Origin of the sequence: Mangrovimonas aestuarii (assembly GCF_028767185.1) — a bacterium.
In the GTDB taxonomy this organism is placed as follows: domain Bacteria; phylum Bacteroidota; class Bacteroidia; order Flavobacteriales; family Flavobacteriaceae; genus Mangrovimonas_B; species Mangrovimonas_B aestuarii.
In genome coordinates this window covers 1-57671 of the sequence record NZ_JARACK010000008.1, presented here as the reverse complement: position 1 = coordinate 57671, position 57671 = coordinate 1, and the positions used below count along the sequence as shown (strand labels likewise).

Annotated in this window: 33 protein-coding genes and 1 tRNA gene (1 of these 34 running past the window's edge); 14 read left to right on the top strand and 20 right to left on the bottom strand. The window is 34.7% G+C overall.

All coding sequences use genetic code 11. The features are described 5' to 3' along the window. From PWU04_RS11000 to PWU04_RS10990, 3 genes are all read right to left on the bottom strand, one after another. Window positions 1-1395, bottom strand: the 5' portion of a protein-coding gene (locus tag PWU04_RS11000) for a T9SS type A sorting domain-containing protein (RefSeq protein WP_274476154.1). 1500 nt of this gene lie to the left of the window's left edge; only the first 1395 of its 2895 coding nucleotides appear in the window; the start codon lies at window positions 1393-1395; the stop codon falls past the left edge of the window. Between the two features lie 246 nt (window positions 1396-1641). Continuing rightward, window positions 1642-4473 (bottom strand): T9SS type A sorting domain-containing protein, encoded by a 2832-nt coding sequence (locus PWU04_RS10995; protein ID WP_274476153.1) that lies wholly within the window; start codon window positions 4471-4473, stop codon window positions 1642-1644. A gap of 243 nt (window positions 4474-4716) precedes the next feature. Continuing rightward, entirely contained in the window at window positions 4717-7485 is a 2769-nt protein-coding gene (locus PWU04_RS10990) for an FG-GAP-like repeat-containing protein (RefSeq protein ID WP_274476152.1), read from the bottom strand. A 284-nt stretch (window positions 7486-7769) separates the two neighbouring features. Between PWU04_RS10990 and tpx the strand changes: the two genes are divergently transcribed. The 6 genes from tpx to ribB all read left to right on the top strand — a co-directional run bounded on the left by tpx (window position 7770) and on the right by ribB (window position 15043). Then, complete coding sequence (gene tpx / locus PWU04_RS10985) at window positions 7770-8270, top strand: thiol peroxidase (protein WP_274476151.1); 501 nt, start codon at window positions 7770-7772, stop codon at window positions 8268-8270. 14 nt (window positions 8271-8284) lie between these two features. Further along, window positions 8285-8653, top strand: coding sequence for a diacylglycerol kinase (locus tag PWU04_RS10980; protein ID WP_274476150.1), 369 nt, complete (start codon window positions 8285-8287; stop codon window positions 8651-8653). Window positions 8654-8716: 63 nt separating this feature from the next. Then, the gene (locus PWU04_RS10975; RefSeq protein ID WP_274476149.1) at window positions 8717-11155 is read left to right on the top strand and encodes an FtsK/SpoIIIE family DNA translocase; all 2439 of its coding nucleotides are present in this window, start codon (window positions 8717-8719) and stop codon (window positions 11153-11155) included. Between the two features lie 13 nt (window positions 11156-11168). Then, window positions 11169-11810, top strand: a complete 642-nt coding sequence (locus tag PWU04_RS10970; protein ID WP_274476148.1) for a LolA family protein — start codon at window positions 11169-11171, stop codon at window positions 11808-11810. 10 nt (window positions 11811-11820) lie between these two features. Further along, window positions 11821-13869, top strand: a complete 2049-nt coding sequence (locus PWU04_RS10965) for an LptF/LptG family permease (protein WP_274476147.1) — start codon at window positions 11821-11823, stop codon at window positions 13867-13869. A gap of 16 nt (window positions 13870-13885) precedes the next feature. Further along, window positions 13886-15043, top strand: a complete 1158-nt coding sequence (gene ribB, locus PWU04_RS10960) for a 3,4-dihydroxy-2-butanone-4-phosphate synthase (RefSeq protein WP_274476146.1) — start codon at window positions 13886-13888, stop codon at window positions 15041-15043. Between the two features lie 73 nt (window positions 15044-15116). Here the strand turns inward: ribB and PWU04_RS10955 are convergent, their stop codons facing one another. After that, the gene (locus tag PWU04_RS10955; protein WP_274476145.1) at window positions 15117-16310 is read right to left on the bottom strand and encodes a DegT/DnrJ/EryC1/StrS family aminotransferase; all 1194 of its coding nucleotides are present in this window, start codon (window positions 16308-16310) and stop codon (window positions 15117-15119) included. A 95-nt stretch (window positions 16311-16405) separates the two neighbouring features. Continuing rightward, entirely contained in the window at window positions 16406-17044 is a 639-nt protein-coding gene (locus PWU04_RS10950; RefSeq protein ID WP_274476236.1) for an NAD(P)H-dependent oxidoreductase, read from the bottom strand. Between the two features lie 232 nt (window positions 17045-17276). Between PWU04_RS10950 and PWU04_RS10945 the strand changes: the two genes are divergently transcribed. Then, window positions 17277-17361, top strand: a tRNA-Ser gene (locus PWU04_RS10945). A 243-nt stretch (window positions 17362-17604) separates the two neighbouring features. Beyond that, a complete protein-coding gene (locus PWU04_RS10940) occupies window positions 17605-17937 on the top strand; it encodes a helix-turn-helix domain-containing protein (protein ID WP_274476144.1) in 333 nt (110 codons plus the stop codon). A 10-nt stretch (window positions 17938-17947) separates the two neighbouring features. On the opposite strand, the gene PWU04_RS10935 is transcribed toward PWU04_RS10940, so the two are convergent. Beyond that, window positions 17948-18238, bottom strand: a complete 291-nt coding sequence (locus tag PWU04_RS10935; RefSeq protein WP_274476143.1) for a helix-turn-helix domain-containing protein — start codon at window positions 18236-18238, stop codon at window positions 17948-17950. A 325-nt stretch (window positions 18239-18563) separates the two neighbouring features. Here PWU04_RS10935 and PWU04_RS10930 point away from each other — a divergent pair, with 325 nt between their 5' ends. Together PWU04_RS10930 and PWU04_RS10925 are read left to right on the top strand one after the other, a co-directional pair. Further along, a complete protein-coding gene (locus tag PWU04_RS10930; RefSeq protein WP_274476142.1) occupies window positions 18564-19001 on the top strand; it encodes a hypothetical protein in 438 nt (145 codons plus the stop codon). A 183-nt stretch (window positions 19002-19184) separates the two neighbouring features. Beyond that, window positions 19185-19886, top strand: a complete 702-nt coding sequence (locus tag PWU04_RS10925; protein ID WP_274476141.1) for a toll/interleukin-1 receptor domain-containing protein — start codon at window positions 19185-19187, stop codon at window positions 19884-19886. Window positions 19887-20147: 261 nt separating this feature from the next. On the opposite strand, the gene PWU04_RS10920 is transcribed toward PWU04_RS10925, so the two are convergent. The 14 genes from PWU04_RS10920 to PWU04_RS10855 all read right to left on the bottom strand — a co-directional run bounded on the left by PWU04_RS10920 (window position 20148) and on the right by PWU04_RS10855 (window position 37750). Next, complete coding sequence (locus tag PWU04_RS10920; protein ID WP_274476140.1) at window positions 20148-21116, bottom strand: DUF6371 domain-containing protein; 969 nt, start codon at window positions 21114-21116, stop codon at window positions 20148-20150. A gap of 114 nt (window positions 21117-21230) precedes the next feature. After that, window positions 21231-22520, bottom strand: coding sequence for a DUF3987 domain-containing protein (locus PWU04_RS10915; RefSeq protein ID WP_274476139.1), 1290 nt, complete (start codon window positions 22518-22520; stop codon window positions 21231-21233). A gap of 11 nt (window positions 22521-22531) precedes the next feature. Further along, a complete protein-coding gene (locus tag PWU04_RS10910) occupies window positions 22532-23053 on the bottom strand; it encodes a hypothetical protein (RefSeq protein ID WP_274476138.1) in 522 nt (173 codons plus the stop codon). Window positions 23054-23190: 137 nt separating this feature from the next. After that, entirely contained in the window at window positions 23191-23514 is a 324-nt protein-coding gene (locus PWU04_RS10905; protein ID WP_274476137.1) for a hypothetical protein, read from the bottom strand. Next, window positions 23514-23798, bottom strand: coding sequence for a helix-turn-helix domain-containing protein (locus PWU04_RS10900; RefSeq protein ID WP_274476136.1), 285 nt, complete (start codon window positions 23796-23798; stop codon window positions 23514-23516). The genes PWU04_RS10905 and PWU04_RS10900 overlap by 1 nt, the downstream gene beginning before the upstream one ends. 92 nt (window positions 23799-23890) lie before the next feature. Next, window positions 23891-24955: a hypothetical protein gene (locus PWU04_RS10895; RefSeq protein ID WP_274476135.1), complete on the bottom strand. Its 1065-nt coding sequence runs from the start codon at window positions 24953-24955 to the stop codon at window positions 23891-23893. Window positions 24956-25060: 105 nt separating this feature from the next. Beyond that, on the bottom strand, window positions 25061-28204 hold the full coding sequence (locus tag PWU04_RS10890) for a type I restriction endonuclease subunit R (RefSeq protein ID WP_274476134.1): 3144 nt from the start codon (window positions 28202-28204) through the stop codon (window positions 25061-25063). Continuing rightward, entirely contained in the window at window positions 28194-28655 is a 462-nt protein-coding gene (locus tag PWU04_RS10885; RefSeq protein WP_274476133.1) for a DUF6998 domain-containing protein, read from the bottom strand. Before PWU04_RS10885 ends, PWU04_RS10890 begins: the two co-directional genes overlap by 11 nt. A gap of 21 nt (window positions 28656-28676) precedes the next feature. Continuing rightward, window positions 28677-29825 carry a PD-(D/E)XK nuclease family protein gene (locus tag PWU04_RS10880; RefSeq protein WP_274476132.1) on the bottom strand — a complete coding sequence of 383 codons (1149 nt, stop codon included), beginning with the start codon at window positions 29823-29825 and terminating at the stop codon, window positions 28677-28679. Window positions 29826-29832: 7 nt separating this feature from the next. After that, on the bottom strand, window positions 29833-31659 hold the full coding sequence (locus tag PWU04_RS10875; RefSeq protein WP_274476131.1) for an ATP-dependent helicase: 1827 nt from the start codon (window positions 31657-31659) through the stop codon (window positions 29833-29835). Continuing rightward, a complete protein-coding gene (locus tag PWU04_RS10870; protein ID WP_274476130.1) occupies window positions 31646-33499 on the bottom strand; it encodes an AAA family ATPase in 1854 nt (617 codons plus the stop codon). Before PWU04_RS10870 ends, PWU04_RS10875 begins: the two co-directional genes overlap by 14 nt. Before the next feature lie 3 nt (window positions 33500-33502). Beyond that, a complete protein-coding gene (locus PWU04_RS10865) occupies window positions 33503-34753 on the bottom strand; it encodes a restriction endonuclease subunit S (RefSeq protein ID WP_274476129.1) in 1251 nt (416 codons plus the stop codon). Next, on the bottom strand, window positions 34737-36308 hold the full coding sequence (locus PWU04_RS10860) for a type I restriction-modification system subunit M (RefSeq protein WP_274476128.1): 1572 nt from the start codon (window positions 36306-36308) through the stop codon (window positions 34737-34739). Before PWU04_RS10860 ends, PWU04_RS10865 begins: the two co-directional genes overlap by 17 nt. A gap of 194 nt (window positions 36309-36502) precedes the next feature. Next, on the bottom strand, window positions 36503-37750 hold the full coding sequence (locus PWU04_RS10855; protein WP_274476127.1) for a tyrosine-type recombinase/integrase: 1248 nt from the start codon (window positions 37748-37750) through the stop codon (window positions 36503-36505). 383 nt (window positions 37751-38133) lie between these two features. Here PWU04_RS10855 and PWU04_RS10850 point away from each other — a divergent pair, with 383 nt between their 5' ends. From PWU04_RS10850 to PWU04_RS10835, 4 genes are all read left to right on the top strand, one after another. Continuing rightward, a complete protein-coding gene (locus tag PWU04_RS10850; RefSeq protein WP_274476126.1) occupies window positions 38134-39528 on the top strand; it encodes a hypothetical protein in 1395 nt (464 codons plus the stop codon). Between the two features lie 459 nt (window positions 39529-39987). Then, the gene (locus tag PWU04_RS10845) at window positions 39988-45261 is read left to right on the top strand and encodes a T9SS type B sorting domain-containing protein (RefSeq protein ID WP_274476125.1); all 5274 of its coding nucleotides are present in this window, start codon (window positions 39988-39990) and stop codon (window positions 45259-45261) included. Between the two features lie 3 nt (window positions 45262-45264). Then, window positions 45265-47607: a PorP/SprF family type IX secretion system membrane protein gene (locus tag PWU04_RS10840; protein WP_274476124.1), complete on the top strand. Its 2343-nt coding sequence runs from the start codon at window positions 45265-45267 to the stop codon at window positions 47605-47607. Between the two features lie 61 nt (window positions 47608-47668). Continuing rightward, a partial coding sequence (locus PWU04_RS10835; protein WP_274476123.1) for a hypothetical protein occupies window positions 47669-57671 on the top strand: 10003 nt, incomplete at its 3' end.

Genomic DNA, 57671 nt, shown 5'->3' with positions numbered 1-57671 from the left:
TGGCACATTCTGCTCTTTGACAAATTGGTTTGCTCCCAAATTTCTGTACAAGTAAAGAGCATATTCATAAGAAAACACACTATTTCCACTTATTAAGCCTGAACTTAGCACATCTAAATCCCCATCGCCATCAATATCTCTGGTAGCACGAATATTCCCTTCAATGGCAGTATTTGTAGCCCTTTGAAACTGCCCCCCTCCTGCATTAATATATAATGACAGAGGTCTTTTACTCATAAAATCCAAATCGCCGTCATTATCCACATCAATAATATCCACAGAAGAATTAATAGTTTCATTAGACGTTAAGAGAATTTCATTACTTATAGTTATCAAATTTGAAAAATTACCTGCACCATCATTTTGCAAAATCCCGGTAAAAGCTTCTCCACTATTGTTTCCAGAAATAAGTAAATCCATAGTTCCATTTCCATCAAAGTCAATAAACTTCACGGAAACTAACTCTAATCCAGTGTCTTCATATAATTGCTGTTGTGTAAAATTCCCCGTGCCATCATTTTTATACAGATGTGATGCATTGATGATAAAATCCAGATCTCCGTCATTATCTACATCAGCAACATCATTGAATACACTTGAAACAGGAAGCGTATTCTCCTCTATAATTTGAAATACGCCATCCCCGTTATTTTCGTAAATTCTCGAAAATGGTACAGAACTTGGGTAGACAATGTTGCCAAATGCCACCAGATCTAAATCTGTATCGCCGTCAATGTCAAAAAAACGTCCAGAATCTATCACTCCAGGACCGAGATTAGCAGCAGTATCCTCTTCAAAATTATTTTCACCCTCATTAAAATAAATTGTAGTTACATATTGAAATTCACCATCTATTAATTCATCTGTAATGCCAAGAAAATCAATATCTGAATCACCATCTAAATCTGAAAATAATAAGGGTTGAGATTGACTTAAATACCCCGATGTATTAAAATAATATATAAAATCTGAAAAATTACCCATTCCATCATTCACATGAATTATTATCGAACCAAAACCAGGAGCATTGAAAACCCCGTACTGTACAACATCTTCATCCCCGTCGCCATCAATGTCCACATTATAGTAGGCTCCAGATTGCAAGCCCCACCAGCTAAAATCTTCAGACTGAATGAAATTCCCTAAACCATCGTTAACAAAAAGTCTGGCTTCCCACGAACTATTATCTAATCCAACTGAAGCTATAAGGTCAAGATCTCCGTCGCCTTCAATATCAATAAAAGTGGTAAAACTTGTAGCTGCTCCTTCAAAATCATAAACATTTTGAGGTTCTCCTGCTGGTGGTCCAACCTTTTGAAATTCCAATGTTTGAGCAAATGAATTTAGGACTCCAAAGGTTAAAGCGATAGAAATAAATAAAGCTGAAATTTTCATGATACAATAGTTTATGCCATGTGTGTATCGCATAGCGGTGATTAAACAAATGCTATTGTATCGGTAAAGGGAATTTTACAGGAAAAGTTGAATCAGCAACCCCATAATTTATTCAGATTGTGAAATTACTAAAAGGATAAACAAAAAGAGATTTAATTCTGTAAATACCTATAAAAAATGGACCATCCGAAAAGTCTATAAGAAAAATAAAACACTTATTGATTCTCTTTTTTAACAGCGAATATATCAATACTTAACAACTTTCTTTGTGACCTTATTTCCTGAGGAAACATCATTTATTTCAATAAAATACAGTCCGTCGGTTAAGTGATCCAGTTTCAGGTAAATTGCCTTACCCTGGCCATTAAACTCCTCTTCTGAAGTAATTCGCCCATTTACATCAAATAGTTTGATTTGAATATCATTTACGGAATAGCTTATAGGAAGTTGAATATTAACACCGGTGTTAGCGGGATTTGGATAAATCACAGTATTTTCTATATCTATCCCCGAGACCGCCAACGTTCCATCATCAACTATAACGGTAGCCTCACAAACACTTTCATTTCCATTCACGTCCGTAACTTTCAAACTAACCGTATTAGGACCAAAGTCATCTGTAGTAAACTCTGAGGGAACCACTTCCATGGAACTTACATTACAGCTTGAAGCTGTCTGATCTGCAACTACATCCATGACTGTTATTTGAGCCATACCAGCATCATTAAGCTGAATGGTTATATCTTGAGTAGCACATGAAAACCCAAAATCATCGGCATTTGCATCGTTACAATCGGTTGCCATTGTTACATAACCAAAGGGTTGTTCACAAGCTTGAGTCATATTGCTAGGGTCTCCAGAACCATCTCCATCGGTATCGGCGTAAAAGGTATTGATAGGATTAGGCGTTTGATTAGAGTATAGATATGACTTCCTAGAATTCGTGTAGTTGTTCCTTTTTAAACCAGAAATAAAAATGTCCGAGTCACAATCGCCATCAAAATCGTCAACATAAATATACTGACTCCATCCAAATTGGAAAAGAGATGAGCTATTAAAACTTCCTTCTCCGTTGTTTAAATAAACATTTGACACATACCTTTGAGCAGGTCCCTCTGACCTGTTATATGCTACTATAACATCTTGATCAAAATCATTATCAAAGTCAGCAAAGCGTATATCGTTAATTCCGTAACTATAATTACCTTCAAGAATCGGGAGAGTATTTGCACTCAATGAAAAACCTGATTCAACCGAAAATTCATAAAATTTTAAATCTGAATTTACCGATAATACTACATCTAAATCGTTATCTCCATCTACATCAGCTATATCAATTGCCCTAGTTGTTTCTGAACTCCCAATATTAATTTGAAATGTTTCCGTAAATGTCCCGCTACCATCATTTTCAAAATATTTAATTATTTGTTGATTGATCCCAATTAGCACATCCAAATCATCATCTGTATCAAAATCTTCTATTATAAAACTACCTGATATTCCAGAAAATGCAACGATATCGTTTTGTTCAAAACTACCATCACCCTGAGCAAGGTATAATATCCCTCCTTCAAAAAGTACATCCTTAAAACCATCACCATCAACATCGTTAAAAGTTGGAAAACTATCAGAATAACTGCCAAATGGAGGGGAATCCATGATAGAAAATTGACCGTAACCATCATTTAAATACCATTTAGAACCTGATGTGGATAGGAAAAGATCAATATCACCGTCATTATCTATATCTCCAAAAGCTGCTTTAGTATTGATATTACTCTCAAAAGGAACATTAGTTTGCTTTACAAAATCATTGTTTCCTTCATTTTTGTATAAGTAAAGTACCACTTGAGATGAATTATTATATCCCGAGCTTATCACATCCAAATCTCCATCATTATCTATATCTCCTGTGGCTTGAACAACTCCTTCAAACACCTGGCTATAGGCTTTCTGAAATTGCCCGTTACCATCGTTAAGATGTAAGTCTCCATTTTGATCAACAAAATCTATATCAGCATCATTATCAACATCTGAGTATAATGTCGTGTCAGAAATACCAGGAACAGAACTTTGCGAAAAAACTCCTGATCCATTATTGAAATAAACGTTGCCGTTAAGTGCCAGATCCATATTACCATCCCCGTTCATATCCATAAACCTTCCCTCTCCACTTGTAAAAATATCAGGTATAACAGAAAAATTACCATCTCCATCGTTTAAATATATAGAGTTATCCCCTGAGTAATAAATATCCATATCTAAATCATTATCTATATCAGCGAAATCAATTTTAGCATTATAAGCTCCTGGAAATTGATTCTCAGAAAAAATCGAAAAATTACCTAAACCGTCATTTTTATAGACTACAGAATAATTGCTTTCAGAGATAATCAAATCCAAATCATTATCCCCGTCAATATCTTCTAACCCGTTAAGCTTTGCATATCCCTGGCTATTATCTATCAAGCTATTTAAATATTGAAAACTTCCATTTCCCGTATTCAAATACAACCTATTTTCATATTGACCCGAACTAGACCACCAATTAGAAATAAATAAATCAATATCATTATCCCCATCGACATCTCCCATTAAAAATCTTTCAAAAGGATCAGATGAGCTTAAACTTAAAGAGGTGGTAAAATTATTATTGTTATTCAGTTTTATTCGAAAAAAATAATTGTTTGGATAGTTAATGATACCGGCTTCTATAAGATCGGAGTCACCATCTGAATCAACATCTATTGCATGATAATCCCCATCAATACCAGGCCCCAAGAAGCTTAAATTTACTAACGAAAAATTACCAAGACCATCATTCTCGAATAATGGTGTTGTATTTAAATCGCTACTAAAAAAATAATAGGGAGGTTCTGAAAATATATAGTCTTTATCCCCGTCATTATCATAATCGATAAATACTCCGCCACCACTAGACCATTCCTCAAACTCATAGGCACGCCCATTTTCTACATTTGGAGGTACATTTTTAAATTTTAAGTTTTGGGATAGGGATAAAACAGGAACAATGAATAGTAGGAAAAAAATACGTTGAGAGGTAACAATAGCATTCATATAACATCAATTTAAACCACTAAGCAGCGGTATGATTAAATAATTTGCTATTGTATCGGGAAAGGGGAAAATCGCTGGGAAAATTGAATTAGAACTCCCTTAATTTTAATCAGCATGTTAAATTACTAAAAGGAGGCACAAAAAAAGATTTAATTCTGTAAACACCAACAAAAAACGGATAATACGGTAAGCCTATAGGAAAAATGGAACATCTAGTAAATGGTATTACCAACAATCTATAAATCAATATTTAATGATTTTTTTAGTAATCTTTTCTCCTGAAGAAACATCATTTATTTCAATAAAATACAGTCCGTCGGTTAAGTGATCCAGTTTCAGGTAAACTTCCTTGCCTTGAACACTAATCTCCTCTTCTAAAGTAATTCGCCCATTTACATCAAATAGTTTAATTTGAATATCATTTTCGGAATACTTTATAGGAAGTTGAATATTAACACCATTGCTTGCGGGATTGGGATAAACAACGGTATTTTCTAACCTACCATCTTCAACTCTAACGATAGCCTCACAAACACTTTCATTTCCACTCTCATGTATAATCTTCAAGCTAACCGTATTAGGGCCAAGGTCATCGGTGGTAAACTCTGAGGGAACCACTTCCATGGAACTCACCTTACAAGTTGAAGCTGTACGATTAGCAACTACATCAATGGGCGATATTTGAGCTATTCCAAACTCATTAAGCTCTATGGTAATATCCCGGGTAATGCATGGATACTCAACCTCATGAGGTGTTTCATTAGAATATAGATATGACTTTCTGGAGCTGGAACTGGTATTCCTCTTTCCTGAAATAAAAATATCGGTATCACAATCACCATCAAAATCCTCTACATAAATAAACTCACTCCATTCAAATTGATTAAGAGATGACTTTGAGAAACTTCCCGTCCCATTGTTAAGATAAACATCTGATATAAAAGAATTATGATACGCCCATGCTGGTCCCTTATATGCTATTATTAGATCTTGATCAAAATCATTGTCAAAGTCAGCGAAACGAAAAAAGTTAACTTCTCCAGTAAAATAAACATCTACACCTGGAAAATAATTCGTCGCTAGCGAAAAGCCTGAATCCTTCGAAAATTTATATAATTTTAAACCTGAATAACCTGAATTTTCACGTAGCATAATATCTAAATCACCATCTCCATCAACATCGGCTATATCTAAAATTCTATCACCGTAAGAAAGTTCGACATTAATTTGATGGGTTTCCGCAAAAGTACCTGTGCCGTCGTTAGTAAAATACCTCATTACTTGCTGAGTTATACCTATTAGTACATCCAAATCGTTATCTCCATCAAAATCTTCAACTTTGAAGTCACCGGCTATTCCACTGAAAGCCACTGTATCGTCCTTTATAAAACTCCCGCCACCCTGATTTAGAAACACAACACCCCCCTTGAATAATACATCGTCATCCCCATCGTTATCAATATCCTTAAAAGTCGGGATACTGTTGGAATATGTTCCAAAGGGCGGAGCCCCCATACTGGTAAATTGCCCCAATCCATTATTCAAGTACCATTTAATTACAGAATTTGACAGGTAAAGATCCAGGTCTCCATCATTGTCGATATCCCCAAAGACTGCTTCAGTATCTATATCGTTCTCAAAAGGAACATTGGTTTCCTTTACAAAACTATTATTGCCTTCATTTTTATATAAATATAGAACAACTTGATATGCATCATTATATCCAGAACTTATTACATCCAAATCGCCATCATTGTCTATATCGCCAGTAGCCTTTACGTCACCTTCAAACACCTGGCTATAGGCCTTCTGAAATTGCCCGTTTCCATCGTTAAGGTGTAAATCATTATTTATATCCACAAAATCGATATCCGAATCATTATCAACATCCGAGTAAATCGTACCTTGTCCGTGTCTGTAATGATTATTAATACCGGGAACAGGGGTTTGCGAAAAAGTACCGGTGCCATCGTAAAAAAAAATGTTATCATCAAGGGCCAAATCCATATTACCATCTCCGTTCATATCCATAAACTTTCCCATAGGCGTTGAAGGTGAAAAATTTCCAGATAAATTGAGGTGAAGACTAAAATTTCCAACACCATCATTTAAATACAATGCATGGTTTGCTGGATTATACAAATCCATATCCAAATCGTTATCTATATCAGCGAAATCAATTCTAACATTATTAGCCCCTGGCAATTGATTTTCTGAAAATATCGTAAAATTACCTAAACCATCATTTTTATAAACCGCAGTATTGTTATACCCCAAAGTAACAAACAAATCCAGATCATTATCCCCGTCAATATCCCCTAACCCACTAGCAGAGGCAAAACTTACACCACAATCACTGCTAGCTATTGTAGTTGACTGATTTATAGAAAATCCAGATTCAGCATTCAAATACAATTTAAGACGATGAATATGATTACACTCCATATTTGTGGCTGGTTCTATTCTAGATAGAAACAAATCCATATAACCATCCCCATTAACGTCCCCCAATAAAAATCCATCGGGATTCCCAGTCCATGAAGAATTACCACTAACTGGCATACCTGATATGGAAAAATCCCCGTCATTATTAGTGTAAATTTTGTTAGCACGAGAATTTGCTTCAAAATCTATTGTATAGGATTTTATTAAATCTGTATCACCGTCAGAGTCCATATCTATGGGATACAATCTTGATACATAATAGCCACTAAAAACACTATCATTACTCGTCAAAGTAAAATTACCAGAACCATCATTTTCAAATACTAGTATTCTCCTATCATCGTCATAGAAATTAATGCCGGGGTAACTAAGAATAACATCTTCATCACCATCGTTATCATAATCCATAAATACCCTTATAGCACCGGGCCATTTTTCAAACTCATAAACCCTACCATGTTCAACATTTGGGGGCACATTCTTGAAATTTAAGTTTTGGGAAAGCGATAATAATGGACCAATTAAGAGCAGAAAAAAAATACTTTGAGAGGTAACATTAGCATTCATATAACATCAATTTAAACCACTAAGCAATGGTATGATTAAATAATTTGCTATTGAATCGTGAAAGGGGGAAAAGCTTAAAACTATTTCCAAGCAACTAAAATTACGATAAAAAAGAAACACAATAGAACTTTAGTCATTAATAATCTGCAACTTAAACAACTTCTTTTAAACCATAATGGCGTATTAAATTAAAACTGAATAACAATAACCAAATTAAAACCAGTACTGGATTTAAAAACCCCAAATAATTATTACTTTTAAAATCATTAACAAAAAACACTATTATGGCAACAGTTACTTTAAAAGGAAACGAAATACACACGCTTGGAACTCTCCCTAAAGTTGGAGAGAAAGCTCCAGATTTTAAACTAACAGACACAGACCTTTCAACAAAAACCTTAAAGGATTTTCAAGGCAACAACATCATATTAAATATTTTCCCGAGTGTGGATACAGGTACTTGTGCACAATCGGTTAGAGAGTTTAACAAAGAAGCCGCTTCTTTAAACGATACGAAAGTGCTGTGCATTTCCTGCGACCTTCCGTTCGCCCATTCACGCTTTTGTGGTGCCGAAGGCATTGAAAATGTTTCAAGTCTGTCAGACTTTAAAGATGGCAACTTTGGAAAAGCTTATGGCGTTACGTTTACTGACGGACCATTAGATACATTGCTATCCAGATCTGTGGTAGTAATAGATAAAAGCGGAAACGTAGTTTATACGGAACAAGTGGCAGAAACCGTTGATGAGCCAAACTATCAGGCAGCATTAAACGCCCTTAAATAAAGCTTGTTTTATTTATGGAACAGCGGGAAGGATTCCTAATAAACAGAATTAAAAGCATAGGTTTTGCCTTTAAGGGTGCATTTCTTTTGGTAAAAACAGAAGCAAGTATCCAGATCCAGTTCGTAATCGCAATTATAATGACCCTTGCAGGGTTTTATTGGAATTTATCCGCAACAGAATGGGCCCTACAATGCCTTGCCATAGGATTGGTAATGGCCATTGAGGGCCTTAATACTACCGTAGAAAAACTATCAGACTTTGTTCATCCACAAAAACACAGTAAAATTGGATTTATTAAAGACATCTCGGCAGGTGCTGTTTTTATAGCAGCCGTGACCGCTATTGTAGTAGGTTTCATTATTTATTATCCCAAGTTATTTTAGATACGATACCTATTAGGAGAAACGTTTGTAATTTGTATTTTTGCTCAAATCAACATCCCCCGAATGGCCAAAACAAAAACGAAGACTAAAACACAAAAAAAGCCCCGAAAAAACATCTTTAAAAAAGAGTTGACAAGTCAGCAAAAGCTGATCCTTGGTAGCTTTCTTATTATCTTAGGGTTGGTCTTTGCCCTGTCTTTCGTTTCGTATTTTTTTACGGGTCATATAGACCAAAGCACATTAAGTGAATTTGCTTCCAGAGACGTTAAAAGCCAAAATTGGTTAAGTAAAGTTGGTGCCTGGTTAGGTGAAGTCTTCATTTACCATGGTTTTGGTATTGCATCTTTCATTTTTGCAGGACTTACATTTTTATCGGGCGTTTATGTGCTTTTAAATGTAACCAAGGAAAAATTACGAAGACATTGGTTCTGGGGAACACTAATAGTTATTTGGTTTTCCATCTTAATGGGGTTCTTTGGAAATTCGTATGGCATTCTTGGTGGTATTGTAGGTTTTGAGATGAACTTGTTTCTTCAGGATTACCTCGGAACGCTTGGTACTTTACTCCTACTTGTTTTTGGTTTGATTGTTTATTTGGCGTTGAGGTTCAAACTTACAGCCCAAAGTTTTATATCGCTTTTTAAACGTGCTAAAAAAGACATTAAGCAAGAGTTTGAAGATGCTAAATCGGCACAGCCAAATCCTGTTGTTGACAATAATTTAAGTGAGGAAGCAGAAGATTTTAAATCTGCCTTCGATATAAATGAAGATATAATTACTGAAAAAGAGCCCGCAAACGGAAAAGCACACACCAATACAATAAACCACTTTGAAGTAACAGCTCCTGAACCAGAAAGCAATGATTTGGAAGTTGCCACCCTTGATGAAGAAAAAGAAGCAGAAGAAGAGCTTGAGGTAACCATAGAAGTAGAAGAAACTGCCGAAGAGCTATCGGAAACCGATAACCTGGCAAATAAACTGGTTGAGGATTTTGGGCAATTCGACCCAACTCTCGAATTGAGCAACTATCAGTTTCCGCCTTTAGACCTTCTTCAAAAATACGATTCAGAGGGCATTACAATCAATCAGGCAGAACTTGAAGAAAATAAAAACCGTATTGTTGAAACCCTTAGTAACTATAAGATTGGAATTGCCAGTATAAAGGCAACTATTGGACCAACAGTTACTTTATATGAAATTGTACCAGAAGCTGGTATCCGTATTTCTAAAATCAAGAATTTAGAGGACGATATTGCACTTTCACTATCTGCATTGGGAATTCGTATTATTGCTCCAATACCAGGTAAAGGAACTATTGGTATTGAAGTACCAAATAAGAGCTCAACAGTGGTATCTATGCGATCTGTGATTGCTTCGCAGAAATTCCAAAAGGCAGAAATGCAACTTCCAATTGCCTTAGGTAAAACCATCAGTAACGAAACCTTTGTTGTCGATTTAGCTAAAATGCCTCACTTATTAATGGCAGGAGCTACTGGTCAAGGTAAATCTGTTGGACTTAATGCTATATTAACTTCATTACTATACAAAAAGCACCCAGCCGAGGTTAAGTTTGTTTTGGTTGACCCTAAAAAGGTAGAATTGACCTTGTTCAATAAAATTGAACGTCATTATCTAGCAAAACTGCCTGATAGCGAAGAAGCTATTATTACCGATAACACCAAGGTTATCAACACCTTGAATTCCTTATGTATAGAAATGGACAATCGCTATGAAATCCTCAAAAATGCGATGTGTCGTAACATAAAGGAGTATAATGAAAAGTTTAAGGCACGTAAACTGAACCCAAATGATGGGCATAAATTCCTTCCTTATATAGTATTGGTAGTTGATGAGTTTGCAGACCTTATCATGACAGCTGGTAAAGAGGTGGAAACTCCTATCGCACGTTTGGCCCAATTGGCACGTGCCATCGGTATACACTTAATTATTGCCACTCAGCGTCCATCGGTTAACGTAATTACCGGTATTATTAAAGCCAACTTCCCTGCTCGTATAGCCTTTAGGGTAACTTCTAAAATAGATTCCAGAACTATTTTGGATGGTGCTGGGGCAGATCAACTTATTGGTCGAGGAGATTTACTGTACACACAAGGAAACGATATGATTCGTATTCAATGTGCTTTTGTTGATACACCTGAAGTAGAAAAAATAACCGAGTTCATTGGTTCACAAAAAGCATATCCAGATGCTCACCTACTGCCAGAGTACGTTGGTGAAGAAAGTGGCACAAGTCTTGATGTTGCTATTTCCGATCGTGATAAAATGTTTCGCGAAGCTGCAGAAGTAATAGTTACTGCACAGCAAGGTTCTGCATCATTATTGCAGCGCAAATTAAAATTAGGATACAATAGAGCCGGAAGACTTATAGATCAGCTTGAAGCAGCAGGAATTGTAGGCCCTTTTGAAGGCAGTAAAGCTAGACAGGTACTGGTACCAGATCTAGTTGCATTAGATCAATTATTAGAAAATGAAGAAAACTAAATACACCCTACAGATGAAAAAAATTATCGTACTATTTACATTATTGGTTAACCTCCCTTTATTGGCCCAAAATGATGCCAGTGCGAAAAAGCTTTTAAATGAGGTATCTCAAAAAGTAAAAAGCTACAATAACATTTCCATAGATTTTAAATATGCCTTAAATAACGAAGCCGAAAACATTCACCAAGAGACCCGAGGTGATGTTGTTCTTGAAGGCAATAAATACAAACTGAATATTCTTGGGATTACTCGAATTTTTGATGGTAAAACCCTATACTCTATCAATCCTGAAGATGAAGAAGTAACTATTTCCCATGAAAATGGCAGTGATGAAAATAGCGTGTCCCCAAGCAAAATGCTATCATTCTACGAAGATGGATACAATTACAGCATGGACATTGAACAAAACGTGAAAGGGCGTAAAATTCAATACGTTAAATTAATCCCTATTGATTCTGACTCAGAAATCAAATACATTCTTTTAGGGATAGACCCGCAAACAAAGCATATTTACAATCTAATTGAAGTTGGTCAAAACGGAACAAAAACAACACTTACTGTTAATTCTTTTAAAACAAACGAGCCATTATCGAAAACCTTATTTACTTTTGACCAGGCCAAATACAAGGATTATTACATCAACAAATTAGATTAAGTACCGTTTTGTGAAAATACTAGACCGTTACATACTAACGACCTATTTAAGAACTTTTATCAGCGTGTTTGTAATTCTCATGCTGATTTTTGTATTACAGACTATTTGGCTTTATATCAAAGAGCTTGCCGGTAAAGATCTTGATTTAACTGTAGTTTTCAAATTTTTACTGTACTTCGCTCCAAAATTAATACCGTTAGTACTCCCTCTTACAATTTTGTTGGCGTCTATCATGGTTTTCGGAAGTTTTGCGGAAAATTACGAGTTTGCAGCTATGAAATCGACTGGGATTTCATTAAGAAGAGCTATGTCTGGCCTTACTGTTTTTATTACAGGCTTAGCCATTCTTACGTTTTTCTTTGCCAATAATGTTATTCCATGGGCAGAATACAACTCTTACAACCTGAGGAAAAACATTGCAAAGTTAAAGCCTGCAATGGTTATTGCCGAAGGGCAGTTTAATGATATTGGTGAGAATTTTAACATAAAAGTAGGTGATAAAAGCGGTGACCGAGGGCAATATCTAAGTGATGTTATTATTCATAAAAAAGCAGATAAAGGTAAAGGCAATCATATAATTATCGTCTCTAAAAAAGGGGAACTTGTTGGTCGTGAGGACTCCGATATCCTTCAGCTTATACTTAGCGATGGATACTACTATGACGATACACCTCCTAAAAAACCAAAGGACAGGTTGCGTCACCCTTTCACTAAAAGTGCATTTAAAGAATATACCATCAATGTAGATTTATCTCAAATGAACGAGGTTGACCTTGATGAAAAAAACGTTTCGGATAAATACGACATGCTAAACATCTATGATTTGGATGTTACAATCGATTCATTGATTAAGGTCCATAACAATGAATACAAAGATATTAACCAAATAATTTACAACCGCACTGGATTAGCTTCTACTGACAATTCAGAAAAAAAGGTAAATAAAATTGAAGGATTAAAACCAAAAAAGAAAAAAATCAAGGAAAAGGAAAAAGCAAAAACCAATGTTGTAATAGAACCTTTTTCTGGAGATATTCTTGATATTTTTAACACCAAAGAAAGCTTACAACTAATAGATCTAGCAAAAACCACTACAAAAAGCAGCAATAGGATTTTGGATACCAAAAAGAAAAAAATGAAGCAGCAGTTCAAAAACCTAAACAAACACATTATAGCTTATCATGAAAAATTGGCCCTAGGTTTTGCTTGTATTATTTTATTCTTTGTTGGTGCACCACTGGGCGCTTTAATTAGAAAAGGAGGAATTGGTTTACCTATGGTTATTGCTATATTGCTATTCCTTACCTATCATTTCATTGGTATTTTTGCAAAAAACAGTGCAGAAGACGGGAGTCTTAATCCAATTTTGGCCAGTTGGTTCTCTACTCTAATTATGCTACCACTAGGCGTATACTTTACAAAGCGTGCCACTGCCGATAAAGGCTTGTTTGAAATGGGCAACTATTTTGCTCCTCTCAAAAAGTTGTTTAAATTCTTTAAACCTTCAGAATCTGACGGGAACAATGATGACTTTGGTTATTTTAAAGGCTTTAATAATAAAAAGTTAATTGCTGTTTTAAAATCTACTGATGAGAAGGAATTCTCTGGAAAAGCAAAATTTGCTGCACTTGAAATACTACAAAAGCGTGGTATGACTAATGACAAACTAGAATCTGAAGGCATAAACATTAGTAATGATTATTATATAACTAAGAAGAAACAGAAAAATTTCAACACCTTGAACAACTATGCTATGATTTTTTACATTGTAACTATAGTACTGTTTGCCCTATATTTTGTTTTTGAAAACAATAAACTACCAGATTTTGCAATAGGCTCCATTCGGTTGAGTATTTTGTTCGCAATACTTTATACTTTTTATTACGTAAAGTCAGCAATCAAACAAGCGAAATTTTTCAATTACATAGGTAAATTAGATTCTACACCTGGTATTTTTTCACGTATACTGGGGTTTCCATTATTTATAGTAACCTACATAATTAGAAACAATAAGGTGAAAGAGGCGTTGGAAGAAAAATGCCTTCAATGTTTAAAATAAGCAATATCTTTGCACTATGATTACAGAAACGCAGACCTCAAACAATATAGAGATTAAACTCAACACCATACAGGAAGCCATTGATGATATTAGAAATGGTAAAGTAATTATTGTTGTTGACGACGAAAACCGCGAAAATGAAGGCGACTTTTTAGCAGCAGCTTCTAAGGTGACACCACAAATGATTAACTTTATGGCTACTCACGGACGCGGATTGATTTGTGCTCCACTTACCGAAAAACGTTGTAGAGAACTTGAATTAGGGATGATGGTAAACAATAATACCGACCCCATGGAAACTGCTTTTACTGTTTCTGTAGACCTTAAAGGCAGTGGTGTTACTACGGGTATTTCTGCATCCGATAGAGCCAAAACAATAAAAGCTCTTATAGACCCCACTACTAAACCATTTGAATTAGCTAGACCAGGACATATATTTCCTTTAGTTGCCAAGCAGGGTGGCGTTTTAAGAAGAACTGGGCACACCGAAGCTGCTATAGATTTTGCAAGACTTGCCGGCTTACCACCAGCAGGTGTAATTGTGGAGATTATGAACGAAGATGGAACAATGGCTCGTTTGCCTCAATTAGTTGAAGTAGCCAAACGCTTTGATCTTAAAATCGTATCTATCGAAGATTTAGTAGCATACAGAATGCAGCACGATTCTTTAATCGAGAAGAAGGAAGATTTCGATATTGAAACGAGATTTGGAAATTTCCGATTAAGAGCCTACGAACAAACAACAAACCATCAGGTTCACTTAGCGCTAACTAAAGGGCAATGGATGGAAAACGAACCGGTTCTTACCAGAGTAAACTCGACATTAGTTAATAACGATATTCTCGGGACCTTAACCAATAATGCCGATCAGAAACTAGATGATATGTTCAAAGTGATTAATGATGAAGGTAAAGGCGCTATTATCTTTATCAATCAAGAATCGCAAGCTACAAATATCATTAAACGCTTAAAATCTTTGAAGGAAACCCAAAAACCTAATACAATCGTTAAAGCACCAAGAATACAAATGGATGCTAAAGATTTTGGTATTGGCGCTCAAATTCTTCATGATTTGAATATCCATAAATTGAAGCTACTTTCCAATAGTGAACAGACCAAACGTGTTGGTATGATTGGTTACGGGTTGGAAATTATGGAATATGTGAATTATTAAGTCTCACAACATAACGTATACAAAAAGAGCTTCCAAATGGAAGCTCTTTTCTTTTATATTTATTCTATTGCTTTTAGAGGATTGTTTTTAAAGCCTCTGCCATTTTTTGGGCGCGTTTCCTTACTTCTTCTTCTGTCCAAGAGAGTTTTATTAAACAAGAGATATTTCTTGCTATTAAAGCATCAGATTGTTCAAAAGTTTTGGTTTCCAGGTACTTCATTCCATCTTTTACTTCTACTGGCACTGGATAGAGCGTTTTAAGCTCTTTTAAATGTTCCCATTTTCTAATATAGTGCCAGTTATTATCATAATAATGAAAGCATCCGTCTATTCCATTTTCTCTAAAAATTTCCATGGCTTTTCTGCTGGTTTCCAAATCAGAAAGAAAAAAGCTCAAAAACCCATAATTCTCTTCACCACCCTCAGGAACAGTTCTAAACACCACCCCTTCTAATTCTGATAATGCTTCCTTAATAATACTATAATATTTTTTCTGAATGGCTATAAAGTCATCAATGCGTTCAACCTGAGCTAACCCCACAGCAGCGTGTAATTCTGAGATCCTGAAATTGTATCCCAAAAATGGGTGCTTTTCTGCCCCCCTATCGTTCCCTATATGATCATGACCATGATCGCTAAAATAGTCTGATTTTAATGCGTAATCAGCATTATTAGTAACAACAGCGCCACCTTCACCACAGGTAATGGTTTTAACAAAATCAAATGAAAAACAACCTAAATCCCCTATTCCACCAAGAGGTTTTCCTTTATAGGTTCCGCCAATGGCCTGACAGGCATCCTCAATCATTACAAGGTTAAATTCCTCACAAATAGATTTAAGAGCGCCTAAATCGGCCATACTACCGCACATATGTACAGGCATAATAGCTTTAGTTTTAGGGGTTATAGCCTCGCGAACTGCTTTAGGGTCTACAGTAAGTGTTTCGTCTATATCTACTAGCACAGGAATTGCTCCCAACATCATAACCGCTTCAAAACTTGCCACAAAAGTAAATGTCGGCATAATCACTTCGTCTCCTGCTCCTATACCTGCAACTGCCAATGCTACACTAATTGCAGCAGTACCACTTGATACCAATTGCGCATGCTTTACCTGTAATTTGTTCTGTAATTCAGTTTCCAGTGACTTAGCTTTCCAATGACCATTTCGAAGGCCATCAAAACCATAACGCATTAGTATTCCGCTTTCTAAAACATCGTTTACTTGCTGACGCTCGGCGTCTCCAAAAAGTTCAAATCCAGGCATTCCATTTAATTTTAAATTCGTTCAAAACTACAATAAAAAAGGGCTGGAACAAATCCAGCGCCTCTCATTATTACTTACTACTTTCCTTAAAAAAACTACTGCTTGTTATAATATATAATGGAATCCTTTAGTGGTTTCCTTACCTTTTTAAGTTCTGAAAACATGTCATCATTTGCACGATACCCAACCGGCAATAACAACACGGAATGTAGTCCCTTTTCTTTGAGACCTAACATGTCGTCAATAGCACTGGGACTAAACCCTTCCATAGGACATGCATCTATTCCTTCTACCGCACATACGGTTAGTAAATTACCCAAAGCTAAATAGGCTTGGTTTTTGGCCCATATTTTAATAATCTCGCCTGGTTTATTCTCAAAGTCCTCAACCAAAAACGACTTGAAGGGATCTAAAATGGAATCTGGAGTATTTCTAATTGCCTTAACACGATTAAAGTAGGTTTCAACATATTCCTTATCTATAGAATATTCAATGCAAATTACCAATACATGTGACGCCTGTGCAACTTGTTTCTGGTTCATGGCATACTCAACCATTTGTTCCTGCAAGTTCTTATTCTCAACAACAGCCAACTTTATAGGTTGTAACCCGTATGAGGTAGCTGTTAAATTGAATGCCTCTAAAAGAATCTCTAATTTTTGAGGCTGCAATTTTCTATTGGCATCAAACTTTTTGGTGGCATACCTCCATTTTAAACTTTCTATAATATTTATGGCCATATTTATATACTTAGTTTGTCGCAAAAATAGCATTTCAGTTCTGTAAATGCTGATTTTTGAAAATAATTCGATCCCGCAAGATTTTTTTCTTCAAAAACTTCAATATATAAGAAACTACATATCAAAACCTTACAAACTCACTTCGAAATAAAGCCTAAATTAATTCAAAAAAACTTCATTTTTGTTTGAAAGAAATGAAAAAGCGTTCTATATTTGCAACCGCAAAGGAGAAATGGCAGAGTGGTCGAATGCGGCAGTCTTGAAAACTGTTGAGGGTCACACCTCCGGGGGTTCGAATCCCTCTTTCTCCGCTCAAAACCCTGTATATCGTTGATATACAGGGTTTTTCTTTTTGAGTTGACAGTTGAGTTGACAGTTCTTTGATTAGCTATTGAGAATATTTTCTGCTCTAAAAACTTATTTTTGATCTCAATAATTTAGCAAAAATTAAAAATCCCTGCCTTTCAGTATCGAAAAAACATATTCCGCAACTCTACTCCATTAATTCAACATTACGTTTTATAACTTTATAGTCAATAATAAATTTAAGTAAAATGGAAAACCCATTCGAATTGATTAATGAACGTTTAGACCGAATTGAAAAATTACTGAAAGACCTCAATAATAAAATTGACGGTAACAGTGAAAACTATACTACTCTATCAAACATTATGAATATTGAACAATTAGCTAGCTATTTGACCTTGTCAAAATCCACAATATATGGAATGGTTAACAAGCGAAAAATACCTCATTTCAAACGCGGGAAACGTCTCTATTTTGACAAGGGAGACATTAATGAATGGCTTAGAGACGGCAAAGTTCTAACTATGACAGAAATTGAGCAGAAAGCAAATGAATATATATTAAAGAATCCGCTTAGATAAGCAACTAACACTAACGCAACAATTCGTTATCCTTTAAAGTGTCAATAAGCTCTTTTTTATTGTAATACCTTCGAGCACCAATGCCGTAGCACTTCACTTTACCTTTGTTGGTCCAATTCCATAGTGTAGAGCTATCTATTCTTAAGAAATCAGCTGTTTCCTGCCTTGTTAAAAACACATCACTTTCATTGGACTTCAAGTCATCAAGATAGTGTTTGATTTTTTCCATCAGCCTATCAGCAACTTTATCAGCTAATTCATCAACTGATATTTCCGTAATTTCAATTGTTTTAGTTTTCATAGATATTTATTTTATGTTTCCTGAAAGATACAAATGGAGTAAGAACCATGTATTTCAAAAAAAATAACCTCTCCTATTGCTTGGTGTTTCATGAATATTGTCTAAACTTTGTATTTGCTTAAAACAATTTCATTAAGAAAACTATGCGCTTAATAAACAGCTAATTACCCTCGCCAAAGTATAGATTAACAACTATAAATTTAGGCTAAACTCAATTGTTGTTAATCATTGATTTTATGCCAACTGCAAAAAGCCTCAAAATCTTTATACCATAAAAACAATTCAAGCGTAATTTAACTTAACAACATTAAAACAAATATTCTAAATGACTAACAAACAAGATATTCTTCTGGATTTTATTCAAACATTTTTTGAGAAAGCAAAGACAAATCGAAGACATAATAAAAACACTATCTTAAATTTAACTGAAATAATAAATAGAGCATGTAAATTACATCTTCATGAAACATTTGATTTTAAAGAAGAAGAAATACTAGATGGATTTTACGAAAATGGATTTTCAATTTTGGAGCCAACAAATAGGAATGTGAATACTGGCAGAACAAATAAAGGAATTGTTAAATTTTCTACAGGAAATCACATTAACGTCAACTCCCAAAATATTTCTGATTTAGTTTCTTCTTTAAGAAAAGGATTCCCGTTAAAATCTAATCCAGATACGATTTTAAGAATAAACAAACTTAAAGAATCTCTAAAGCTATTTGCAAATAAATATGAAAAAGAGAAAGTTGGCCGTGTATAGTTCCTTTAAATTTGACCAATTGCTTCCTTTATGCTTAAATCACAAGGTCACACATAAATCCTCATCTTCAACCATCTTAAACCCATGTTAACAACTTAGTTAAAAAGTAGTTAGGATCAAATAAATTTGAATTTGAATATTTCTATAAATTAGAGATTATTAAAATCTTAATTATTTAAAAATATGGCAAGATGTACAGCACCTACTAATGGTCATCGTACTGCAAGTGGAAGAGCAAACTGCCCTGCATGTGGAGGCAGATACCGAGGGTATAATTCTTACTCTACGTATATTTCACCTTACTCTTCATCATCATACAGTTCAAGAAGCAATAGTAGTAATGGAAGCACTAAAAGAAAAGCGAGTTGGTCTTCATTAGGATCAACAGTATTATATACACCATCAGAAATTCGTACTTTAACACCTGTACGTGAAAATATTGAGAAGCGTACGGATTTACCTGATTTAAGAGATGTTTTTCTTTGTCACGCTTGGGACGACCGTAAAGGTTCCGCTAAAGATCTACACGATTTGTTAGAATCTAGAGGTGTTTCTGTATGGTTTAGTGAAAAGGATGTTTTATTAGGTTCTTCATTACTCAGGGAAATCGACAAAGGATTGGTTAAGTCTCGAGTTGGTATCGTACTAGTAACTCCTTTATTCCTGAATCGCATTAAAAATGAAGGAATAGCTGACAAAGAACTTTCTGCATTATTAGCTCGTGACTTACTTGTTCCAATTGTACACAACACAACTTTTGAAGCTTTACGTGAAGTAAGTCCATTACTAGGTTCACGAAGTGGATTGAGTACAATAGAAGATTCTATGTCTGAGGTGGCAGACAAATTAGCGGAACTTGTTACTCCAGAAGAAATATTAAGTTAAGTATACCAAGTTTAGGTTATTAGAATTAGCTGAAATAGACTCCAGATAAAAGTGTTTGATAGCATTTGCTACTCTGCATCCTGCTAACATAACAACAAACATGAAAGTCGGTGATTCCACCTACCTTAGTTTACAGCTAACCCTGAACTAACAATTAGGACGTGTATATTATTATTAATTTATTTATGATAACTAGAAAAGCCTCTCCCCACCGCTAGCTATTCCCTTTATAGAAAGCTATTAGTTTAAGTAACAAAATCCTTAATTCCGTTTTAGAAGATAATTTCTAATCACATCCTCCAAATCACAATTATACCACCCCTCCTGCTTTAATTGGTCATCACTCATACCTTCAGTCATATCCCAAATTTGAGCATCAATTCCTAAGTCTTTAAAAACTTTCACCTTTTTCTTAATAATTGTTACTGCATTTTCACTCATGTCTGGAACAAGTATAATATTACGCCCCTCTAATACTTCTATTTTATTAGTAGTAAGACCATTGCTTCCCCCATATGCTAACCAAAGGTACTTAGGTAAGTGAATTGAGCAAACTATCGCTGTTTTTTCACTTTCAACTAATACTATTGGCTTCTTATCGTTTCCTTTTTGGTTAATTAAATGCTCTCCAAACAAGCAACTGTAATAACCTTCCTTATTTTTGTATGGTACCTTAAAATATTTTGTACGTCTTCCCTCTTTGGTGTAATACGAAATCTTTGCTTTTTGAACTTTTCTTGAACTATTGATATTCCAAAAGACAGTTCCTAAGTCTTTATTCGTACCTATGTAATACATTTTCTTTACTCTTTCAGTTGGCACATTTCCGTTTTTTTTCCTTAAATACTTTAATAAATTGTTTTCTGGTTGTTTACTGTAACACATTTCAACAACCTTAAAATCAACATATTTAACTATTTTCTCATCTCTAACTGAGTTTGTACTACGCGTTGTATTACACATTTGTTTGTTATTGTCATACAACTGTAATACAACAGGATCAAATGATTTGGTTACTTCGTTCCATGTGTATTTGTTATTCAATTCATCTCTATATAGGGTTGAAGGCAATGTTGCCACACCACAAGAATGACAATACCCATAATGCGTTGGATATCCTTCATAGTTTACAAATTTGTAGTCCGTATTTTTTTTGTTACAGCAAGGAGTGATTAAGCTTTTGTCTCTCCTAGTAGCGAAGGTATATTTCTGGTCTATTTTTTCTAACATAATGCTGCAATTAGCAACATGCAACTCACAACCCAACGCTAAAACAATCTTAACAATTTAAAAACAAACTGTTTAAACTAAATTTTAGGTCTTGTTGCAAGTTGCATGAAGATTTTAAACTTTATCCCAGTTTCTTGATATTGTACTTTTATTTTTTCCAGTGACTTCAGCAACAGATTTTTGACTGGCATTGTTCTTCTTGGCTAACTTAATTACCTGAGGTATACTCGCCTCCTCCTCTTCTATATTTTTCTTGAAGCCCTCCTCCAGCACTACCAAAAAGTTCTGATAATAAAACTCGTTCAATTCAATAGCCAGAGTAACCACCTCCTCTCCCAACACAGTTGCAAAAGTTGAATTGGTTGAATGACGAAGCATAAAAACCAAAACACAAAACTTGTGAATAGAAATCTGCATTTTAGACATGTATTCTTTTACAATGGGTTTGGCTTTCGCCTGACGATTAATTAAGTCTTGACAATACTCAAAAATTAAACTTTCAGCATTAGAACTTAATTCAATCTCAAATTGTTTTTTAGATTCTTCAGGACTCTCGGATTGCAGCTTATATGCCAAAATGTTTTGAATACTCTTATTATAGGCTAGTATTATGTCCTCATTTATTTCCCCACGTATCAACAATGTATTACTAGTAAGTTTTGGAGTAAACAACAACCGATCAATAAAACCACTCTCAAGATTACCATTGGCAAATAAACAAGAGACAAACTGGTTCTGTAGTCCGCCTAAAAGTGTGGGATAAGTCTCATTAATTCTAAAGCTTTCCGTTGTTTTCCGAGAAACATCTACATGACCATTTGTATATCCTTCCAATAAAAAATTACGCCATGCAATACCATCCCTGCTACTTGAGTTGCCCATTTTCTCAACCAAAGCATAAATTTCATCTATTAAGATTCCTATTGAATTTGGGTTATCCGAATGAACTTTATGAGCAGCTTCTATTGATGCATTTTGTATTAGAACCTGTTTTCTTTTTGGCTTACACTCCGCATCAGCGTCCCTTAGAGAAAGTTCTTCCTGATAATCACTATAGAACTTATCATCAACCTTTTTAATTGGACATGTAGCTATTTTCATTGCTTCTGATTTAGCATCACCACGGCTTCCTATGATAGTAAAATATACATTGGCATAATTTGTATAACCAAGTGCTTTTAGGTAAAAAGTAAGCCCTATCGATGTACTAACAGTAAACAATATAGAACACAACATATATTCTTTAGGTACTCGTTTATATTTAAAAGTGTTCTCAACCAAATCTTTAAATTCAACTGGTAATTCATCTATTATTTTTGCCAAGCTTTCTTTTGCTAGGTCAATATTAGACTTTGTCAAATCTTCTAATTTGGATTCAATCTTTTCAATACTATCAAATCTCATAAACAATCTATTTAATCAATGAAAAGTATTTTTTCATCATTCTTAAACCTAATGTTATACATAAAATCAGCTAACACATTGTAATTAAAGGAACCTACCCTTTCTTCTTTTGGGAAATCAAATTCAGGTTTTATTGTACTAAACTCTTCGGTTGTGCTTATATCTTCTTTTAGCTCATTTCCTATTTTATTGAACTCCTTTAAAATCTCAGAATCCAAGCATTGCAGTTTGTTTAGCCTATCTATTAGTTTAAGATGTTGATCATAAAACTCCCAATCCTCATCCTTACTAGGGTTATCCCTTTTATTATAAATCCAGAAAATAAATTCTGAGAAAGATAAAGACTGGAATAACTTTATAGTTTCTTTAGAAAAATGGTTATTGTGATCATTTTCAAAACTTCCATTTGAGATATAATCCATTAATATGTTACGAGTTAAGTTCGATAGTGAAATATTCTTTATCCCACAGACTAACTCTAAGTCCTCCTTTAAGGATTCTGAAACTCTTATATTTATTACTGTATTTTTCATTGAATTGTTTCTTATGATTACTTCATTCTTATTCATAGCTATATCAAGCATTTCTCTTGAATACCCCAAAAAATAGACTATGCTTTATTGAATTAAAAACTCATTTACAACACTGTAAATAAATGTTTAGGTTAGTTTTAGGCCTTTAGAAAAACACCTCTTGAATTGACACTCTCTTTCCACTTTAGATAAATTATTATATCTGATAAGTTTTGATCGAGCTCCCGTAGTTTATTAGCTTCTCTTTCTATCCCTTTTAAGTCATATTTACCACAAATTAGTCCTTGGTTATAAAGATTTCTAAGGTTTACCAAAACTTCTTTTAGGGAATCCGAAGCATTTATAATTAGTGAGTCATTTTTATACTTTTCATCAACGACTGAGAGATGAGACTCTAAACGGTTTATTTTTAAAAGAAGTAACTGAATTAAAGCTCTTGTTCCTGAATTTACCACAACCATTACCTTCTATATTTTAAAGATTTTACTTCAGACAACGATTCTTCCAAGTCTTTTCTCTTGATAATGACTCTTCTACCAATTTTAGTTGCTGGTATAAACCCTTTTTTAATGTAGTTGTGGACGGTTAACTTGGAAACACCAAGTTCTTCTGACACCGATTGAATAGATAGCTTTTCGTTTGGGTCACTTTCAACCAGATTAGAAAGTTTGCGATCAATAATACTTTCTAATTGATCAAATAATTCTGCTTTTGTTAGCTCTTGCAGCTGAATAACATTAGTCATATACACTTTAATTAAGATTAATGCTGCTAAAGTATATTTTGACTAAAACAAACTATTTGACAACTTTGACTTGTCAAAAAAGTAAAGATAAATTATGCTTTATTAGCTATAAAATGAAAAACTGAAATGTAATCTTGAGCTATCTCTGATTTACTTATAATGTCCTTCTTTGCATTTGAATAATTTTGCTTCCCTATTTTTATATTAAATGTATTTTCTAATGCATTTATAATATCAATATCTTTCACGACATTTAAATACCCCCTAGAACTTAAAATATATCCTAAAACTGCTATTAGTTTAATGGGTCTGATTCCATTCTCAAGGGTATTTACATTATACCTATTGTTAAACTCACTAACAACACCATTTGCTATCAACAAATCTATAATTATTTCATAATCATTCTTATCATAAAAAACCGCAAGCAAACCACATATCTCACCTGAAACCTTTTTATCTTCACCCTCATTTATGAGCTCTAAATATTCATTCACAACATCTTGATTTAAGATTTCAAATTTTTTCCTTTTCTCTTCTTTTTCTAATTTATCCAAATCTAAAGGCTCCCAATAAAGCATTTCATTTTTTGGAATAGGTAATCTTCTTTTCCCATGTAAAACCCAACACTCTTGTATTACCTTTCTACTCAATTCAGCCTTTAGTTTAAGCTTATGACCATTTCTGACATTCCAATCAATTTCTTTATACATTTCCATGTTAATCCTAAACTCCTCTTTTTCATTTTCGTTTCTTATAGGAGCATTGATCTGGGCTTCAATGCATTTAACAATATGATTTAAGCGATTTTCTTCGTTATCCAAACCATCTAATAAAACATCCCTCATCAAATATTCATAACTATCACAACCTACCACATAAATATTAGTATATCTATTATAAAGCCTAATTGAGGCATGTATAAGTCCTGAAACACACTTTCTAAAGTCCTCACCCTTAAGCTTATAGTCCATTTTAGATAAGGCTTCAACATCAATATCGCCATCCCAATCTTCCCCATACTTCAAATTAAATTTAATGTCATATTCACGATTTTTAAGGTGATTTATAAGTTCTTGCTTATATTCTTTGAGAGCTCTTTTTTCTTCTTGAACAATTATCTTTTTTAACCTTTCTCTTTCTTTATCTGTAAACATAATAATAAATTGCTCCTGTTAGTAACCAATTAATTAGTTAGCAACATGCCTGTTCCTCTATTTTATTTTTGAATTTAGATTAAAATAAATATATACCCAAAAAGACTATACCTTATACTTTTTGAAATTCTCAGCTTGATCAAATATCTCTTGATAAACCTCGTCTCTATCTACTGGAGGGTAATCATTTTCGGCAAGTAATATTATTAAATCAGCTTTTAATTCTGCTTTAATATCGGCTCTTTTACTCCAGTCAGTATATTTTGTTTTGTCATCTACAACATCCTTTACTTTTTGAGCTAACGAAATTAGCCTATCCTCAGGATATGAAAAGTCATACTTAGTACATAAAGCTTTAAGGATATCATAAAAGGCTTTTTCTTCAAAGTCAATACCTAAGTCCCCAAAAGACTCTTTTTCTTTTTTAAGAGCAAAGTATAGATCAATTATTTCATCTGTAAAATCCTCCAACACTTCACCTCTTAAAACATCAGCCTCTTTTCTTTCATTGTAACGTTGCACTAAATCTTGCATTTTTTTTGAAAAATCAATACCCTTAGCCTTATTTACCTTTTTAAAGTCCTCAATAGCCTTTAACAACAACTGTTGAAGCAATTTAATCTTTGTGTTAGGTAATTTTACTTTATTGATCTTCTCCAAGTAATCATCATCAAAAATATCCTGTTCGGCTTGGCCATTTTCTCCAAGTTTGAAAATCTCTACTACCCCATCACTTGCAAGTGCATTAGTCATCATTTCTCTAACTTTGGCATTCATTTGAGCAGTATCTGGCGCATCTCCTTTCGTTAGTTTAAAAACTATAGATCGAACAGCTAAATAAAAATGTGTTTTATCTCGTTCTTCCTGAGTTAACAATTCACTCCCAGAGCAAATATTATAAGCAGCTTTTAAACGTTTTACCAAATACATGAAACGTTTCTCCAAATCGCTAGTGACCTGAACAAACTCTGCTGCCATATTTAAAGTATGTAATTGCTCAACTGGACTTCCATTAAAATATTTACTAGCATCAAATTTGTGAAACATTCGATCTAATAAATCCAAGTGATCTCTAACAACAACCAATGATTGTTCAATATCTTCAAAATTTTGACTATCGGCTTTATTATACATTGCCAATGCCAAATTCATCTGTTTCTTTATTCCTATATAATCCACAACCAATCCTTTATCTTTTCCTGAGTACTTTCTATTTACTCTAGATATGGTCTGTATTAAACTGTGCTTTTGTATAGGTTTATCTATATAAATAGTATCTAAAAACGGTACATCAAAACCTGTAAGCCACATATCAACCACAATGGCTATTTTAAAGTTTGATTTAGAGTTCTTAAATTGTCTATCTAACTCTTTTTTATATTCTTTATTCCCTAGAAGATTATAAAGTTTTTTTGGGTCATCCTTACCTCTGGTCATTATCATTTTCATGCGTTCCATCGGTTTGATCTGACGTTTTTCTGCATCAGTAAGCTCAACACCTTCCTCTGCAACTTTAATTTCACCCCATTCAGGTCTTAACTCCAGTACATTTTGATAAAATGCATAGGCAATTTCTCTACTACTGCAAACGAACATAGCTTTGCCTTTAATTGTAGCTCCTTCCTCAATTCTTTTTTCATAGTGGGTTACAAAATCTTCAGCCAATGCCTTAAGTCTATCTGGATCTCCCAAAATGACATTCATATTGGCAGTTGCTTTTTTGCTTTCCTCAATCTGATAATCATTAGTACCTTCCTCAGCGCATTGTTGATAATAGTCTTCAATTTTTTGAAGCTCGCTATTATTCAATAAAATTTTGGCAGCTCTACCTTCATACACAATTCTTACTGTTATCTCATCTTTTACCGATTCTGTCATCGTATAAGAATCTATGATTTCCCCAAAAACATCTAATGTAGCATCAACTGGTGTACCCGTAAAACCTACGTAGGTTGCATTAGGCAAAGAATCGTGAAGGTATTTAGCAAAACCATAGGATTTCATAACACCTTTTTCTGTAACCTTTATTTTTTGGTCTAGATTAATTTGACTTCTGTGGGCTTCATCAGAAATACAAATCACATTATTTCGCTCTGTTAGTAATTCGGTATCTTCTGTAAACTTATGAATGGTAGTCAAGAATACCCCCCCACTTTGTCTTCCTTGAAGTAAAGCTCTAAGCTCTGCCCTACTCTCAACACTCTTAATATTGTTATCTCCAATATACCCTTTGGCGTTGCTAAATTGACCAGACAATTGATCATCTAAATCCGTTCTGTCTGTTATTAAAACAATCGTTGGGCTAGAAAAGTCCACACTTTTCATTAAAAGTCGTGATAAAAAAAGCATTGTAAAGCTCTTACCGCATCCTGTAGCACCAAAATACGTTCCTCCCTTTCCATCTCCTTTTGGTTTTTGATGGAACTTTATATTTTCAAACAACTTATTAGCCGCATAGTATTGCGGATAACGGCATACAATCTTGTCTTCTTTTTTTGAGCTATCAGGTAAATAGATAAAATTCCTAACGATATCCAAAAAACGAGCTTTGTTAAACATTCCTTGGATTAGTGAATACATGGAATCAATACCATCCATATCAACTTCATTACCACTTATTTTTCTCCATGCATAGAAAAACTCGTAGGCAGCAAAAAAAGAACCTGCCTTATTATTCACTCCATCGCTGATTACACAGAAAGCATTATACTTAAACAGTTCTGGAATATCTCGTTTATACCTTTGGGTTAACTGTATATAGGCATTATGAATCGTAACATTTTCCTCTATTGCTGTCTTAAATTCAAATACTACTAACGGCAAACCATTTACATAGATAATACCATCTGGTATACGTAAATGACTGCCTTGTATTTCTAATTGAGTAACGAATCTAAACTCATTATTGACTAAATTGTTAAAGTCAACCAAGTAGATCCAAATATCCTTTTGATTTCTATCATCCCGCTTAAATGAAAAGCCATCAGAAAGCTTTTTCATAAAGGCTTTGTTACTCTCGTACAAATCAGATGAAGGAAGTAACAACAGCTCTCTAACTATCTGGTTAGCCTCTTCCTCCGTTAAGCCTTCTTTTGAATATTTATTAAGCAGAAAAGCTTTAAGATCACCAACCAATACGACTTCCTCATTATCTTTTCTTGAAAAAGATTCACCTTTTAAATGTGGATAACCTTCAACAGCTAAAAGATCTATAAAGGCGTTTTCTAGTTGTGCTTCGTTAAATTTCATTACTGCCTATTTTTTCAGCTTTTGGTACCTTTTCATTTAACTCCCTCAAAATGTTAGCTGATAATTTATAATATAAGTTACTGTACCCTTTTAAATTTCTTTCTTTGATGTAATTATCGAGAATCATTTTACCAGTACCATTAAATATTTCTTCAATATCACCCGTAGGCAAAATTTTTACCGCTATATAAAATTCAGGAGTATGTCTATAAGGAAAATAAAAATTCTCCTTAAAACTAGACTTAATCTGCACCAACCTTCCTGTAGATTCTTCTTTAGCATCATAATTTTGCTTATTCTCACGAAGTAAGGTTAACCCATAATTTTCTGCTACTAAAACTTCTCCAATGTCTCCAACCAACTTTCCATCTAACGTAAAGTTTCTGTTATGGTTCACAAACTTTTCCTTAAGTCGATCCGATAATTCCAATAACTCCTTTATTTCTTGCATAATGAGGCTTGTTTACTTTAATTATTTGCTTAAAACAGGTTGACCTAAAAAATTTTCTAATCTCTTGAAAATACTCACGAACCCATCTTCATTCAGTTTATCATAAATAACCTCACTTAAATTTCTAATATCAGAAATTTCAAGTACGTATGGCTTAAAAGCAAAATGCGCATAAACCTTATTAGTTGAACTGTAAAAGTCTTCTTTAAAAATCCCCCTTTCGTTATCTGTAATACATATTTTTCTATAGATACCCTTGTTAACCAAAGCTTTCCCTTTTAACTCTACAATCAATTTTAACTCTGTTTCCTCAGTCAATAAATCTCCATAAACAATTGTAAACATTAGGTTTTTATCCACTTCTGAAACATAATAAGTTAATCGGTTACCCAAATCGCCTTTGGATTCATAAAGCTTTAAATTTAAACCATCTTGCGCCAATAAATCACAAGCTTTCCTTACTTCATTCTCTAAATGCTTTCTAACTGTAGCTTGATATTCTATTAGCTGGTTTATTTTACTTTGATGTTCATAGTAAAATTCAAAGTCTTTTTCTTCCATATATGGCTGGCTCAAATTGGATATATTTTGGTGAAAATCATTTAAGAATATTAAGTACTTACTGTTTCCTGAGACTAAATGATCTCCAATATTCTTATAGACTTGTGCCAACAATTGGCTATGAGTAATATTTACAAAATCAGAATGATTTATAGTCCTTATAGGTTGAAGAGATAAAACAATTCCTAATTTATTTTGATCTGATAGCTTTATTGAATCCCAATAATCTGTCAAATTATTGGAGAGGGTATGATATACTTTACTTTCAATTATTATGGCGGAGTCGTCAGACTGCAAAAGCAAATCTATCCTTCCATTTTCATCTGTGCTAAATTGAGTTTCAGGAGTAAACCCTTGACCGAAATTTAGTGTTTTATTAGCAAAAATTTCTTTTGTTTCATATCTATATTCAAGCAACTCCATTAGTGACTTGATAAACAAATCTGATAACCCGTGTTCTTCTGTTACATCAAAATAAAAGGCATACCAATTGGTTAGCACATCCTCATAGTGTGGCTGATTAGAAATTCCAAGAAACGTTTTTGGTTTCTTTTTAACCTTTGGAATGGCATTTTCCTGTAAAAACTTTTGTAGACCTGTTAAACTCATAAAGTATTTAAACCAATGGTTTCAAAAATCTTGAAATTGTTCTCATCTTATAATCCCCCCAAGGCATTAAACGCTTCTTAGGATAGCTCACGAAAAGAAACCTTTTTGCCCTAGTAAAAGCTACATAGGTATTATTCTTTTCTTGGTTCAATTCTTCACCTCCTTTGTTTATTGCTCTATAATCAGGGAACGTTCCATCATCCATTCCAACAAGAAATACAATATCACTCTCCTGACCTTTCATGGTATGAACAGTACTTAAACAAACTCCAATCTCTTTATCTATTGAATTGTTTGTCAAACCTAAAGCTAATGCAGACTTAAAACCTACCAACGTTGGTTTAATATTCTGTTTCTTATATTCAATAAGTTGATTTGAAAAGTCCTCTAATTCATCAAGGGTCATTTTTTTCTCATCATCTTCTAAATTTTCTTTCTTAAATAGAGTTTTTAATTCATCAATTTTAAGATGAATATTATCTATAGAAGTATCATCTAAAATACTTTTTATGCTTGAAGCAAATGGAAATTTGGATGCTTTTAATTCAGCTTCACTATTAATGTCCTTAATTTTTAAAATTTCTTCTAATCGCTTTTGATGCAACTTGTCAAGTGGATTAATCTTTACTCTAAAAAATAAATCAAATACCTTCATAGAAATTGAACTGTATTTAATGCTTCTATTTCCAGACTTATAGTAAAACGGGATTTCATTTCTAATAAGTAGTTCATCAATCTGCTTAAATACAAATTTATTTCTACCTAGAATTGAAATTTTATCAAAAGTGATTTCTCCTTCAATGTCTCTGTGCGATTTAAGATTAATAAGTTCTTTTATTTTTGAAAGTACAAACTGAGCTTCATCTATTTCTGATTGAGCTTTATAAACTTCAAAAATACCTGGAATAACATAATTTACTGCCTCTACCTTAAGATCCATTATTACATTTGATGCTTCAATTACGGATTTAGAACAACGATAGTTTTCAACAAGTGTAATTATGTTAGCGTTGAAATCGTTTACAAAATCCTCTTGCATGAATGAAGACGCAGATCCATTGAAACCATATATTGCTTGATTAGGATCTCCAACCATCATTACATTTTTTATAGTATCTCCACATAAAGATTTTAAAAGAAAGTACTGTAGCTTATTTAAATCTTGACATTCATCAATACAAACAAAAGAATAAGATTTCCGATATAGATTTGCAACTGACTCATTGTTGGTAAACAACTCATAAACAAGTCTTATAATATCATCAAAATCGATAGCATTATTTGACTTCAAAATATCCTGATATGTTTCATATAGATATTTAAACTCATCGTTATCTGAACCTTCCGATAATTCTTCAGGAGATATAAGCTCCCTTTTTACCGTAGATATAAACTGTAAAGCTTTATATGTATATTCATTCTTCTTATTGGCTTCTAAATCACTGTATATAGAATCAAAGTAGGGTACAGATTTAATGGCTTGTTTTATTAGTTCAATTCTATCAGAATCATCATCAAATATATGTGGCATTTTGTTATATCCTAAAAGCTTAAACCTAAGCTCAAGTACAGACTGACAGAAACTATGAAAGGTACCTACAAAAACATTCCTTTTTATTTTATCAATTGAGTCCAAACGTTCTCTAATTTCGGTAGCAGCCATATTAGTAAATGTAATTGCTAATATTTTTTCATTTGATGACTCGGAAAGACGTTTGATTCGTTCAGTTAAAATTCTAGTCTTACCGCTTCCTGCACTTGCTAAAACAAGAAATGCCCCATCATTTAGCCTTATGATTTCTTGTTGTTTTGGGGATAAATTAATCTTCGTCATCTTTTGAAGGGTTTATTATGTCATTTACTTTCTCAAACAAAGCAGCAATTTTTGGTGGTAAATCTTTATCTGAATTATAGATCAGTTCTGACAGTACACTAGGATATTTCGTTTTATTTTGTGATAATAAATCATTCAATGCTCGTTCTCTACCTTCAGTCCCTGCATAATCTCTAAGACTATCTGTAAAAATATTTTGGTTGCAAGTATCACAAATTTCGTCAGTTTTAATTCGACCTTTAGATGTTCCGTCCTTATTAGCAATTATTTCATCTAAATCTTCTGTATTCAAAACATTTTTTAAACAATCTTCTATTTCCTCCTGATATCCATTTTTCAACAAATATGACTCAAAATCATCTTCATTCTCAAAGTGAATGATATTATCAGGCAAAATTATATCACTAACAGGTAGATCTGATTTAATTAATTTTTTATAATCCTTCTTCAATTTCTTTAAAATATCTGATTCACCATCACTTAGTATAAACCATTTAATATTAAATTTATCTAAGAAGTATATAAATGGAAAATAATTCCCCCCACCAGAAGTACCTACAATATCAATCCCCAACTCAACAATATTCTTCAAAAACCATTTCTTAAATAACAATGGCAATGCTTGCTCTTCAGTTTCTCCTTCACATAAAATAATGACTTTTGAAAAATATAACTCTCCTCTCGTATTTATAACTTGTCGATAAATTTTTCTTATCTCCTCAGTAGTTAAATCATCTTCATTAATTTTTCCAACATGTGTTAAATTTTCTTTTTTTACAACACTTCTAACTTCTTTTATTTTTGCACTACCAGCAATATATGTAGAATGTGTTGAAACAATATTTTGTCCAATTATATTATTAATTTGGGAGTATAGTTTTTTTTGAGCATTGGGATGTAAATGTGACTCGGGCTCTTCAATAGCAATAATAGGATAATATGCAACCTTACTATAATCCGCTAATTTTTTGTTTTGCAAAATAAATGCCTTTAAAATCAAAAGTGATGACCAACTTCTTGTTCCCATGCCGTGGTATTCCATTGAAAACTGAGAATAGTTAATCCTTACTCCTTTATTTAAGTCTCTTAATTTCTTTGTAAAAGGTGCTATATCAACAGTATTATCAGGATTATCCATCGCTGTATCCAGTTCTTCAAGTGCTTTATGAAGATCTGTTAGAACATCACTACGGTCTATTGTTTCTTTATTTAAATCTCTTATTAAACCCTCTATTAATTCTTTATCACCTTCCTCATAATTTATTGAAGATAATATTTTACCTAAATATGAAGTTTTAGATTTTAAATCGTCAAGTATATCTCTATTAGCGTCCAAATAGAAAAAGGGAATTTCATCGAAATAAAAGCTTAATTCATTGTCGTATTCCTTTAAATACCAATCTCCACCTGTTTCATCATGAAAAGCACCCCATTCATCAATTACATATTGCTTTTTCTTAAATGTTTTTCTAATTAAATTTTCTTCAACTACTGTTCTAAATGCAAGAAATTGATTTCCATCCCCATCAATACCAATTCTATCAACTGTAAAAACTGTAGCCCATTTATCTTCAAATTCAGTTAACTGCTTACCATCATCATCTATACTAATAAATAATACATCAATGACAATTTTGTCTCTTACTAAAGCATCTGAAATATGAAAATCATCATCGGATATTTGCAGAGTATTCGATAAAGCCAACTGCAAGGATTTCAAGAGAGTTGTTTTACCTGCATTGTTAGTTCCCACAAGTACAGTGGTCGGCTCGAAATCAATTTCAATATTATCTAGCCCTCTAAATCCATGAACTCTTAATTGTTTTAATAAAATCCCCATTATCTAATTTTCTACTATTTCAATATTCATATTTTCTTCAACCTTACTCATCTTACTTAACAAAACTGCTTGAAGATCGCAGAGAATTAAATTTTCCTTTTTAATTTTTGAGTCATAATTATAATAACTTCTTAAATACTTTTCGAGCTTTTTTAAATCCTCGAATGAGGGATATGCAATTTTTAATTGTTTTAAATCAGCAACTGTTACGTGCCCCAAGCCTGTAGTTTGTTTTCCTGCGGCCAATTGTACAAATTGCGACTTTAGGCTCTTTAGTGTGAAATAAGTAAGACATTCACTCTGATCAGAATTAAAATGAAGGTTAAAAATATGTTGATTAAGTAATGCATTACCACCAAACCATTTAAACACTTCTAAACTAGTTTCTGGATTTCCTGACCAAGAATAAAGCAAAGACCCATTCTTAATTCTAATCTCTTCCTTACATTTTTTATTCGTATAGTTAGTTTGATCAGTTATTCCTTTCTTTAGCTCAGCGATTTTAATAATTGGTGTACCAGATTTATCTTGAATAAAGTCTGAATTTTTGAATGCCCCTCCATTAACATATAAAGCAATGTCATAAACTGGTTTGGACCTCCACCCCTCAGGAATCTCTTTATCCAATTCATCATTATGAACCATAGCACCACCAGAAGACTTATAGGGCTGTCCTTCTTCATTAGGAAACTCAAAACCCACAAACCAATGCTTATACAATGCTTGCGCTGTTTCTTCTAGTTTTTGGTTAAGTCGCTCATTGAGCTTTATACGGTTGGTAACGGTATTGTATTCCGCAACAATTTCTAGCTGTTGTTCAATACTTGGTACAGGAAGTTCCATATCACAAAATGAATCCCAACCTAGTTTACCTCTAACATCTGTATCAGTGTAAAACCAAGAATTTCTATCAAATTCTGATCTTGAGAACCACATCATTAAATACTCAGGATCTAACTTTTTTGTATCTACAACTTCAAATACATCATATGCAGGGGAAACAATAAAAGGCTCTGAGTCCCTTGATAATGCAATAGGCAACCTATAATCTCTACCAACATGCATTCTGTTGCAAGCAAATTGACCTTTTTTCACAACCTTATATTTGTTTAAATTTGTACCAACAACATTAGCAACTGAAGGCATAAAATATTTATCGATATTAATACCTAAAAGTTGCTGACACCTTCCATCAGTATTCTTAACCTTTACTTGCTTGATAAAATCACCGATTCTTTTATAATTTGATTTCAAAACCCAACTCTTTAAAAACGTTTAACAAATCAGTTTTAGACTCGGCTTCAGCTATTAACAATTCCTGCATTTCACTTTGCAATTCTGCCATTTTGGTATTGAAATCTATATTCTCATCACGGTTTACAAACTCAATGTACTTACTGGGTACTAATGAAAAGTCTTTCTTAGCTATCTCATCAAAAGTCGCACTGTAACTATACTCAGGTATATCTTCGTAATTACCATCTTGTCGTTGCCATTGATGATAAGTATTGGCTATATGACGAATTTGGGATTCAGAAAACTGAATGTATTTCTTCTCAAAGGGTTCACCAATCTTGCGCAAATCCATAAACACAACCTCATTCTCACGATTACGATAGTTTCTTGTTTCTTCAGGCAACTCAACTGTTTTAGCTTTTTTGTTTCTATTAAGAATCCAAAGGGTTACACTTATATTAGTAGTGTAAAACATATTCTGAGGTAGAATAACAATAGCTTCAACTAAATCGTCCTCAATAAGTTTTTTACGAATTTTATATTCTTCTCCCCCACCTGAAAGCGCTCCATTAGCCAATAAAAATCCTGCAACACCATTCTCTGAGAGTTTTGAAACCATATTTAAAATCCATCCGTAATTAGCATTACTCTTTGGAGGTACATCGTAACCTCTCCAACGAGGATCATCTAACAGCTCGTTCTCAGCACGCCAATCTTTTTGGTTAAATGGCGGGTTTGCCATGATATAATCGGCTTTTAAATCTGGATGCTGATCGTTTAAAAAGGTGTTTGCTGCTTTATCTCCAAGATTTCCAGAAATCCCACGAATGGCTAAATTCATTTTTGCCAACTTATAAGTGGTATTTGTGTACTCCTGTCCGTAAATAGATATTTCTCGTTTATCTCCGTGATGATTTTCAATAAACTTGATACTCTGCACAAACATACCACCAGAACCACAAGCAGGATCATAAATAATCCCCTTATAAGGCTCGATCATTTCTGCAATGAGGTTTACAATACTTTTAGGCGTGTAGAACTCCCCTTTACCCTTACCTTCTGCAATTGCGAATTTAGACAGGAAATATTCGTAAACTCTACCTATGATATCCTGCTGTTTATCCTTTTGGGTATCTATATTGTTTATGGTATCCAACAAAGCTGACAATTTGGATTTATCCAAACCTAACCTTGAAAAATAGTTGTCTGGTAGAGCTCCTTTTAAAGATGGATTATTCTTTTCAATTGTGTGAAGTGCCGTATCTATCTTTAATGCTATATCATCCTGCTTTGCATTTTGAATGATGTAACTCCAACGTGATTCTTCAGGTAAGAAGAACACATTTTTCATATTATAAAACTCTTTAAGCTCTACATACTTTTCTTTGCCTTCATCAATCAGTTCTTGTCGACGGACTTCGAATTTGTCACTAGCGAATTTTAAAAATATCAGTCCTAATACAACGTGTTTATATTCCGCTGATTCTACAGAACCTCTTAATTTGTTTGCTGAATCCCATAGCGTTTCCTCCATGGACTTTTGTTTCTTGGTAGTTGTTGCTTTTTTAGCCATAAAAATGTCAGGTGAACTTAATCACTTCAAATAAGTATTTATAAAAATTGAAGTTTCTTAGGGATTCTAAAAATAGGAATAAGAAGGGAAACATAAAACATAAGCTCCTAATTATTACCCCAATTAAGTCATCTCGGTATAGGTTAAAAGTCTATTTCACCTTTAAATCACAGGACAATCTATTGAATTACAAACTATTTACTCCAAACGTTTGCCATGAAATCTTTTTTATCATCTTCATTGGGTTTGTAGTATTTATTGAAAACCTCTAAGCTCTTGTGGCCTGTAAACTCCATAATAACCTTATCTGGTATCTTTTTGTTCTTCATTATGGTAATAAAACTACGTCTAGCCGTATGTGAAGAAATCCTATCATAAAATGGAATGGGAGTCTCAATTACCTCATTGCCTACTTTGGTTATTTTCTTTATTTCATGTTTATATCCTGCCTCCTTAAAGACATCCTTAATATATGTATTGAATTTTTGAGTGGAAATAACAGGAAGTTTGTAATCATACTTTTCCAATATCTCTAAAGAGAAATCGTTAAGTGGTATTTTTAAATATTTATCGTTGTTCTTCTTATCAACTACTTTAATATATCCGTCCTCAATATCGTTTTTTGAAACTTTAGAATAGTTGCTTATTCGCATCCCAGTAGAACAACCGAAAACAAAAATATCCCTAACACGTTCCAATTTCTTTTTTTCACTTAAGTCAAGCGTATAAATTTCTTTGACTTGATCTAAGGTTAAAGCAACTTCATCGGTAGCTTGAGCCTTTGGAGATTTGAATTTTTTAAACTCTGCATTATAGGTATGGTTATTTTCCAAAGCCCAATTCAAAAACGTCTTAAACAAACCAACATTTCTCCTCAAAGTATTTGAAGAGTGTTTTTTTACAGTCACACAATAATGAATATATTCATTGTAAAAGCTTGCGTTAATCTTATTGAAATGAATATCCTTCTTTCTATACTCTTGAAATTCTTTAAGAATGGTTTTATGATAATCATACCGCATAATTGTAGATTCTGAATTTGCAGTATCGGTATGATTGTTCCTTTTTGATTCCATAAAGCGATCATAAATAAGAAAGAAATTGTTTGAGGTAGCTTCTACTCTCTTGAACTCTTTATCGAACTCCTTTCTGGTTGTCTCAATATCAAGCTCTTCATTTATGTTTTTATACCTATTAACTAATTCAGCAAAAAACACCTCGTACCTATCAATTTGCCTTTTAATCACCCTGTGCTGTTCTGCATTTTCAGTTCTTCCCTTTAAGTTATTAGGTTGCCTATTATCAAAATCCCATTCTGTAGGCAAAATGCTTTCACCTGTAGAATAGACAAATTTTTTTCGTTCGTTTTTAAAATAGGTTGAAAACAGGATTAAAGTAGGTTTAGAGTCTTTCGGTTTTCTAAGGTTAAAGGTAGTTCTCATAGTTTTTGAGTTGACAGTATCGTTGACAGTAAAGGTATAATTAAATATGTTTTTAGACTATTTTTAAGTATAACAAAAAACACTAAAACTCTCAAAACCCCTTATTTTACTATACTTTACTCGTAATTAAGCAAAAAAGGTTCAATAACCTCTTTCTCCGCAACAAACCTGTATATCTTAGATATGCAGGTTTTTTTATTTTATACCATCACTACACAATTACAAGCAGAATACCTGTTTCAAGAAAACCCCAGTTAGGAAAATAACTCATTTTCAATCTTCCACTTTTTCTAAAATATCGTAACTTTAGAACACATCCCCATCTTCCCGTACACAACAACTCCTACTTCTTTTAAATTAATGCAATGCTAAAAGTCGTGCAAATGAAAAATTCAGACATTATTTTAGCAACATCCCTATCTATTTTAATTAGCATTTCCTGTTTTGGTCAACAGGGAAATTACCAATTCAACAACTATGGCAACCGCTCTATGTTACTTTCCGGAAATGTAACAGGAAGTGTTCAGGACTTGGGTCTAACATATTACAACCCTTCTCGGCTGACTACATTACAAACCGGTGGTTTAGCAATTAGTGCTAAAGCGTTTCAAATGACTCAGGTAAAACTTAGCAACTTTCTCGAAGAAGATACAACAGTAAGCAACAAAGATTTCAACTCAATACCCTCACTAGCAGGAAGCACTTTCAACCTATTTAATAGTAAATTCGCCATATCTTTTATCAATAAATCATCAATTAATACGAATATAAATTATAGAGGAACACCTACAGAAGCAGATATTTTCCAATCATCTCCAGAATTAGAGCAATATAAATTGGATTACAGCTTACACAACCAATTGGATGATGAATGGTTTGGACTAACCTGGGCCGTAAAAGTCAATCAACAAATTAGCTTAGGTATCTCTTCATTTGTATCTGTCTTTAGACACCGAGGGCTTAAAAACCTTAATACAACAGTAATTGAAACTGATGACAACATATCTTATTTTCAAAAAACAATTGGATTTGACCAAAAATCATATGGGCTGTTTCTAAAACTAGGTGCAAACTATGAACTTGACAATATAAACCTAGGACTCAACATTTCGATACCCTACATTGAAGTCATAAAAAGTGGGGCTTTTCGATACAAAGAACTTATAATTGATTGGATCTCTCCAGAAGACACTTATTACGAGTACGATTTAAATGACCTAAAAACCACAAGGAAAGAACCATTAAGTATCGCCATTGGAGCAGGAATACAATTAAAAAAGTACATTTTTCATATAAACCTAGAATACACCGCTGGACTAAAAAAATATAATCAAATAGATATCCCTCCTCTAGACATTGGGGAAGACTCCCCTTTTACACCAAAATATACGGATCAACGTAAAGGTGTTTTAAATTTTGGATTAGGAATTGAATATCACTTGAAGGAAAAAGTAAAACTTTACACAAGCTTTTCCTCTGATGTTAATGCTATTGTAAGAGACACATCAGATGAAACACTCAACAATCTTAATTTAGGTGATAGTTATTTTCATTTAGGATTTGGATGGGATTGGGAGCTTAATTGGTCTAACATAGTAATGGGAGCTACATATACCGGAGGAGGCAATAGCTTCGTAAACCCACTTACCGCTGAGAATTATTTACAAAACCAAGAATATCAACCAAATTGGAAATACAGACGTTGGCAATTTGTAGTGGGGATAGAAATCCCATTCATCAAAGACAAATTGACCGAAATTGAAGATTTGTTTAAATAACCTACAAATAATTATCAGATAAAAAGCACAAAGTGTAGGAATTAACACGCTGTACTTAAATCACTTATAAAAAAACAAATTAATTTAAGTAAACTCGACAGAAAAGATACACTACTGAAAATAAGCGTTTTACCTACAGCTATAGGACTTTTTCACAGAATATAACAAGAAAAAACCGCCATTAAAAAGAAGATATTTATTGCACTTCATCGATTAAATGCAATTTTACTTGTTGAAATGCACTTCTTGACATACATTTGAGTATAATAAACTTTTAACAGGAAAAGAAAACAATCAATTTACATGGAATAAAATTAAATCAGGCTTTAACGAGATTATAATAATTTAATTATCTGGCCCTAAGGATATTAATAGCAAAAAAAATTTCGGTCCTTAAGATTAAAACCTTAAAGACATCGTTCCTAGTAGCCTAAGGAACAAACCACTAACAACCAACACATGAAACCAATTAACCTACTAAATAGGACAGGTATGTTATTGTGCTCTATTTTCATCCTTACCTTGGGTGTTGAAGCACATGCACAAATTACCATACTTACACCAAACTTGGGTTTTACTCAGGCTTGTGCCGATAGTGACTTCAATAGTTATAGTGTTTCTTTTTCTTTTTATCCATCATCAAGCTTAGGGCCCGGCAATCAATTTATAGTAGAATTATCGGATGCAAATGGGAGTTTTACTTCTCCTACTACACTACAGTCGTTATCAAATACCACTTCACCAGTTTCAGGAAATTTTGGATTTCCTACCAATACAGGAGGTGAGAATTATAAAATTAGAGTTAGAAGCACCAACCCTGTTGCTTATAGCCCTGCAACTTCGGTTTTTTCTGCATATTACGCTGTTCATAACCAGCCATTCTCCATAAATAATTATGTTAGTACAGTTAATGTCTGTTCCTTCAATACTTTTACTTTGTCTGTAGACGATACCGGTAGTCCCGCCTCACCAACCTATTATCCAAATCTCAATTATATATGGTATAAAGATTTTGTGGAAATTCCCGGAGAAACAGGTCCTACTATTGATGTGACATCATCTGGCTCCTATTATGTTATAGTTGATTATGGAAGCTGTGTAATGGATTCTTATTCCAATATTGTAGATGTGGAAGTTATACCCGATATTAGTCCCACGATAGATGTCGATGACGGATCGACTACAATTTGTCCATCTCAAACCAAAACACTAACCAGTGTTTTACAAGATCCGGACTACATTTATACATGGTATAAAGACAACATTGCCATACCTACATCAAACGCCCCTTCCCTACAAACTACAGCGGAAGGGTTGTATCATTTAGAGATAAACCATAATGGTTGCTATTTTGATTCAAACGCTATTCAATTAAATTCCAACGATTTTCAATTGGATTTAAACACTGTTGGCCCACAGGTAATCATTCCTGGCGAAACCATTAATATATCTGCCATCTCAGATGCAACATCCCCTACTTACCAGTGGTATAGAAACAATGTTGCCATACCAGGCGCCAACCAGGCTAACCTAGCTGTAACCGAAGACGGAACCTACAAAGTGATAGTAACACAAAACACACCTTGTTTTATTGAAAAAGAAAGTACCATTAACTTTATTTACCCTAGTTCGTTTAATCTTTTGGTGAATAATACAGTTGGGTATTCTCAGTGTGTAAGCACAAGTACAACATTAGAAATTTCACTTTTTGAAGCTATTTCTGCAATAGAAACTATAAATCTAATAGGTAACAGCCTAGGATTTTCTTATCAATGGTATAAAGATGGAATTGCTATTACTGGAGCAACATCAACAACATTGGTGATCGACAATGCAACTGGTAACGGGGATTATACTTTAGAGGTTGATATACCTGTTTTAGGAACTGTGACTTCAGATGTCTTATCTGTTAATCTTGCCCTAGCCCCTGTAGTTATTTCCAATGTTAATGCCCTTTGTGAAGGTAGTTCAACAGTTATCACTTCTAACACAACAGCCCCTGAGTATTCTTATCAGTGGTATTTTAACGGTAATCCTATTTCTGGAGCAACAACAGCATCTTACACGGCTAATCAAGAAGGTAATTATTATTTGAGTATTACCAGCGGTAGCTGTAACAAGCAATCTAACATTATCAACCTTGCGCTTGGAAACATTACTGCTACTGCAACTGTTCCTGTTAACGCCATTATCGTTCCTGGGCAAACTAAACCACTAACAATAACAACGGACGCAATAAACCCTGAATTTGAATGGTATAAGGATAACATTATTATTGGTGGTGCTACTAGTGCAACATATAATGCTTTAGAGCCAGGCACTTATAAAATAGTAGTAACAGAAGATGAAGATTGTGTTCTCCAAACTGAAATAGAATTCGTATTAAACTACCCAACAGGTTTTACAATCTTAATAGCTCCAGACACATCTTACCAAAGTTGCTCAAGCACCTTGGTAACAATGAACATCACCCAGTTTAGAGCAACTACTCCAACGGGGTATATAGATATTTTAAACAACAACTATAATTACAATTACCAATGGTACCGTGATGGCACTGCTATCTCTGGAGCAACCAACAATACCATAACTGTTAATAATACACAACCTAATGGAAATTACACGCTAGAAGTTACCATTCCCGATTTCGGACAGAACAACTCCAATTCTTTAGCGATAAACTTGGCTATCCAACCAATTTCGATAACCAATGACGGTCCATTATGTGATGGAAGTTCAACAGAATTGTCCGCAAATATTGCAGATCCAACCTACCAATACCAATGGCACAAAAACGGAACCGCAATATCTGGGGCCACTAATGCAAATTTCACCACAAATGAGGAAGGCACATACTCTTTATGGGTTACCAGTGGTACCTGTAATATGCAGTCCAATACAATAAGTTTAACATTGGGGCAAATTAACGTTACTCCAACTTCTCCTACTACAGATGTTATTATACCTGGAGAACTAAAATCGTTAACGGTAAATACCGATGCTATTAACCCTGAATTTGAATGGTACAAAGACAATGTTATTATTAGTGGCGCTACAACAAATAGTTATAATGCAACAGAAGCTGGCAACTATAAAGTAATTGTTATTCAAGACGAAGCGTGTATAATAACTCACGAAGAGTTATTCACTCTTAACTATCCACTGAGTTTTAATGTTCAAGTAGCTCCAGATGCATTTTACCAAAGCTGTACTAGTACTTCTACTAGTTTAGATTTAAGTCTTTTTAATGCAGCTACAAGTAATGGCAGCATTGATTTATTGAATAACCCTTATGATTACACCTATCAATGGTATAAAAACGGAACCGCTATCGCAGGAGCTATCAATACTTCTTTAAATATTGACAACACTTTAGTAAACGGTAGCTATTATCTAGAAATAACATTGCCTGGATATGGAATTGTTAGCTCCAACACCATTACAATAGATTTAGCAGTAGAAACCTTAACAATTTCTAATTCTGGTGTTCTTTGCGAGGGAGGATCTACTAGCATTTCTTCTAACATTACAGATCCTTCTTATACCTACCAATGGTATAAAAATGGAATACCTGTTTCTGGAGCGATAGCACCTAGCTATAATGCATCTCAGGAAGGTAATTTCACGCTTAACATTACTAGTGGAAACTGTAATTTGGAATCAAACACTTTAACCTTAACCTACGGAGAAATAGCAGTAACTGGTAATACTTCAGATAACGATATTATACTTCCAGGAGAAACAAAAACTCTATCTGTTACAACAGATGCTACATCTCCTTCATATCAGTGGTATAAGGACGATGTTTCGCTTCCTGGTGAAACCTCTTCATTATATAATGCTACACAGGCTGGAGTATACAAGGTAGTTGTTTCACAAACTGATGGTTGCACCATTGAAAACGAAAAGATATTCACACTAGATTATCCTAACAGTTATACTATAAGTATTGAAGTCGCTCCAGGATATGATGCCTGTACAAGCAACGATATCACATTACAATTAAGTTCTTTCACAGCTACAACCTCTCAAGGTACAGTTGACTTGATGAACAATTCAGATATAAATCATACTTTTCAATGGATTTATAATGGCTCGCCAATACCTAACTCAGATATGTCGACCATTACTATTGATGATTCCTCACTTAATGGAGACTACCAATTGAGTATAGATATCCCTGGCAATGTAACAACTACATCGAATACCATTTCTGTGGAATTAACTGCTAATGAACCTTTAATCATAACCTCAAGCGGTTTACTGTGTTCTGAAAATCCACAAGTCGACATTAACAGTAATATATCTGGAATTGGTTTTATATACAACTGGTTTAAAGATGGAATACTTTTAAATACTACAACAATAAATTCTATAACAGTCACTCAAGAAGGAAGCTATACCCTTACTGTGGATACTGGGACGTGTGTACTTGACTCAAACACTTTGATAATTGAGGAATCAACTATAGAAATCACTCCTACTGGGGCTGAAAACGGCACCATCATTCCTGGAGAAATTCAAACGATTTCAGTTACTACAGATGCTATTCAACCGAATTATCAATGGTATAGAAATGATATAATACTATCAGGCGAAAACACCCCTACTCTACAGTTTAATCAAGATGGAGATTACAAAGTAGTTGTTACACAAACGCTTGGTTGTATCATGGAAGAAGAAATGGTGTTTAATATGGACTACCCTTCTGAAATGATTTTAAACATTGCACCATCTAACAATTATAATGAATGTGAAAGCACCGAAACCATTTTGGGTATTGAATCTTTTGTTGCTGTAACATCGGAAGGGAATATAGATTTGATTGCTAACCCTTATAATTATAGTTACCAATGGTTTAAGGGCTCTATCGCTCTAACCGGAGAAACTAATGAAAACCTCTCTGTTGAAGATTACTCTGCTAACGATACTTATCATTTAGAAGTTTTAGTTCCTGATTTTGCAACTGTTACTTCCAACATATTAGACATAAAGTTAAAATTCATTGATCAAGTAAACATTTCTACAGGAGATGTCTTATGTGCCGAAGGCAGCGAAGTTGAGATAACTTCTAATGTTTCCAATCCGGAATTCACATACAAATGGTTCAACTCAAATTCGGTTACAATATTAGGTAATTCTCCATCAATTATTATTACCCAGGAAGGTGACTATTATTTAGAAGTAAGCTATGATGGATGTACAGTTACATCAAACACATTACAGATAGTTCCATTTGATACTGAATCAATTAGTATTAATCAATCGGAAGAGACAACCTTAATTGAAGGTACAACCATAACCGCAGTCGCATCGGGAGCAAACATTTACACTTGGTATTTTAATGGCACAATTGTAAGCAATACTGATGAAGTTTTAATTACCCAAGAAGGAACCTACACTTTAGTTGCCATAGTTGGTAATTGTGAAATAACGAAAGAGATTCATGTTACCGAGGTAGAAAACTTAGCAGTTGCTATTCCTAATGTGGTAACACTTAACGGTGATGGTATTAACGATTATTGGGGCTTACCTAACCAATATGTAAATAAAGAGAATGTTGAAGTAATTATTTATGGTTCAGATGGAATGGTTGTCTATAGAGCGAGGAACTACATGAACAATTGGCCTGAAAGTGATTTTGAATTTTCACAAAAGAACCCAGTATACTATTACAATATTCTTGAAGATAATATTATAACTCAAAAAGGATCAATAACAATGTTAAAGTAACTTATGGTAAAACACTACTTCATATTGTTTACTATTTGCTTAAACTTTGCCTTTACTACTGTAACGGCACAGGATACGCCTGTGCTTACATTAAGTGTACCTTCACAGAATAATCTGAAGTATAACCGTTTTATCCAAAATCCAACCTTTTCTTTCGTTCGTGAGGATAATACAACAATCTCTATGTACCATAGAAACCAGTGGATTCAATATAACGACTCACCTAAAGCTTACATGCTTAGTTACACCGGTAAATTCAATGAAAAATCTGGATTGGGAATCGGTCTATATCAGCAAAGTTTAGGTGTTATTTCAAGCTTTGGTGGTATAGCCAATTATGCAAGAAATGTTCGATTAGGCAGCAAAATGAATTTAACTTTAGGTTTTAACCTAGCGTATTATAGTAGTGGTGTTAACACTAACAAAACCATTACAGCACAAGATGATCCGTTATTGTATGCTTACAGAAATACATCATTACTTACCATAAAGCCAGGTATCAATTTGTCCTATGGTAATTTTGATATTGGTGCCTATGCTGATAATATGATCGATTATGATTTTAAAACCAGTAAAATGGCAAATGATTTTATAGACAAAACCTATACAGGCCATTTAATGTACACCCATAACTTTGTTGCTGGCGTAGGTGCCTTTACCAACAGTAATTTAAGATTAATGTTGCGAGGTAAAATGTCTGAATCATTTGGTTTTGGTCTAGGTGGTGGTGTTATGGTCGATTTTCCAAGGATGGGCTGGATACAAACTGAAGTTGATCCTTATTACGGTGTTGGAGCTGGTATGGGCTTTTATCTTACAAAGCGTTTGGCAATAGGGTATACCTACGAGCAGACTATCAAAGAAGGTTTAGTAAACCTTGGCCCTACCCACGAATTGAACATTGCTTTCGCTATAAAAGAAAGAAAAGGTGTAAAAAGAGATATCCCTGTAGTAGCAGAAAATCAACAGAACCAATCTTCTGAAAATCAAAGCGAGAATACCGATGAGGCTAAAAATGAAGACCAAACGGAATCTCAAGAAGATTTGGCCTATAATGGTGATAGCTCTATGCCTAATGATACCCCAAGTATGTCTGAAGCTGAAAGAAAACAGGCCGTCTCTGAACTACAGTCGCAATTAGATGAGCAAAACCAATATTTACTGGATATGCTTTTAAAAGAAGATTCCCTTACTGGTTTGAAAAAATCTGAACTAGAAAAAAAGATCAAAAATCTTCAAGAATATGCACAAAGGGAAAAGAATTTCAATACCGAAAATGGTAATATAAAAACCATGATCATTAAAAATGAAAATCCTTCTGCACCTCCAATTGAGCCTAAATCAATAGATGATTTAAAATATGCTAAAGGAGGGTATTATCTTGTTTCACGACCTGCAAATGGAAATGATAATGGCATGTATAACCTAAAATACTTCAACCAATTGCCTGATGCTGTTCGCGCCTACCATGTAAAGCTTAAAGCAGGGACCGAAAAAGAACTTTACATCATTCAAGTTGAAAGCAATGCACCTACTAGTCAATCTGTTGCATTATATAATCAGCCATCAAATAATAATACAGATACTTCTTCAAGTGAATCGTCTAAAAATCGCGTATTCGACAATTCTTACGGAACAAATTCAAATACGCAAAATATGAGCAAGTCTAAGGCAGAAAATCCTACCAACAGATTAGCCCAAACGACAACTGCAAACAACTCCAATGAGACAAGTAGAATTAATGGCGGTGCAAATTCACAAGAAAAACAATCAAATAATAAAGAGGCCAATAGATTATTGGCTCAAAATGACTCCAATAAATCAACCAGTAAAATTAATGGCTCTGATGAAACTATAGCTTCAAAGAATTCATCAGTTTCTAAAGAAAATGGAACTAATAAAAAAATAGCCTCCAATTCAAGCATTAAAGTATCGAACACAAAAACATCTGATTCTAAAAAAATTACAACCCCAAATACCAAATCTAATGACAATAACAACAAAACCTCTGTGGCTTCAGGAGACAAAAAAACAGTTCCTGAAAAAAGAAATGCCCCTAAGGGAAGCGTTTCCATGAACATTGACGGCGTAGATCCCGGCTACTATATCGTGGCCAACGTATTTTCAGAATTTCCAAATGCTGAATATTTTGTGGTAACATTAAACAAAAAAGGAATAGACGCCAACTTTTTTGCAAACCCTAAAAACAACTATATGTATGTGTATTTAAAGCGTTTTGATACTTGGAACGAGGCTCTCGATTCCTATCACTCTAACGTAAATAATACCTATTACGGAAATATCTGGATAATGAGTATCAATGAAAAATTACTTTATGGATACTAAAAAGTATGAGACTAAGAAAATTGATTGAAGCATACCCCACATGCTATAAATGTTAACCGTTATGAAAACACCTACTTTTGTGAAATCAGCTTTAATAGCTGTATGTATTTTGATGGGTATTTCGGCTCTAGCGCAAAACTATCAGCCGTTTTCGCCTAGATTCGAACAAACCCTTAGAGGAGATATCCTACTTATAGGTAATACTATAGTTGAAAGGGCTTCTTCGGGAAATCCTGGAGGAAATTCCAATTTCAACTCCAATTCCAATATGGTCTATATTGATATAGACAGTGATCCAACAACCTTTAGTTCCAGTAGTGCAGACCTAGTAAGGCCTGACGAAAGTACTTGTTTTAATGTTGTTTATGCAGGTCTTTATTGGAGTGCTATCTATCAAGGTAGTGATAGGAGTGGTATTAACCAGATTAAATTCAAGGAACCAGGAGCGACCTCCTATACCGATATTACTGGTGAAATCCTTTATGATGCTGGAAGTACTCCAATAGGTGATGACGGTGCTAAACCTTATGCCTGTTATTATGATGTGACCGATATTGTTACCGTATTACCAACCACAGAAGGTACCTACACTGTAGCTAATGTTACATCAAGTGAAGGCTTATTAGGCGATACAGGATTAGCTTCGGGGTGGTCTATTTTCATCGTATTCGAAGACCCTAACTATCCTGGAAAATACATTGCCTCTTCTGATGGATTTAGTGCCATTGATGACTCTACAACGCTTAACATCCCTTATTCAGGATTTAGCACAATTCCTGCGGGACCTGTTAGAGCAAAATATGCCTTTTCTGCTCTTGAAGGTGATGGGCCTGAAAATGGTGATTTTCTAAAACTTAACGGTTCTAAATTGAGCACGCCTACAGGCCGTAACCAAAACAACTATTTTAACAGCTCATTCACAAAACTTAACGGACAGTTCTCTGCACGTAACCCTTATGATCCGAACACTAGAGGATTAGATGCCGGTGTTTCAGATGTACCTAACCCAGCTAATAATGTAATAGATAACAATGAAACAAGTTTAACTTTTCAACCAGGTACTACTGGCGATGAATACTATTTTTATTTTCATGGTTTAGCTATAGAAATTATACAACCGGAAATTCCTCTTGTTAAAACAGTTGAAGATACTGCTGGAAATATCATTAATGATGCTAACGTAACTCTTGGTCAAGAACTTGATTATGTTTTAACATTCCAAAATATAGGAAATGATGGGGCCACTAACTACACCATCACAGATGTACTACCTACCAATGTAGACTTCTTGTCTGTCGATTTATCGGGGGCTCCGGGAGTAACTTACACATACGATCCTATTGCCCATTCATTAGTTTTTACTATACCAGATTCTTTGATTGAAGAAGGTGACCCAGAATATTCTATTCGAATTAAAGTAAAAGTAGTCGATGAATGTAATGAACTGCGTGACGCATGTTCTAATCTAATTGAAAACCTAGCTTATTCAACTTATTACAGCTACAATTCGGGGAACGTAGTTGCTGAACAAGATCCTAGTGGTAGTGCCATTGACGGTTGTGGCGATATTATACCTGGATCTACAAATTTCTTGGTAGGCATTGACGGTTGTGACTACATAAGAGAAGAAGTGCTTTGTGGTGGAAGTGTAACGTTAACTGCTGGTGATGGTTACCTAGCATACCAGTGGTATCAAGGAGATCCAGCTACAGGTACACCTATTGGAAACAACCAAAGTGTAACAGTAACATCTACAGGAACCTATACAGTTGTTAACACGGCTCCAGACCCATGTTTATCAATTACCGAAACGGTAAATGTTGTTCTCTTTGGTGCAGACATGGATAACCCTGTAACTCCGTATGCTAATCAAGTAGTTGTATGTCCTAATGATGGTACGGAGTTACCAGAAATTTTCTTGTGTGGAGCAGATGATACGCAACTTATTGAAACTAATATCACTGATGCTACAAGTATAACTTGGGATGTTCTTAACGAAGGTAGCTGTACAACTGAAGCACCTACCGACTGTCCGAACACCTCTCCTACTTGCTCATGGACGGAAGTAGGCACTGGACCAACCTATAATGTAACAGCTGCTGGTCAATATCAGTTAACCATTACCTATCAAAATGGATGTTTTAAGAGATTCTATTTCAACGTTTACCAGAACATATTCACTCCTGATGAAACACATAGTGATATTATATGTGACACAGATGGACAGATTATTGTAACCGGTGTACCTGCTGGTTATGAATATAGTATTGTAAGCGCCTCAGGGCCATACCAAACTAGTAATATATTTACAATTACTACTCCTGGAGATTATACGGTATTCATCCGTCCAATTGGTGTGCCAATCAACCCTTGTATTTTTACAATTCCTAATATTCCAATCAGACAACGTGATTTCTCTGTTGATTTAATCACCAATCAACCTCTTTGTCATGATGATTTTGGAGATATCACAGTTCATGTTAATGACGTAAATCCACAGTATTACTACGAATTAATTCAAAATGGTGCTGTTATTAATGACGTTGGACCAATTGATGACAATGCTTATACTTTTTCAAACCTTAACGCTGGTGATTACACATTAAACATCAATACCGACGATGGATGTATTTTCTCTGGTGATACTAACATAATAGTTCCTGAAGAACTTACAGCCGATGTTGTTCTTACACAGCCTTTAACCTGTGAAGACGGAGCATTTAATATTCTTGCTGAAGGGGGTACTCCTCCTTATGTATATTTTATTAATAGTACTACCGAATTCCAATCGGCATCAAATTACACAGTTTCAACACCTGGAACTTACGATATCACTGTAATAGATTATAACAACTGTTCTGCTACTACTCAAATAGTTGTAGATCAAGTTCAAGATCCAGAGTATACGGTGAATCACACAGATATTCAATGTAACGGTAACGATGACGGAACCATTACTATCAATACTACAAACTCCAATGGCTATACTATGGCTTACAGTATTGATAACGGAACTACATTCTCTGCTGCTAACACGTTTACAAACCTTGCACCAGGAACATACAATATCGTTATTAACTATACTTTGAGTGGCGTTACATGTAGCACTACTGAAACTGTGGTTATTAATGACGTTCCTTTACTTCAAGCCGCTGCTTCTGTTACTCAGGAATATACTTGTTTAACATCTGGTACGATTGAAGGTATTAACGTATCTGGTGGTACACCTCCATATCAATACAGTATTGACGGAGTAAACTTCCAAGCCTCTGGAACATTTACCAATCTAACGAATGGGGATTATACCATTACTGTTATGGATGCCAATGGTTGTACTGTTACCACAAATACCATTACTTTGGATGAGTTAAATCCTCCAACCGATTTAACTTTCAGTAGTACAGCAGTAAACTGCCCTAATTTAACATCAGATGTAACAGTAACTACTGTAGGAACCAACACACCCTATACGTATCAAATTACTGCACCTGTAACAGTAAACAATGGTACCAATAACACCTTTACAGGTCTTGCTCCAGGAACTTATACCTTCTTAGTTACAGATGCTAAAGATTGTACTTACGAGGAAACTTATACTATAAACGACATCACTCCTATCTCAATTAACGGACAGGTAATTAATAATGTTGATTGTTTTGGTGCCTCTACTGGGAATGCCATCTTTAACGTCTCTGGATATACTGGAACTTATAGTTACACCTTAAATGGTGGTTCGGCTATTACTGGACAGTCGTCATCATCAATTAACGTTTCGAATGTAGCTGCAGGTACATACACAATAGTAGTTACAGACGAAACAACAAACTGTACCGCAACAACTTCAGTAACAATAGACCAACCTACAGCTCCACTTGCTGATGCTGGGACTACGGTATCTCCTATCACATGTTTAAATGATGGTAGTGTAACTATTAATACTACTGGTGGTTGGGGTAACAATCAATACACCTTAACATTACCTGACGCTTCAACTGAAGGTCCTCAAAATAATTCAACATTCGCTGGATTATCTCAAGCAGGTAGTTATACTTACACTATTGAAGATTTTGGAGGATGTACCATTACTGGAACATTCAATTTGGTAACACCTACAGCTCCTATAGCAACTATCAATGCTACGTCAGATCTTTGTTACGACGGTACTGATGCTGCCACAATTGTTGTAGATGTAACGGGCGGTGTTGCCCCTTATACTTACAGTTTAAATGGTGGTGCTTACCAAACAAGTAACACTTTTGCCAACTTAACGCCAGGAACATATTCTGTTACTGTTCAAGATGCTTACGGATGTACTTCTGTAGCAGTTAGCCAAACTATTGCTGATCAATTAACTGCTGCTGCTGTTTTAACCAAAAACTTAGATTGTACAGCGAGTCCAGATGCCGAAATTACAGTAACCATTAATGGCGGAACTACAGCTTATGCTTATCAGGCGTCTTATAACGGAGGTGCTTTATCTGCTTCTACTGCTATATCAGGAAACTCTTTTGTTTATAATACTGCTAATGCAGGGACTTACGATTTCATAATTACAGATGCAATTGGCTGTACGGTACAAACAGCTACCGTAACTGTAACGCCTTTACCAGTGTTAAATGCTCCAACCTTGGCTATTGCACAGGACATTCTTTGTAATGGAGATAGTTCTGGTGCTATTACTGTAACTCCTTCAGGCGGACTTGCTCCTTATACAATTGAAGTAGTAAACAATTCTACTGGACAAAACTACGGAAGTCAGACCTCAGGATTGAATGCTGGAGATTACACAGTTACTGTAACCGATGCAAACTCTTGTACGGAGACTGCAAATATTACTATTAACCAACCTGATGCCATTACTTATAATGTTTCAACGGTTGATATTAGCTGTAATAATCCTGGCGGCACACAATATGGGGAAATTATTGTTGAAAATGTAACAGGAGGAACTGCTGAATATACCTACTATGTTAGCAATAACTTTGGCTATTCAGATTCCTATACAACAACTGCAGGAGGTGAAGATCACTCATTTACCATTCTTGATTTTGGAATTTATCAAGTAGATGTAATCGATGCCAACGGATGTTCTGTTATCACAAACAACATAAGTATTGCCTCACCTCCAAGTGATCTTACTATAGATATTTCTACTACAACCGTTGACTGTTCAACCGGTGGTACTGCAGTGATTACTGTAACAGCAGCAGTACTAAGTGGTAACTATGAATTTGCTATTTTAGAAACAAACACCCTTCCATATTCATCGTCTTATCAATCTGCCGATGCCGGAACCCCAGAATCATCAACCTTTACAGGTTTGGTTCCTGGTGTTGTATATACTTTTGTAGTTCACGACTTAGTAACAGATTGTTACTATTTTGAAACTGCTTCTGGTCCAATTGATTCGCCATCAAACATAACTAGTACTTTAGATCAAGTAAATAATGTTACCTGTACTGGTGCCGATGACGGAAGTGTTTCTTTCTCATTTAACGGTTACGATGCTACGGCTACAAGTGTTGATTACGAAATATTCAATGCTCAAGCTAATACATCTACTGGTATAACAGGTAGTGTATCTCCTTTATCTGGAGGTAGTGAATCAGTTACCAATGTTGGCCCATTGGCTCCAGGCATGTACTATATTCTATTAACTGAAGTTGGTGGAACTAACGATGGTTGTTCTTCTGCTACTGTAGAATTCACCATCACCGAATCTACCATGTTGCTAGAAGTAAGTGCATCGATAATTAAAAATGATAACTGTAATCCTAATGCTGGTGTTATCTCTGCAACTGGGCAATATGGAACAGCTCCATATCAGTACCAATTGGTTGCTGTTGGGGACCCTGCTCCTACTGCTTCTACCTGGACGGGATCAACTAGTGGTGTATTCAATGCCGAAGGTGGTGACTATGTAGTTTATATTATGGATGCTTACGGCTGTATTCAGTCTACTAACATTACATTACCAACCGATCCATCTCCAACAATTTCAATTGCTATGGATACTACTACCACCTGTAACGATGAGGGCAATTATAGCATAGTTGTAACTAGAGATAATACAGTTGGTGTTGCTCCATTTACTTATAGTATAGATGGTTCTGCATATGCTACCTATACTGAGGATGCTTCATTCTCTTTTACTCTATCTAATTTGAATTCTGGAACACATACCGTTATCATTCAAGATGCTAATGGGTGTACAGATACAGAAATAATCGACATATTAACTCCTGTTCAAGCTTCAGCTGCTGTATCTATAGCTTCTACTCCTGACTGTGGTGTAAGCGACGGAATTATTACAGTAAATGCATCGGGAGGATCTGGTTCGTTTACTTATACAATCGCTCCTTCTCCTGCTAGTGTTAGTTTATCTGGTAACGAATTCTCTGGTGTTCCAGCAGGATCGTACACCATTACTATTACAGACGCAACTACTGGATGTTCAATTGATATTCCTGCTGAAGTACCAGCTGCAGAACCTGTGGTTTTCGATGCTTCTAATGTTGATATTACAGACGTAAGTTGTAATGGAGGAAACGATGGTACCATAACGATTGTATTACCAGCAACAAACAACGACCCTCCTTATACTTATACCCTTACAGGAACATCGCCTGTTGTGGCTGCACAAACTAATGGAAATGGAATTTTTACCGGTTTAGCAGCTGGTAATTATGATATTACAGTAACATCCAACAGAAACTGTACAGCTACAATTTCGATTACAGTTGATGAACCTACAGCTGTTACGGCTTCAGCCACGGCAACAGATTTTGCTTGTGCTGCAGATAATACCGTAATGACGTCAACAATAACAATTACGGCCTCTGGAGGAACACCAACCTACTACTATAGTATTGATGGTTTAAACTATTTTGCCGGCAACACATTTGATGTAACAGATACTGGTAGTGTTCAAAACATAACACTTTACGTAAAGGACAGCAATAACTGTGTAACTACAACTACTGTTACTATAAACCCATTACCAGTTATTACAGATATTACTATCACACAAATTACACCTATAAGCTGTACTGGTGATGAAGAAATAAAAATTGAAGTTATTGGAGGGTCAGGAAACTTTACGTTCCAACAATTACCTTCAGGTACACCTCAAAGTATCGGTAACTTTACTTTAACACAACCAGGTTCGTATTCTTTCTTAATTACCGATACTACTACAGGTTGTTATTCTGTAACAGTTCCTTATGATATTCCTCCATTCGATATCATTACCGCTTCAGCAACACCTATTTCAGGAGTAACATGCTACGGTGATACTGATGGATCTATTAGTGTGAGCGTTTCAGGATATTCAGGACCATACTCTTATAGCGTATTGGATTCTGCTGGAAACCCATTATCACCTGCTATTGGTGGACTTGGTGATACCGCAACAAACCCATTGGTTATAAACAACATGCCTGCAGGTAACTTTACAGTTCAAATTACAGAAACAGCTGCACCTTTCTGTACAGAACAAACTGCTACAATTACTGTAGATTCTCCTCCAACGGCATTGGATTTAGAAGTAAACTATACTGAAGCAACTTGTACAGATGACCAAGGGACTATTACTGCAATAGCTTCTGGAGGTGCAGGAGGGTATCAATACCAATTTACTGACGGAACAGGAACTGTACTTCAAGGCTACTCAGCAGATAATACCATTGATGGCCTTGGTGCGGGAACCTATTTCGCAATGGTAACAGATGCTAACCTTTGTGAAGTAAGCTCGTCTATCATTACATTGACAACACCTACTCCAATCTCAGCTAGTATTTCAGCCAGTCCATCGGTTTTGGACTGTTTTAATGACAATAATGCTACAATTACTGTTAGTGGTACTACTGGTGGACAAGGAAGTGGTTACTTATATACTTTAGTAAATGTGGATTCTGGTGAAACTTCTGGTCCTCAACCTGGAACTAGTTTCGGAAATTTAAGCGCTGGTACTTACCATGTAATTATCACTGATGGATGGAACTGTACTTTCACAACTACTGATGTAACTATTACCGAACCAGCAGACGCCGTAACAGCCACCTTATCTATGGTAAGTACACCAACATGTACTAATGATGCAGAGTTGCATATTGAAGCAATTGGCGGTACAGCACCATATACCTATAGTACAGATGGTACTACATTCTTACCGTTATTAGCTTCAAACTCGTTCATCGTTGGGCCTGGAACTTACCAATATTACGTTCAGGATGCCAATGGTTGTACCGTTGTAATGACCAATGAAGTTGTTGTGGAACCAGTATTACCGGTAACAATAGATTTAGATCTTTCTGGTGCCTTTGTGAGTTGTGCTGGTGGGTCTAATGCCACTATTATTGCTGATGCTTCAAACGGATTAGGCAATTATAGCTATGAATTGGTTGATTTAGACTCATCCAGTGTAATTCAAGGTCCTCAAACAACTGGGATATTTGGTAATCTTCCTGCAGGGAATTATCAAGTAAATGTTACAAGTGGCCCTGATTGTACAGCTAGCTCTTCTATTATTAGCATAATAGATCCAAATCCACTTGTTGTATCGCACACTAAAACAGATATTACTTGTAATGGTCTACAAGATGGAACTATTACAATAAATGCTTCAGGAGGAACAGGAGTTAGTCAGTATGCCATTTCTCCAAACTTGAACCAATTCTATGATGATAACATCTTTACTGATTTAGCAGCTGGTATTTACGACATAGTTGTACAAGATCAAAATGGATGTTACGAAATGCTTCAAGTAGAAATTATTGAGCCTGATCCAGTTGCTGCTACTTTAGGCGCTATTAACGATGAAGTATGTCTAAATGAGGGTGACGGATCTATTACAGTTGATATTACTGGTGGTTCTGGAACTTATGATGTGACTTTAATGGCTAACGGTGTTACGACATCAACAGTAACAATAACCGCAAACCAATATACATTTACAGGCCTATCTGGAAATATTTTTTATCAAATTGCGGTTACCGACAGTAATGGTTGTTACATTTCGCCTGCTTTAGAATATTTCATGGCCGCTCCAGTAGAGGTAATTCCTGCTGCTTCTGTAGATGTAACTTGTACAAACAATACACCTGGTAATGTTATAACAATTACGGTAAACCCTGAAGTAGATGGTCAAGTACAATATAGCTTGGATGATATTACATATTCAGCTTCAAATGTATTTACCGACTTGCCTCCTGGTAACTATACCGCTTATGCTCAACATACCAATGGATGTACCAAAACAGTTGACTTCGTTATAGAAGATTTACAACCAATAACAGCCTCAGCTACTGTTGTTGCAGATGTACTATGTACTGGTGATAATACAGGAGCTATCGAAGTTACTGCTTCAGGTGGTACAGGTGTTCTTCAGTATGCCATTTCACCAAGCTTTACTTATGGAACTAGCAATACATTCAATAACCTATCAGCAGGTAACTATACCATTATGGTAACCGACGAAATAGGTTGTGAAATTGCATTAACTAATATTATTGTAAGCGAACCAGTTAGTGCCCTATCTGCTTCTTTAAGTGGTGTCGGCGAGACCTGTCTTGCTGCAAATGACGGTGAGGTAACCGTGACCATCTCTGGTGGAACACCACCTTATTACACAAGTATAGATGGAATTAACTTTACTCAAGATCAGTTCATCTATGCTGGTCTTGTGGGAGGACAGACCTATACCTTCTACGTACAGGATGACAATGGCTGTCAAATTACTCCATTAACGTTCGACGTTCCTGTTGGGGTGGACATCCTGCCTTCGGTAGATGTTATTGACAACTGTACCAACAATGTACCTGGGAATGTAGTGGTTGTAAATGCAAACCCTGCACTTTTACCAGATCTTCAATATAGTATTGACGGAGTGACCTATGGAGCAAGTAACATCTTTACAGATCTTGCCCCTAATACCTATACCGCTTACGTACAACATACTAACGGATGTATACAAACGGCCGACTTTACCATCAATGCCCTGCAGCCTGTTTCGGCTTCGGCTTCGGTAACCCAGGACGTGCTTTGTCACGGTGAAGCTACAGGTA

What these genes read in the sequence shown, in the direction of transcription:
- PWU04_RS10995 (WP_274476153.1), bottom strand. Translation starts at nt 4,473, where the DNA reads ATGAATGCTATTGTTACCTCTCAACGTATTTTTTTCCTACTATTCATT.
- PWU04_RS10990 (WP_274476152.1), bottom strand. Translation starts at nt 7,485, where the DNA reads ATGAATGCTAATGTTACCTCTCAAAGTATTTTTTTTCTGCTCTTAATT.
- tpx (WP_274476151.1), top strand. Translation starts at nt 7,770, where the DNA reads ATGGCAACAGTTACTTTAAAAGGAAACGAAATACACACGCTTGGAACT.
- PWU04_RS10980 (WP_274476150.1), top strand. Translation starts at nt 8,285, where the DNA reads ATGGAACAGCGGGAAGGATTCCTAATAAACAGAATTAAAAGCATAGGT.
- PWU04_RS10975 (WP_274476149.1), top strand. Translation starts at nt 8,717, where the DNA reads ATGGCCAAAACAAAAACGAAGACTAAAACACAAAAAAAGCCCCGAAAA.
- PWU04_RS10970 (WP_274476148.1), top strand. Translation starts at nt 11,169, where the DNA reads ATGAAAAAAATTATCGTACTATTTACATTATTGGTTAACCTCCCTTTA.
- ribB (WP_274476146.1), top strand. Translation starts at nt 13,886, where the DNA reads ATGATTACAGAAACGCAGACCTCAAACAATATAGAGATTAAACTCAAC.
- PWU04_RS10955 (WP_274476145.1), bottom strand. Translation starts at nt 16,310, where the DNA reads ATGCCTGGATTTGAACTTTTTGGAGACGCCGAGCGTCAGCAAGTAAAC.
- PWU04_RS10940 (WP_274476144.1), top strand. Translation starts at nt 17,605, where the DNA reads ATGGAAAACCCATTCGAATTGATTAATGAACGTTTAGACCGAATTGAA.
- PWU04_RS10935 (WP_274476143.1), bottom strand. Translation starts at nt 18,238, where the DNA reads ATGAAAACTAAAACAATTGAAATTACGGAAATATCAGTTGATGAATTA.
- PWU04_RS10930 (WP_274476142.1), top strand. Translation starts at nt 18,564, where the DNA reads ATGACTAACAAACAAGATATTCTTCTGGATTTTATTCAAACATTTTTT.
- PWU04_RS10925 (WP_274476141.1), top strand. Translation starts at nt 19,185, where the DNA reads ATGGCAAGATGTACAGCACCTACTAATGGTCATCGTACTGCAAGTGGA.
- PWU04_RS10920 (WP_274476140.1), bottom strand. Translation starts at nt 21,116, where the DNA reads ATGTTAGAAAAAATAGACCAGAAATATACCTTCGCTACTAGGAGAGAC.
- PWU04_RS10915 (WP_274476139.1), bottom strand. Translation starts at nt 22,520, where the DNA reads ATGAGATTTGATAGTATTGAAAAGATTGAATCCAAATTAGAAGATTTG.
- PWU04_RS10910 (WP_274476138.1), bottom strand. Translation starts at nt 23,053, where the DNA reads ATGAAAAATACAGTAATAAATATAAGAGTTTCAGAATCCTTAAAGGAG.
- PWU04_RS10905 (WP_274476137.1), bottom strand. Translation starts at nt 23,514, where the DNA reads ATGGTTGTGGTAAATTCAGGAACAAGAGCTTTAATTCAGTTACTTCTT.
- PWU04_RS10900 (WP_274476136.1), bottom strand. Translation starts at nt 23,798, where the DNA reads ATGACTAATGTTATTCAGCTGCAAGAGCTAACAAAAGCAGAATTATTT.
- PWU04_RS10895 (WP_274476135.1), bottom strand. Translation starts at nt 24,955, where the DNA reads ATGTTTACAGATAAAGAAAGAGAAAGGTTAAAAAAGATAATTGTTCAA.
- PWU04_RS10890 (WP_274476134.1), bottom strand. Translation starts at nt 28,204, where the DNA reads ATGAAATTTAACGAAGCACAACTAGAAAACGCCTTTATAGATCTTTTA.
- PWU04_RS10885 (WP_274476133.1), bottom strand. Translation starts at nt 28,655, where the DNA reads ATGCAAGAAATAAAGGAGTTATTGGAATTATCGGATCGACTTAAGGAA.
- PWU04_RS10880 (WP_274476132.1), bottom strand. Translation starts at nt 29,825, where the DNA reads ATGAGTTTAACAGGTCTACAAAAGTTTTTACAGGAAAATGCCATTCCA.
- PWU04_RS10875 (WP_274476131.1), bottom strand. Translation starts at nt 31,659, where the DNA reads ATGACGAAGATTAATTTATCCCCAAAACAACAAGAAATCATAAGGCTA.
- PWU04_RS10870 (WP_274476130.1), bottom strand. Translation starts at nt 33,499, where the DNA reads ATGGGGATTTTATTAAAACAATTAAGAGTTCATGGATTTAGAGGGCTA.
- PWU04_RS10860 (WP_274476128.1), bottom strand. Translation starts at nt 36,308, where the DNA reads ATGGCTAAAAAAGCAACAACTACCAAGAAACAAAAGTCCATGGAGGAA.
- PWU04_RS10855 (WP_274476127.1), bottom strand. Translation starts at nt 37,750, where the DNA reads ATGAGAACTACCTTTAACCTTAGAAAACCGAAAGACTCTAAACCTACT.
- PWU04_RS10850 (WP_274476126.1), top strand. Translation starts at nt 38,134, where the DNA reads ATGAAAAATTCAGACATTATTTTAGCAACATCCCTATCTATTTTAATT.
- PWU04_RS10845 (WP_274476125.1), top strand. Translation starts at nt 39,988, where the DNA reads ATGAAACCAATTAACCTACTAAATAGGACAGGTATGTTATTGTGCTCT.
- PWU04_RS10840 (WP_274476124.1), top strand. Translation starts at nt 45,265, where the DNA reads ATGGTAAAACACTACTTCATATTGTTTACTATTTGCTTAAACTTTGCC.